Annotated in this window: 55 protein-coding genes (2 of these 55 only partly in view); 15 read left to right on the forward strand and 40 right to left on the reverse strand. The window is 69.6% G+C overall.

Annotated features, from left to right (window positions below; all coding sequences use genetic code 11):
- A protein-coding gene (locus tag M0L44_RS22070) for a S9 family peptidase (RefSeq protein WP_290429034.1) crosses the window boundary here: on the reverse strand, nt 1–1,267 show its 5' portion. 767 nt of this gene lie to the left of the window's left edge; 1,267 of the gene's 2,034 nt are visible here — the first part of the coding sequence; the start codon lies at nt 1,265–1,267; the stop codon falls past the left edge of the window.
- An 86-nt stretch (nt 1,268–1,353) separates the two neighbouring features.
- On the opposite strand from M0L44_RS22070, the gene M0L44_RS04485 reads away from it, so the two are divergent.
- From M0L44_RS04485 to minE, 6 genes are all read left to right on the forward strand, one after another.
- On the forward strand, nt 1,354–2,646 hold the full coding sequence (locus tag M0L44_RS04485) for an MFS transporter (RefSeq protein WP_252768460.1): 1,293 nt from the start codon (nt 1,354–1,356) through the stop codon (nt 2,644–2,646).
- Nucleotides 2,647–2,830: 184 nt separating this feature from the next.
- Complete coding sequence (locus tag M0L44_RS04490) at nt 2,831–3,067, forward strand: hypothetical protein (protein ID WP_252768461.1); 237 nt, start codon at nt 2,831–2,833, stop codon at nt 3,065–3,067.
- A gap of 58 nt (nt 3,068–3,125) precedes the next feature.
- Nucleotides 3,126–4,295 (forward strand): tRNA dihydrouridine synthase, encoded by a 1,170-nt coding sequence (locus M0L44_RS04495; RefSeq protein ID WP_252768462.1) that lies wholly within the window; start codon nt 3,126–3,128, stop codon nt 4,293–4,295.
- Entirely contained in the window at nt 4,204–5,046 is an 843-nt protein-coding gene (minC, locus tag M0L44_RS04500; protein ID WP_252768463.1) for a septum site-determining protein MinC, read from the forward strand. Before M0L44_RS04495 ends, minC begins: the two co-directional genes overlap by 92 nt.
- Nucleotides 5,047–5,093: 47 nt before the next feature.
- Complete coding sequence (gene minD, locus M0L44_RS04505; RefSeq protein WP_252768464.1) at nt 5,094–5,909, forward strand: septum site-determining protein MinD; 816 nt, start codon at nt 5,094–5,096, stop codon at nt 5,907–5,909.
- A 5-nt stretch (nt 5,910–5,914) separates the two neighbouring features.
- Complete coding sequence (gene minE, locus M0L44_RS04510) at nt 5,915–6,175, forward strand: cell division topological specificity factor MinE (RefSeq protein WP_252768465.1); 261 nt, start codon at nt 5,915–5,917, stop codon at nt 6,173–6,175.
- A gap of 28 nt (nt 6,176–6,203) precedes the next feature.
- On the opposite strand, the gene M0L44_RS04515 is transcribed toward minE, so the two are convergent.
- Nucleotides 6,204–7,094: an HDOD domain-containing protein gene (locus M0L44_RS04515; RefSeq protein WP_252768466.1), complete on the reverse strand. Its 891-nt coding sequence runs from the start codon at nt 7,092–7,094 to the stop codon at nt 6,204–6,206.
- An 82-nt stretch (nt 7,095–7,176) separates the two neighbouring features.
- On the reverse strand, nt 7,177–7,590 hold the full coding sequence (locus M0L44_RS04520) for a GlcG/HbpS family heme-binding protein (protein ID WP_252768467.1): 414 nt from the start codon (nt 7,588–7,590) through the stop codon (nt 7,177–7,179).
- 111 nt (nt 7,591–7,701) lie between these two features.
- Between M0L44_RS04520 and M0L44_RS04525 the strand changes: the two genes are divergently transcribed.
- Both M0L44_RS04525 and M0L44_RS04530 read left to right on the forward strand, forming a co-directional pair.
- Nucleotides 7,702–8,265, forward strand: a complete 564-nt coding sequence (locus M0L44_RS04525) for a M48 metallopeptidase family protein (protein WP_252768468.1) — start codon at nt 7,702–7,704, stop codon at nt 8,263–8,265.
- 25 nt (nt 8,266–8,290) lie between these two features.
- Nucleotides 8,291–8,677 carry a VOC family protein gene (locus M0L44_RS04530; RefSeq protein WP_252768469.1) on the forward strand — a complete coding sequence of 129 codons (387 nt, stop codon included), beginning with the start codon at nt 8,291–8,293 and terminating at the stop codon, nt 8,675–8,677.
- Between the two features lie 6 nt (nt 8,678–8,683).
- On the opposite strand, the gene M0L44_RS04535 is transcribed toward M0L44_RS04530, so the two are convergent.
- On the reverse strand, nt 8,684–9,460 hold the full coding sequence (locus M0L44_RS04535; RefSeq protein ID WP_252768470.1) for a ParA family protein: 777 nt from the start codon (nt 9,458–9,460) through the stop codon (nt 8,684–8,686).
- Nucleotides 9,461–9,625: 165 nt separating this feature from the next.
- Between M0L44_RS04535 and M0L44_RS04540 the strand changes: the two genes are divergently transcribed.
- Both M0L44_RS04540 and asd read left to right on the forward strand, forming a co-directional pair.
- Complete coding sequence (locus M0L44_RS04540; protein WP_252768471.1) at nt 9,626–10,183, forward strand: DUF1415 domain-containing protein; 558 nt, start codon at nt 9,626–9,628, stop codon at nt 10,181–10,183.
- A 90-nt stretch (nt 10,184–10,273) separates the two neighbouring features.
- Nucleotides 10,274–11,134, forward strand: coding sequence for an archaetidylserine decarboxylase (gene asd, locus M0L44_RS04545; protein WP_252768472.1), 861 nt, complete (start codon nt 10,274–10,276; stop codon nt 11,132–11,134).
- Between the two features lie 61 nt (nt 11,135–11,195).
- Here asd and M0L44_RS04550 read toward each other — a convergent pair whose 3' ends face one another.
- On the reverse strand, nt 11,196–12,944 hold the full coding sequence (locus M0L44_RS04550; protein WP_252768473.1) for a methyl-accepting chemotaxis protein: 1,749 nt from the start codon (nt 12,942–12,944) through the stop codon (nt 11,196–11,198).
- Between the two features lie 380 nt (nt 12,945–13,324).
- On the opposite strand from M0L44_RS04550, the gene M0L44_RS04555 reads away from it, so the two are divergent.
- Both M0L44_RS04555 and M0L44_RS04560 read left to right on the forward strand, forming a co-directional pair.
- Nucleotides 13,325–14,842 carry an extracellular catalytic domain type 2 short-chain-length polyhydroxyalkanoate depolymerase gene (locus M0L44_RS04555; RefSeq protein WP_252768474.1) on the forward strand — a complete coding sequence of 506 codons (1,518 nt, stop codon included), beginning with the start codon at nt 13,325–13,327 and terminating at the stop codon, nt 14,840–14,842.
- Between the two features lie 291 nt (nt 14,843–15,133).
- A complete protein-coding gene (locus M0L44_RS04560) occupies nt 15,134–18,598 on the forward strand; it encodes a hypothetical protein (protein ID WP_252768475.1) in 3,465 nt (1,154 codons plus the stop codon).
- A 13-nt stretch (nt 18,599–18,611) separates the two neighbouring features.
- Here the strand turns inward: M0L44_RS04560 and M0L44_RS04565 are convergent, their stop codons facing one another.
- From M0L44_RS04565 to M0L44_RS04590, 6 genes are all read right to left on the reverse strand, one after another.
- Entirely contained in the window at nt 18,612–19,544 is a 933-nt protein-coding gene (locus M0L44_RS04565) for a hydroxymethylglutaryl-CoA lyase (protein ID WP_252768476.1), read from the reverse strand.
- 5 nt (nt 19,545–19,549) lie between these two features.
- The gene (locus tag M0L44_RS04570) at nt 19,550–21,568 is read right to left on the reverse strand and encodes an acetyl/propionyl/methylcrotonyl-CoA carboxylase subunit alpha (protein WP_252768477.1); all 2,019 of its coding nucleotides are present in this window, start codon (nt 21,566–21,568) and stop codon (nt 19,550–19,552) included.
- Between the two features lie 31 nt (nt 21,569–21,599).
- Nucleotides 21,600–22,382, reverse strand: coding sequence for an enoyl-CoA hydratase/isomerase family protein (locus tag M0L44_RS04575; RefSeq protein ID WP_252768478.1), 783 nt, complete (start codon nt 22,380–22,382; stop codon nt 21,600–21,602).
- Nucleotides 22,383–22,490: 108 nt separating this feature from the next.
- Nucleotides 22,491–24,125, reverse strand: coding sequence for a carboxyl transferase domain-containing protein (locus M0L44_RS04580; RefSeq protein WP_252768479.1), 1,635 nt, complete (start codon nt 24,123–24,125; stop codon nt 22,491–22,493).
- Complete coding sequence (locus M0L44_RS04585; protein WP_290429035.1) at nt 24,122–25,858, reverse strand: AMP-binding protein; 1,737 nt, start codon at nt 25,856–25,858, stop codon at nt 24,122–24,124. Before M0L44_RS04585 ends, M0L44_RS04580 begins: the two co-directional genes overlap by 4 nt.
- A 43-nt stretch (nt 25,859–25,901) precedes the next feature.
- The gene (locus tag M0L44_RS04590; RefSeq protein ID WP_252768480.1) at nt 25,902–27,074 is read right to left on the reverse strand and encodes an isovaleryl-CoA dehydrogenase; all 1,173 of its coding nucleotides are present in this window, start codon (nt 27,072–27,074) and stop codon (nt 25,902–25,904) included.
- Nucleotides 27,075–27,224: 150 nt separating this feature from the next.
- On the opposite strand from M0L44_RS04590, the gene M0L44_RS04595 reads away from it, so the two are divergent.
- The 3 genes from M0L44_RS04595 to M0L44_RS04605 all read left to right on the forward strand — a co-directional run bounded on the left by M0L44_RS04595 (nt 27,225) and on the right by M0L44_RS04605 (nt 29,792).
- On the forward strand, nt 27,225–27,944 hold the full coding sequence (locus M0L44_RS04595) for a TetR/AcrR family transcriptional regulator (RefSeq protein ID WP_252768481.1): 720 nt from the start codon (nt 27,225–27,227) through the stop codon (nt 27,942–27,944).
- 194 nt (nt 27,945–28,138) lie between these two features.
- Nucleotides 28,139–28,951, forward strand: coding sequence for an amino acid kinase family protein (locus M0L44_RS04600; protein WP_252768482.1), 813 nt, complete (start codon nt 28,139–28,141; stop codon nt 28,949–28,951).
- Nucleotides 28,952–28,964: 13 nt separating this feature from the next.
- Complete coding sequence (locus M0L44_RS04605; protein WP_252768483.1) at nt 28,965–29,792, forward strand: amino acid kinase family protein; 828 nt, start codon at nt 28,965–28,967, stop codon at nt 29,790–29,792.
- Between the two features lie 21 nt (nt 29,793–29,813).
- Here the strand turns inward: M0L44_RS04605 and M0L44_RS04610 are convergent, their stop codons facing one another.
- The 29 genes from M0L44_RS04610 to M0L44_RS04750 all read right to left on the reverse strand — a co-directional run.
- Entirely contained in the window at nt 29,814–30,347 is a 534-nt protein-coding gene (locus tag M0L44_RS04610) for a GNAT family N-acetyltransferase (RefSeq protein WP_252768484.1), read from the reverse strand.
- The gene (locus M0L44_RS04615) at nt 30,344–30,907 is read right to left on the reverse strand and encodes a GNAT family N-acetyltransferase (protein ID WP_252768485.1); all 564 of its coding nucleotides are present in this window, start codon (nt 30,905–30,907) and stop codon (nt 30,344–30,346) included. Before M0L44_RS04615 ends, M0L44_RS04610 begins: the two co-directional genes overlap by 4 nt.
- A 1-nt stretch (nt 30,908) precedes the next feature.
- On the reverse strand, nt 30,909–31,481 hold the full coding sequence (locus tag M0L44_RS04620) for a helix-turn-helix domain-containing protein (protein WP_252768486.1): 573 nt from the start codon (nt 31,479–31,481) through the stop codon (nt 30,909–30,911).
- A 69-nt stretch (nt 31,482–31,550) separates the two neighbouring features.
- Nucleotides 31,551–32,660, reverse strand: a complete 1,110-nt coding sequence (locus tag M0L44_RS04625) for an acyltransferase family protein (RefSeq protein ID WP_252768487.1) — start codon at nt 32,658–32,660, stop codon at nt 31,551–31,553.
- 67 nt (nt 32,661–32,727) lie between these two features.
- Entirely contained in the window at nt 32,728–34,521 is a 1,794-nt protein-coding gene (locus M0L44_RS04630; protein WP_252768488.1) for a glutamine--tRNA ligase/YqeY domain fusion protein, read from the reverse strand.
- 96 nt (nt 34,522–34,617) lie between these two features.
- Nucleotides 34,618–35,442 (reverse strand): LytR/AlgR family response regulator transcription factor, encoded by an 825-nt coding sequence (locus M0L44_RS04635; protein WP_252768489.1) that lies wholly within the window; start codon nt 35,440–35,442, stop codon nt 34,618–34,620.
- A 12-nt stretch (nt 35,443–35,454) separates the two neighbouring features.
- Nucleotides 35,455–36,558 (reverse strand): sensor histidine kinase, encoded by a 1,104-nt coding sequence (locus tag M0L44_RS04640; protein WP_252768490.1) that lies wholly within the window; start codon nt 36,556–36,558, stop codon nt 35,455–35,457.
- Nucleotides 36,559–36,562: 4 nt separating this feature from the next.
- Entirely contained in the window at nt 36,563–37,081 is a 519-nt protein-coding gene (locus M0L44_RS04645; RefSeq protein ID WP_252768491.1) for a DUF6622 family protein, read from the reverse strand.
- Nucleotides 37,082–37,203: 122 nt separating this feature from the next.
- Entirely contained in the window at nt 37,204–37,665 is a 462-nt protein-coding gene (locus M0L44_RS04650; RefSeq protein ID WP_252768492.1) for an acyl-CoA thioesterase, read from the reverse strand.
- 11 nt (nt 37,666–37,676) lie between these two features.
- Nucleotides 37,677–38,555, reverse strand: a complete 879-nt coding sequence (locus M0L44_RS04655) for a class I SAM-dependent methyltransferase (RefSeq protein ID WP_290429036.1) — start codon at nt 38,553–38,555, stop codon at nt 37,677–37,679.
- A gap of 23 nt (nt 38,556–38,578) precedes the next feature.
- Complete coding sequence (locus tag M0L44_RS04660; protein WP_252768493.1) at nt 38,579–39,343, reverse strand: class I SAM-dependent methyltransferase; 765 nt, start codon at nt 39,341–39,343, stop codon at nt 38,579–38,581.
- 30 nt (nt 39,344–39,373) lie between these two features.
- Entirely contained in the window at nt 39,374–40,135 is a 762-nt protein-coding gene (locus M0L44_RS04665; RefSeq protein WP_252768494.1) for a glycosyltransferase family 2 protein, read from the reverse strand.
- A gap of 6 nt (nt 40,136–40,141) precedes the next feature.
- Nucleotides 40,142–40,882 carry a lysophospholipid acyltransferase family protein gene (locus M0L44_RS04670; RefSeq protein ID WP_252768495.1) on the reverse strand — a complete coding sequence of 247 codons (741 nt, stop codon included), beginning with the start codon at nt 40,880–40,882 and terminating at the stop codon, nt 40,142–40,144.
- A 19-nt stretch (nt 40,883–40,901) separates the two neighbouring features.
- Nucleotides 40,902–41,924, reverse strand: coding sequence for a chorismate transformation FkbO/Hyg5 family protein (locus M0L44_RS04675; RefSeq protein WP_252768496.1), 1,023 nt, complete (start codon nt 41,922–41,924; stop codon nt 40,902–40,904).
- Between the two features lie 4 nt (nt 41,925–41,928).
- Complete coding sequence (gene fabG, locus M0L44_RS04680; RefSeq protein ID WP_252768497.1) at nt 41,929–42,669, reverse strand: 3-oxoacyl-ACP reductase FabG; 741 nt, start codon at nt 42,667–42,669, stop codon at nt 41,929–41,931.
- 12 nt (nt 42,670–42,681) lie between these two features.
- A complete protein-coding gene (locus tag M0L44_RS04685) occupies nt 42,682–43,119 on the reverse strand; it encodes a hotdog family protein (protein ID WP_252768498.1) in 438 nt (145 codons plus the stop codon).
- Complete coding sequence (locus M0L44_RS04690; protein WP_252768499.1) at nt 43,116–43,910, reverse strand: beta-ketoacyl synthase chain length factor; 795 nt, start codon at nt 43,908–43,910, stop codon at nt 43,116–43,118. The genes M0L44_RS04685 and M0L44_RS04690 overlap by 4 nt, the downstream gene beginning before the upstream one ends.
- Nucleotides 43,907–45,100 carry a beta-ketoacyl-[acyl-carrier-protein] synthase family protein gene (locus M0L44_RS04695; protein ID WP_354004095.1) on the reverse strand — a complete coding sequence of 398 codons (1,194 nt, stop codon included), beginning with the start codon at nt 45,098–45,100 and terminating at the stop codon, nt 43,907–43,909. The genes M0L44_RS04690 and M0L44_RS04695 overlap by 4 nt, the downstream gene beginning before the upstream one ends.
- A 270-nt stretch (nt 45,101–45,370) precedes the next feature.
- Nucleotides 45,371–46,192: a polysaccharide deacetylase family protein gene (locus M0L44_RS04700; RefSeq protein ID WP_252768501.1), complete on the reverse strand. Its 822-nt coding sequence runs from the start codon at nt 46,190–46,192 to the stop codon at nt 45,371–45,373.
- Entirely contained in the window at nt 46,182–48,533 is a 2,352-nt protein-coding gene (locus M0L44_RS04705; RefSeq protein WP_252768502.1) for an MMPL family transporter, read from the reverse strand. Before M0L44_RS04705 ends, M0L44_RS04700 begins: the two co-directional genes overlap by 11 nt.
- On the reverse strand, nt 48,530–49,150 hold the full coding sequence (locus tag M0L44_RS04710) for a LolA-related protein (protein ID WP_252768503.1): 621 nt from the start codon (nt 49,148–49,150) through the stop codon (nt 48,530–48,532). The genes M0L44_RS04705 and M0L44_RS04710 overlap by 4 nt, the downstream gene beginning before the upstream one ends.
- On the reverse strand, nt 49,113–50,057 hold the full coding sequence (locus M0L44_RS04715; RefSeq protein WP_252768504.1) for a lysophospholipid acyltransferase family protein: 945 nt from the start codon (nt 50,055–50,057) through the stop codon (nt 49,113–49,115). Before M0L44_RS04715 ends, M0L44_RS04710 begins: the two co-directional genes overlap by 38 nt.
- Nucleotides 50,054–50,350, reverse strand: a complete 297-nt coding sequence (locus M0L44_RS04720; protein WP_252768505.1) for an ApeI family dehydratase — start codon at nt 50,348–50,350, stop codon at nt 50,054–50,056. The genes M0L44_RS04715 and M0L44_RS04720 overlap by 4 nt, the downstream gene beginning before the upstream one ends.
- Complete coding sequence (locus M0L44_RS04725; RefSeq protein ID WP_252768506.1) at nt 50,347–51,714, reverse strand: AMP-binding protein; 1,368 nt, start codon at nt 51,712–51,714, stop codon at nt 50,347–50,349. The genes M0L44_RS04720 and M0L44_RS04725 overlap by 4 nt, the downstream gene beginning before the upstream one ends.
- Before the next feature lie 11 nt (nt 51,715–51,725).
- On the reverse strand, nt 51,726–52,382 hold the full coding sequence (locus tag M0L44_RS04730) for a COG4648 family protein (RefSeq protein ID WP_252768507.1): 657 nt from the start codon (nt 52,380–52,382) through the stop codon (nt 51,726–51,728).
- On the reverse strand, nt 52,379–52,669 hold the full coding sequence (locus tag M0L44_RS04735; protein ID WP_252768508.1) for a phosphopantetheine-binding protein: 291 nt from the start codon (nt 52,667–52,669) through the stop codon (nt 52,379–52,381). Before M0L44_RS04735 ends, M0L44_RS04730 begins: the two co-directional genes overlap by 4 nt.
- A 64-nt stretch (nt 52,670–52,733) precedes the next feature.
- Nucleotides 52,734–53,603, reverse strand: coding sequence for a MipA/OmpV family protein (locus tag M0L44_RS04740; RefSeq protein WP_252768509.1), 870 nt, complete (start codon nt 53,601–53,603; stop codon nt 52,734–52,736).
- Nucleotides 53,600–54,103 carry a 3-hydroxyacyl-ACP dehydratase FabZ family protein gene (locus M0L44_RS04745; RefSeq protein WP_252768510.1) on the reverse strand — a complete coding sequence of 168 codons (504 nt, stop codon included), beginning with the start codon at nt 54,101–54,103 and terminating at the stop codon, nt 53,600–53,602. The genes M0L44_RS04740 and M0L44_RS04745 overlap by 4 nt, the downstream gene beginning before the upstream one ends.
- Nucleotides 54,100–54,725 carry the 3' portion of a phosphatase PAP2 family protein gene (locus M0L44_RS04750; protein WP_252768511.1) on the reverse strand. Its footprint extends 82 nt past the window's final position, so 626 of the gene's 708 nt are visible here — the last part of the coding sequence; the start codon falls outside the window, past its right edge — the gene reads right to left on this strand; its stop codon occupies nt 54,100–54,102. Before M0L44_RS04750 ends, M0L44_RS04745 begins: the two co-directional genes overlap by 4 nt.

Consider the following 54,725-nt stretch of genomic DNA (forward strand, 5'->3'; position numbering starts at 1 on the left):
TCTTCCAACGCACCACCGCCTGGCGGGCGAACTGGCGGGGGTCCACGCCTTCCGGGGTGCGCGCCTCTGTCCATTGCTGCACCTGGCCGCTGGCCGGGTTCAGGCTGTAGAGCTGGCTGGGGCCGGCGCTGCTGTTGAGCGAGAAGGCCAGCTCGCGGCTGGCCGGGTGGAAGCTGGCCTGCCCCACCGTGCCTTCCGGCAGGGCGGGTTGCGGCACCTCGCTGAGGGTGCGGCTGTCCACCAGGTGCAGCACCTCGCGGCCGTCCTCGTTGGCCAGCACGGCCAGCAGGTCCCCTTCCTCGGTGCTGCTGGCCAGGTCCAGGTCCCAGGGGATGCTGAGCTGCGCCGGGCGGAGCTGGCCACTCTTCAGGTCCAGGCGCAGCAGCTGGCGGAACTCGCCACGGGCGTCGCTGGTCAGCAGCAGGCCCTGGCCGTCAGGCTGAAAGGCCTGGGGGAACCAGGTGGTGGCGGCGGTGTCTCCGGCCTGGGGCAGCAGCTGGCGCTTCTCGCCGCTGGCCAGGTCGAGCAGCCAGACCTCGGTGCGGTTGGCCGACAGGTAGTGCAGCAACGCCACCTGGCGGTCGTCGGGCGAGACGGCCTGGGCCTCCCAGCCCGTGCCGGGCAGGGTGGCGACGGCGCGGCGGCCCTCGGGGTGCAGCGGGTCGCCCAGCCAGAGCGTGGTGTCCACGCTGGCGCGGCTGCCGCCCGGGGCCGTGCGGTCCAGCGGCACCGCGGTGTAGAGCAGGCGGGCCGGCGGCGCCTCTGCGCCCGGGGCGGTGTTGCCGTGCAGCCAGACGTTCATGGCGTAGCGCTGGCCGGGCTCCACCAGCGGGGTCACCACGCGGGTGTCCAGGTCCAGTCGGTAGAGCTGGTCGGCCTCGTTGCCGCCGGCCGCGCGCTGGAAGACGATGTAGCGGCCGTCGCGCGGGTCGTAGCGGCCCACCCGCACCGGGTCGGCGAACTCGGTCAGGGCCTCCGGCTCGGCCATCGGGCCGCTCAGGCGGTAGAGCTGCGGTGTGCTGGCGCCCTGGGCGCGGTGGCTGATCAGCATCTCGCGCCGGTTCGGATGCCAGTCGACGAAGCTGTCGCCGCTGAACTCGGTGTACTTCTCCACCGCCTTGACCAGGCTCATCGGCACCGGCGGAATGCCTTGCACCACCAGGTTGGGGTTGGGCGCCAGCAAGCCGCTGTCGGCGGAGGGCAGCGAGCTGCAGGCGCTGGCCAGCAGCGCGGTGATCAGGCACAGGGCGGTCGTCGTGTGGCGCATGGGGTGGACGCGTGACAGGAACGGAGGAGGGCCGCGTCCCGGTTGGGGATGGCCCGCATGGACTCCGGAATGTACCGTTCCGGCCCATGAACGCCAGCCCCGTCCCGCCCGAGCCGCGGTTTGCCCTGCCGGTGGCCATGCGCTGGCTGCTGGGCTGCGACGCCCTGATGCTGACCGCCTGGCGGGCCGGCCAGGTGGCCTTGCCCTGGTGGGTGCTGCAAGCAGGGGGGGCCCGGCACCTGGCGCTCTATGCCGTGTCGGCGGGGGCGATGAGCCTGCTGGCCATGCCGCTGCTGGCTCCGCTGGGGGACCGGTTCGGCAAGCGGCGCCTGGTGGCCCTGGGGCTGTGGGCCATGGCGCTGCAGGCCGGCGGCCTGGCCGCGCTGTGTCTCACCGGGCGTTACAGCCTCGCGGGGGTGCTGCTGCTCACCGCCTGGGGCATGGGGGCCTTTGCCGTCATCACCCCGGCCGCGCTCAGCGTCACGCCCGAGCTGCTGCCGCCGGCCCAGCTGACGCGGGGCCTGGGCCTGCAGAAGAGTGCCCAGGCCATCGGCCGCGTGCTGGGTCCGGTGCTGGCGGGCTCGGTGCTGGGCGTGGCCGGCGTGGGCATGGCGCTGGCGCTGTACCTGGGGCTGATGCTGGTGGCGGCCGCGATGGCCCAGCAGCTGTTGCGCCACGGCGGGCTGCCGCCGCCCACCGCCGGCGAGGCGCCGCGGGCCTGGTGGCAGGCGTTGCGCAGCGGCTGGCAGGTGAAGTGGGCGATGCCCCTGGAGCGCTACTGGACGCTGGCGACCTTTGTGGTCAGCCTCTTCGTGCAGCTGGGCATGGGCCTGCTGTTGCCGCTGAAGGTCCAGTCCCTGGGCTTGGGCGGGGGCTGGCTGGGGGCCTGTGAGGCCGCGCTGGCGGTGGGCGCGCTGGCCGCTGCGCTGGGCGGCTCGGGGGCCCTGGTGCGGCGTTGGGGCCGGCCGGTCACCAGCTACGGCGCGCTGGCCGGCCAGGTGCTGGCGCTGGCCGGGCTGGCCGGGTTGCGGCAGGGGCCGTGGCTGCTGCCGGTGCTGGGCCTGCTGGGCGCCAGCGTCACCACGGTGCAGTTGGTGGGGCAGACGCAGCGCCTGCTGGCCGTGCCACCGCATTACCGGGCCCGGCTCACCGCGGTCAACCTGACGGTGATGCAGGCCGCGGCGGCGCTGGGGCCCGCCCTGGCGGGCTGGGGCCTGCAGCACGCCGGGGTGGATGTGCTGTATGCCGGCGCGGCCTTGGGCACCTTGCTGGGCCTGGGCGCCTACCTGTGCATCCCGGGCTACCGGGCCTTTTTGAGCCTGCCGGCCGAGGCCGCTCAGGGGGCCTACCAGCGTCGCCATCCCGGGCTGTTTCGCTGAATCGGGCGGTATCGGCGGCGGCCAGGGCTCTCTGGATGGGGATCGACCCTGTCGGCATTTGTCCGACAGCCTGCCGCGTGCGTGCGCCGACAGCCGGCACCGGCCCGCGCCGATGTTGCCCCCGGGGGTGTCTGCCTAGAGTTTCGGTCATGGCATCCGCCCCTGGGTGCCGGGAGACAACACCATGGTCAGTCTGCACACCGCCTGTGGCGCGACGGCCTCCGACCTCGCGCAAACGCAGTACCTGCTCCGGTTCGAGTCCCTGTTTCATGCCGGCCGCGGCATGGCTTTTCCCTGTGATGCGCAGGGCCATGTGGACCTCGACGGCATGACCGACCGGGCCCGCGACAGCTACCTCTACGCCCGTGCCGTGATCGGCAGGGAGTACGCCTTTCCCCAGGTGCTGTCGCTGGCGCACTGAGCCGGCCGGGCCGGCTGCGGGTATCGTCTCGGGTTTGCTTGCGCCTGCCCGATCTGCGATGAACCTGCTGCTGGCCCCGATGGAAGGGCTGCTCGACGCCACGCTGCGCGATGTACTGACCCGTGCGGGCGGCATCAGCCGCTGCGTCAGCGAGTTCATCCGCGTCACCGACACCCTGCTGCCCGAGCGGGTGTTCTTCCGCGTCATGCCGGAGCTGGCCGACGGCGGCTGCACCCCGGCGGGTGTGCCGGTGCGGGGGCAGTTGCTGGGCTCTGACCCAGTCTGCCTGGCCGACAACGCCGCCCGTCTGGCCAGCCTCAGCCCCCATGGGGTGGACCTGAACTTCGGCTGCCCCGCCAAGGTGGTGAACCGCCATGGCGGCGGCGCCGCGCTGCTGGACGAGCCGGAGCTGATGCACCGCATCCTGCGCGAGGTCTGCCGCACCGTGCCGGCCGGCACGGTCGTTTCGGCCAAGATGCGCCTGGGCACCCAGGATGACGCCCGCGCCGTCGAATGCGCCCAGGCCCTGGCCGAGGGCGGAGCGAAGGAATTGGTGGTGCACGGCCGCACCAAGCTGCAGGGCTACCGGCCGCCGGCCCACTGGGACCGCATCGGCGCCATCCGCGAGGCCGTGGCGGTGCCCGTCGTGGCCAACGGCGAGATCTGGACGGTGGACGATGCCCGCCGCTGCCAGGCCGAGAGCGGCTGCACCGACCTGATGCTGGGCCGTGGCATGGTCTGCGACCCGGGCCTGGCCTTGGCCGTGCGGGCGGCCGTGGCGGGCGAGAGCGCAGGCGAGGGGGCAGGCACGGGGGCCCGGGCGCCGACCGGGCTGGACTGGGCCGCACTGCAGCCGCTGCTGGCGGTTTTCTGGGACCGGGTGCGGCTGCACATCGTTCCGCGCCACCAGGCCGGCCGGCTCAAGCAGTGGCTCAACCTGCTGCGCCGGCACCACCCCGAGGCCGAGGCGGCCTACCAGGCCTGGCGTGGCGAGACCGACGGCCGGCGCATCGCGCTGGGGCTGCTGGGCCCCGAGGGCGCGGGCCCCGGCGGCGAGGGGCGCACGGCGGGGGCCCGGTACACTGCAGGGTCGCTCCCGTCTGGCGGAGCCTTTGTCCCAACGCTTTCTCCGCGCCATGTCCCTGTCTTCCAAGGTCCCGGCGACCTCGGTGTTCGAACTCAAGAGCGCTGCGCTGACCGTCCTGGCGCTGCAACTCAAGACGTCTGATCTGGCGTCCCTGGCCGAGGCCCTGGCGGCCCGCTACGGTGCCACGCCGGGCCTGTTCGAGCACGAGCCGCTGTGCGTGGACCTCAGCCTGCTGCGCGACGAGGCCGAGTTGCCTGACTTTGAGGGCTTGGTGGCGCTGTTGCGCCGCCATGGCTTCAACCCGATGGCCGCCCGCGGCGGCAATCCCGAACAGATGGCCGCGGCGCTGAGCGCCGGCCTGGCCGAGGCCCCCGATGTGAGCCAGCCGCGCCCCGAGGCGGCGCCGGCTGTGGCCGAAGCCCCCGCCCCGGAGCCGACGGCGGCCACCCCGGCCCAGGCCGAGCTGCCGCTCGCCGAGCCGGCTCCAGCGGCCCAACGGACCCCGGTCGCCGAAGCGCTTGAAGCTGCCGAACCCGCCGCCGAGGCACCGTCAGCCCCGGCCACCGTCATCATCGACAAGCCGCTGCGCTCGGGCCAGCAGGTGTATGCCCGCGGGGCCGACCTGATCGTGCTGGCCGTGGTGAGCTTCGGTGCCGAGGTGATCGCCGACGGCAGCATCCACGTGTACGCGCCGCTGCGGGGCCGGGCGATTGCCGGCGCAAAGGGCGACACCCAGGCCCGCATCTTTGCCGCCTGCATGGAGCCGCAGCTGGTCTCCATCGCCGGCACCTGGCGCACCACCGAGGCCGGCCTGCCGCCCGAGGTGGCCGGCAAGCCCGCCCAGGTGCGCCTGGACGGGGACAAGCTGCTGTTCGAGCCCCTGAAGTTCTGACCGTTTTCGCAAAAGTTTTCCGAAAAGTTTCGAAAGGACCTGTACCGATGACCAAGATCGTCGTGGTGACCTCTGGCAAGGGAGGTGTGGGCAAGACCACCACATCGGCCAGCTTCGCCTCCGGCCTGGCCCTGCGCGGCTTCAAGACGGCCGTGATCGACTTCGATGTCGGCCTGCGCAACCTGGACCTGATCATGGGCTGCGAGCGCCGCGTGGTCTATGACCTGATCAACGTGATCCACAACGAGGCCAGCCTCAAGCAGGCGCTGATCAAGGACAAGCAGTGCGACAACCTGTTCGTTCTGGCCGCCTCGCAGACGCGTGACAAGGACGCGCTGACTCAGGAGGGCGTGGAGCGGGTGCTGAACGATCTCAAGGAGATGGGCTTCGATTACATCGTCTGCGACTCGCCGGCCGGCATCGAAACCGGCGCGCTGATGGCCATGCACTTCGCCGACGAGGCGCTGGTGGTGACCAACCCCGAGGTGTCCTCGGTGCGCGACTCTGACCGCATCCTGGGCATCCTGGCGTCCAAGACCCAGCGTGCCATCTCCGGCGCCGAGCCGATCAAGGAGCACCTGCTGATCACCCGCTACAACCCCAACCGGGTGGTGGGTGGCCAGATGCTGTCGCTGGAAGACATCCAGGAGATCCTGCGCATTGAGCTGATCGGCGTGATCCCGGAATCGGAAAGCGTGCTGGAGGCCTCCAACCAGGGCCTGCCGGCGGTGCACCTCAAGGGCACCGACGTGTCCGAGGCCTACCAGGACGTGGTCGCCCGCTTCCTGGGTGAAGACAAGCCCATGCGCTTCACCGATGCCGTCAAGCCCGGCTTCTTCAAGCGCATCTTCGGAGCGAGGTGATGCCCATGTCCTTCCTCTCCTTCCTGCTCGGCGAGAAGAAGACCACCGCCACCGTCGCCAAGGAGCGGCTGCAGATCATCCTGGCCCACGAGCGCAGCGGCCGCAATGCCGCGACGCCCGACTACCTGCCCGCGCTGCAGCGCGAGCTGGTGGCCGTGATCTCGAAGTACGTGAAGATCAACCCGGACGACCTGAAGGTCCAGCTCGAGCGCCAGGACAACCTGGAAGTGCTCGAGGTGAAGATCGAACTGCCGGACAACCGCTGAGGCGGTGCCGTCGATCGGCGCCTGCGTTTCAGCAGGCGTCCAGCAGTGGCAGCAGCTCTTCCTCCCACTGGGCCAGGTCACCTGGCGCGAGGTGCAGCCAGTCCAGGGCTGCGGCTTCGTGTCCGGCCCAGTCCGCATCCGGCGGCAGGCCTTCGTGGCGGCGCATCAGGTGCTCGGCCACCAGGCCCGCGGCCACCAGGGTGTGGGCCTCGGGTTCGGTCTCGCCGTCGCCCAGCATGTCCAGATCGTGGTGGCGGCGGATCGCCACCATCACCTCCGGGGCCAGCTGCCACACGCGGGCCACCAGGGCTCCCACCACCGCGTGGTCGGTGCGGTGGTTGGCGTTCTCGGTGGCGATGTAGGAGCGGTCGATCCGCGCCGCCGCTTCCACCATGGTGCTGGCATAGCCGCGCAGGCTTTGCATCATCACCGGCATGCCCACATGGGCGAACAGGCCGTAGGTGTGGGCCAGGTCCACCGACAGGCCCGGCAGGTGGTGAGCGATGTGGCCCATGGCCACCGCCCGCTGGGTGGATCGCTCCCAGAAGCGCTGCAGCTGCGGGCTGTTGACCTTCAGCGTGGTGCGCACCAGGTAGGCCGTCATCTCCTGGGCCGTCTTCTGCAGGCCCAGCCGGGTCATGGCCTGACCCACCGTGTGCACCGGCTGCCCCAACGAAAACGCGGGGCTGTTGGCCAGCTTGATCAGCGTGGCCGACATGGCCACATCGCTGGCGGCGATGCGGGCCACCTCGGTCAGGTCAGGTTCGGTCTGCGCCAGGGCCGAGCGCATGCGCGTGAGCAACTCCGGGCAAGGCGGGATGACGATGGTCTTCAGCGGCCCGCTGCGGTGGGCCTGATCCAGTTCCTGGCGGACTTGCTGGGCGCGCGAGCGCGGGGGCGCGAGGGTGTCGTCGGTCATGTCGGCGTTGGGTGCGGCGTCATCACCTTATCGACATCCTGCGGGGGCACTGAAGGCGTTCCTGACCGGATCTGCGAATCGCTCAGGTGCCCAGGCCCAGCGCAGCGATGCCGGCCTTGGCGATCTGGGCGTCTTCGCTGGACTTCACGCCGCTCACGCCCACGGCACCGGCCACCTGGCCATCGATCAGCACCGGCACGCCGCCTTCGAGCATGCCCTCGATTTCCGGGGCACTCAGGAAGGACACGCGGCCCTTGTTGATCATCTCTTCGTAGACGATGCTCTCGCGGCGGCCCAGCGCAGCGGTGCGGGCCTTGGCCGGGGCGATGTGGGCGGACAGCGGGGCGGCGCCGTCCAGGCGGTACAGGCCCAGCAGGTGGCCGCCATCGTCCGCCACGGCGATGCTCACCGCCCACTGGTTGCGCTCGGCTTCGGCGCGGGCGGCGGACAGGATGGTGGCCACATCGGCATGGCTCAGGCAGGGCTTGGTGTACATCGTGGGGTTCCGTGACAGGGTTGAACTCAGGGCCGCAAGGGCTGGCGGCCTTCTCTGCAGAAGGCAGAAAGTATCGCTGCCTGCGCGCAAACCAGCACCGACAATCCGGTCATGTCTGTTTCACCGTCCACGCACAGCCCGGCGGCCCAGCTGATGGCCCGCTTTCTGGGTGGCTATCCACCCGAGCTGCTGGGCCAGGTGCTGCCGCTGCTGGAGGCCGGCCGCCTGGGCGAGGCCCTGGCGCAGCGCCACCCCGAGCGGCACACCGTGCGCACCGATGCGGCGCTGTACGACTACGCGATGGACCTGAAGCAGCGCCACATGCGCCAGAGCGGTCCGGTGTCGCTGGTGGTCTACGACGCCAAGCTCAAGGTGCTGACCCAGGCCCTGGGCACCCACACCACGATCGCCCGGGTGCAGGGCGGCAAGCTCAAGGCCAAGCGCGAGATCCGCGTGGCCAGCCTGTTCCGCGATGCGCCGGCCAGCTTCCTGCGCATGATCGTCGTGCATGAGCTGGCCCACCTCAAGGAGCGGGAGCACGACAAGGCCTTCTACGCCCTGTGCAGCCACATGGTGTCCGACTACCATCAGCTGGAATTCGACACCCGGCTCTGGCTGCTGGCCCAGGAATGGGCCCGGCGCCAGCCGCCAGGACCCACCCCGTCCCCGGCCTGATTCCCAAGGATTCCAAGGAGACCCGATGCCCGGACCCGCCCGCGCTGGCGCGCTGATCTATGCCAAGGACATGAATGGCCTGGCCGTCTTCTACGAGGGGGTGCTGGGCATGCGCACGCTGCACGCCACGGCCGAGCTGATGGTGATCGAGTCGGCCGACTTCCAGATGGTGCTGCACGCACTGCCGCCGGCCTATGCCGAGCGCGTGCAGATCAGCACGCCGCCGCTGCCGCGCGAGGACACGGCCATCAAGCTCTTCTTCACGGTGTACAGCCTGGCCGAAGCCCGGGAGCGCGCCATCGCCCTGGGCGGCATCGTCTTCGACGACGAATGGGCCGGCCCGCGTTTCCGGGTGCGCAATGCCTGCGACCCGGAGGGCAACGTCTTTCAGCTGCGCGAGTTCTTCGCCTGAGCGGCCTCAGCCCTGGGCGCTGATGGCCGCATGCAGGGCCAGGAAGTCCTGCGTCAGCTTGTGTCGCGCATCCAGGTGGATCAGCGGCAGGTTGCGCTCGTGGGATTCCTTCACCTTCACGCTGCTGCCCAAATAGGGTTGCAGCACCGGCAGCCCCTCGTCCACCAGCTCCTGCACGATGCGCTGGGGCAGGCTGGCCCGCGGCTGGAACTGGTTGACCACGATGCCGCTGACCTTCAGCGCCTCGTTGTGGTCGGACTGGATCTCTTGCACGTTCTCCAGCAGGGTGTAGAGGGCCCGGCGCGAGAAATCGTCGCAGTCGAAGGGGATCAGGCAGCCTTCGGCCGCGATCAGCGCCGAGCGGGTGTAGAAGTTCAGCGCCGGCGGCGTGTCGATCCAGATCTCGTCGTAGCCGGCTTCCTGCAACTCGGCCAGGGCGTCGCGCAGCTTGTAGATCTTGTAGCGCGACTCCAGCTTGCCGTGCATGTCGTCCAGCGCCGGGCTGGAGGCCATCAGGTCCAGGCCCTCGAAAGGCGTCTGGGTGATGAATTCGTCCAATGTGGGTGTGCGCACGCTGAACTTGAGCTGCTGCTCGAAGAAATCGGCCACGCCCGCAGGGGCCTCGTCGGCCGCCTCGCCCAGCAGGTAGCGGGTGGAATTGCCCTGGGGGTCCAGGTCCACCAGCAGGGTGCGCAGGCCCTGGCTGGCGCTGATGGCCGCCAGGTTGCTGGCGATGGTGGACTTGCCCACGCCGCCTTTCTGATTGAACACCACGTATCGCATGTGAACGTCTCCTGTGGGGGCGCTGCGTGACGGGTCGGCCGCCATGGCGCTGTCCCGATTGTGCATCGCAACAAGGTCCGTCCGGACCCGGGTGCACCCTGGCTGGCGCAAATGCACCGCAGCGGTGACGGTGGACAATCCGGGCCAGAACATTCGGAGCCCACCATGGACGAGACCTTCCGCCAGCAGGTGCTGGATGACACCCTGGACTGGCTGGACAAGGCCGTCATCGGCCTGAACCTGTGCCCCTTTGCCAAGAGCGTGCGGGTGAAGGGCCAGGTGCGCACCGTGGTGAGCGAGGCCACCACGCCCGAAGCCCTGCACGAACAACTGGTGGCCGAGCTGCGCCATCTGGCCGAGGTGGACCCCGAGGTGACCGACACCACGCTGCTGGTGCATCCGCTGGCGATGCAGGACTTCCTGGATTTCAACGACTTCCTGGACGAGGCCGACGCCGTGCTGGAAGCGCTGGGCCTGGAAGGCACGCTGCAGATCGCCAACTTCCACCCGCAGTTCCAGTTTGCCGGCACCGAGGTGGACGACATCTCCAACTTCACCAACCGGGCGCCGTACCCCACGCTGCACCTGATCCGCGAGACCAGCATCGACCGCGCGGTGGAGGTCTTCCCCGAAGCAGAGACCATCTACGAGCGCAACATCGAGACGCTGGAGCGCCTGGGGCTGGCGGGTTGGCGCGAGCTTTTCCCCGCCAAGAAGGCTTGAGAAGAGGGTCGGGGCAGCGTCCTTACAATCGCCCGCCATCCTGCCCGGGCATGCGTGCCTGGGCGCTCACCCCAGCCTGCCGCCGCCAACGTGTCCGATCGCCTCGCCGTCCTGCCCCAGTACCTGCTGCCCAAGCGGGCCCTCACGTCCTTTGCCGGCTGGGTGGCTGGGGGGCGCTGGGGCGTCATCACCACCGGCATCATCCGGCGCTTCATCCGCCGCTACGGCGTGAACATGGACGAGGCGGTGCAGTCCGACCCGGCGGCCTACCGCAGCTTCAACGATTTCTTCACCCGGGCCCTGAAGCCGGAGGCTCGGCCGCTGGCCCGCGCCGACCTGATCTGCCCGGTGGACGGCGCCATCAGCCAGTTTGGCCCGCTGCAGCGTGACCAGCTGCTGCAGGCCAAGGGCCACCACTACAGCAGCACCGCCCTGGTGGGCGGTGACGCGGCGCTGGCCGCCCGCTTCGACCACGGCCACTTTGCCTGCCTGTACCTGAGCCCGCGCGACTACCACCGCATCCACATGCCTTGTGACGGCCGGCTCACTCGCATGATCCACGTGCCGGGCGAGCTGTTCTCCGTCAACCCCACCACCGCCCGTGGCGTGCCGGGGCTGTTCGCCCGCAACGAGCGGGTGGTGTGTGTGTTCGAGGGCGTGAACCCGGGGCAGAGCCCCTTCGTGCTGGTGCTGGTGGGCGCCACCATCGTCGGCAGCATGGCCACCGTGTGGCACGGCGTGGTCAACCCGCCGCGCCCCGGCCAGGTGCGGGAATGGCGTTATGACGACAGCGCCGCGCCGGTGCAGTTGCGCCAGGGCGAGGAGATGGGCCGCTTCCTGCTGGGCTCCACCGTGGTGATGCTCTTTCCGCAGGGACCGCTGCAGTTCAACCCCGGATGGGCGCCGGGCGGCGCCATCCGCCTGGGCGAGGCGATGGCCAGCCGCGGCTGAGCGGGGAAGGGGGGCGCGGCGGTCGGCTGCCCGCCGCCGGCGCTCCCTGGGGGCCGTCCGTTCAGAAGGCCGCCCACTCCTCGCTTGGCGCGTTGGCAGCCGAGTTGGCCGAGGGCGCGCTCTGGCCGTGGGCGGCTCCGCTTGCCGCGGGCGCGGTCTGGGCGGGCCGGCGCTTGACTGCACTGCGGGCCGCTGCGGCCGGTGTGGCGCGGGGGCTGTGCGTGGCGGGCGCCGAAGAGGTCACCGCCAGCTGGTGATGGCCCACCAGCTTGAAGACGGAGACCGCCTGCACCAGTTGCTGGGCTTGGTGCTTCATGCTTTCGGCCGCGGCAGCGCTCTGTTCCACCAGGGCGGCATTTTGCTGCGTCACCTGGTCCATCTGGCCGACGGCGTTGACCACCTGCACGACGCCGTCACTCTGTTCGGTCGAGGCGGAGCTGATCTCGCCCACGATGTCGCTGACCTGCTTGATGGAGCGGACGATCTCGTCCATGGTCTTGCCGGCCTGGTCAACCAGGGCCGCGCCCTGATCCACCTGTTCGACGTTGCTGGTGATCAGGCGCTTGATCTCCCGGGCGGCTTCGGCGCTGCGCTGGGCCAGCGTGCGGACCTCGCCGGCCACGACGGCAAAACCGCGCCCCTGTTCCCCGGCACGCGCGGCTTCCACCGCGGCATTCAGGGCCAGGATGTTGGTCTGGAACGCGATGCCGTCGATCACGCCGATGATGTCGCCGATCTTGCGGCTGCTGCCGCTGATGCCCTGCATGGTGGTGACCACCTGTTCGACGATCGCACCGCCCTGGGTGGCGACGGTGGAAGCCCCCTGGGCCAGTTGGTTGGCCTGGTGGGCGCTGTCGGCGTTGGTGCGCACGGTGGAGCCGAGCTGGTGCATGGTGGCCGCCGTCTGCTGCAGCGCGCCGGCCTGTTCCTCGGTGCGTTGGCTGAGGTCCTGGTTGCCCTGGGCGATCTCCGCGCTGGCCGTGGCCACGCTCTCGGCACTGCCGCGGACCTGGGCCACCACCTCCGTCAGCGAGGCCTGCATGGCGGCCAGCGTGGCCAGCAGCGGGCTGAACTCGTCCACCGCGGTGTCTTCGACGGTCGTGGAGAAGTCACCCTGCTTGACGCGGTCGGCCACGATCTGGGCCTGGGCCACGCGCCGGCGCAGCGAGCGGGCGACCATCCAGGACATGGCCACCAGGCCCGCGGCAACGGCCGCGACCAGCAGCGTCAGCTGGAGCCGAACCTCCTCGACATTGGTGCCGATGGTCGCCACGTCCTGACCCAGCACCTGGGTCTGGCGGCTGCGCTCTTCGCTGAGCCATTTCTGGATCTTGGCGAACTGCGGAACCGTGGTCTGGGCCAGCATCGTCAGGGCTTCGTCATGCTTGCCCGACCGGATCAGATCCAGGTTCTTTTCTGCCACGGGCCAGGAGACCTGCTGCAGGTCCAGCCAGTCGCGCTTGAAGGCGTCACGGCCCGCCTGGTCCTGGATCTCGGCCAGGAAGTCGTCGTCGTTCTTGGTGATCTCCTGTCGCCGGGCCTGCAGGGCCTTGGCGGCCTGCTCCATCTCCTGCGGGGTGCCCGCCAGCATGGCCTGTCGGATGTCCGACAGTGCCTGCGAAATCTTCAGTTCGGTGCTGGCGATCAGGCTCAGCTGAAGCACCTTGATGTCACCGGTGCGGTGGGCCAGTTCGCGGACTTCGCGCAGTTGGATCCAGGTGCTGGCCGTGACGGCCATGAGGGCAACGATGAGTGCGAACGACACCGCGTAGAGGCGCTGGCTGAGGCTGATTCTCTTGAACAAAGACATGATGCTCCTTAACGGGAGAAGGGAAATCTGACTGACCTCGGCGGTGGCGGGCAGGCCTGCGCTGGGTCGGCCCCCGGGGCAACGACCGTGTCTCCTGAGCGCACTGCTTGATTTCGCCGGTGACCTGAGGGGGATGCTCCTCTTCTTATCGGCTGAGGATCCTCTGTATTGAGGATTTCGCGTAGGTCTTTTCTGACATTCGAGTGGCCGGGGGTTTGCCATGGAACGCTTAGGTCACCGGGAAAGCGCCCCCCGGCGCCGATGTGGCCAGCCTTCTACGATGGGCCGCCGCCTGCTGGGCGCGGTCCGTGGCCTGCGCCACCACCTTGCGCCACCAACCCGGTCAGGCGGGCACCTGCATCCACTCAGAAAGACTTGCCATGACAACCTTTGCCCGCCTCCGGGCGCGGGGCGTGGCGGTGCTGTTGGCCGCGCTCACCCTTGCCTGTGCATCCACGTCCGCCACTGCCGCCGTGGCCTTGCCTCAGCTCCACATCGACACCGGCCAGATCACCGTGTCCGGCCTGTCCTCGGGCGGCTTCATGGCCAATCAGCTGGGCTATGCCTATTCGGGCACCTTCAAGGGTGTGGGGGTGTTCGCGGGCGGGCCGTACATGTGCGCGGGCCACAGCAACTACACCGCCTGCATGTACAACGCCAGCATCTCCAGCAGCATGCTCAGCACCCTGCAGGCGGACCTGAACAACTGGAGCGGCACCGCCATCGACCCCCTGGCCAACGTGGCCGGGCAGAAAGTGTTCATGTTTGTGGGCACCAGCGACACCACGGTGGGCCCCAAGCCCATGAACGCGGTGCAGACCCAGTACACCAGCAACGGGGTGCCCGCCGCCAACCTGAGCTATGTGCAGCGCAGCGGCACGGCGCATGTGTTCCCCACCGACTTTGCCGCCACCGGCAACAACAGCTGCGGCACCAGCGCCTCGCCCTACATCGCCAACTGCGGCTACGACGGCGCCAAGGCGGTGCTGAGCCAGTTCTACGGCACGCTCAACGCCCGCAACGACGCGCCGGCCGCGGCCAACTACATCGAGTTCGACCAGACGCCCTTCACCGCGGGCAACCCCGGCATGGCCGCCACCGGCTGGCTCTATGTGCCGGCCAACTGCGCCAGCGGGGCGGTGTGCCGCCTGCATGTGGCCCTGCATGGCTGCCAGCAGAATGTCGCCACGATTGGCGACAAGTTCCTGAAGAACACCGGCTACACCCGCTGGGCCGACACCAACAGCATCGTCGTGCTCTTCCCGCAGACGAAGGTGGACAACACCAGCCGCAGCACCGCCGCCAGCGGCTCGCTGGCCAACCCCAACGGCTGCTGGGACTGGGTGGGCTGGTACGGCGGCAACTTCGCCCAGCGCACCGGCGCGCAGGCGCAGGCCATCAAGGCCATGGTGGACCAGGTGGCCTCCGGCTCGGGTGGTGGGGGGGGAGGAGGCGCCCTGCCTGCGCCCACCGGGCTGGTGGCTTCGGGCGCCACCGACACCACCATGACCCTCGGCTGGAACGCGGTCAGCGGCGCGGTGGGCTACCACGTGTTCCGCAACGGCGTGCAGGTGGACACCTCGGCCGTCACCGGCACCAGCTACGTGGACAGCGGCCTGTCGCCCGCCACCCCCTACAGCTGGACCGTGGCCGCCCTGGACAGCGGCGGCACGCAGGGCGCGCTCTCGGCCGCGGTCAGCGCCACCACCACCGGGGCCGCCGCCACCTGCTTCACCGCCAGCAACTACGCCCACACCACGGCCGGCCGGGCCCACCAGAGCGGCGGCTACACCTACGCCAACGGCTCCAACCAGGCCATGGGCCTGTGGAACGTGTTCGTCACCACCACGCTGAAGCAGACGGGGGCCAACTACTACGTGATTGGCAGCTGTCCCTGAGGGCCTGTGCGGGGCGCGGGCTCTTCTACACTGCGCCCCATGATCTGCTTGGCCCCAGTGACCCACCAGGACCACGAGAAACTGCTGCAGTTTGAGCAGGAGAACTTGGCCGTCGGCTCCTGGGGCTGCGTCGGCTGAAAGCCCCGGCGCGCCTCACCAATCCGGTCTCGGTGTGGTGGCTACAGCGCTGCGATTCCGTACAGTTTGGACACTCACTCACGAGCATGAAATTTCACTCGTGCGCAGGGTTGCTGCCACTTCCCGACCAGCAGGTGAGAGCAAGAATAGACCGTGAGCAATACGATGAATCGAATTCCAAGCCTGCACTACTCATTGTTCCAGGCGCGAGCCGTGCTAAGCGCAAGATTCGCTGCATTGCCTTCGATGCCCCGTCCTCACCTGGGTTTGATGTCTGCCGAACAGGAGACGCCCAGAGACGGGGATCTGCTTGAGCTTTTGCTGAATACGACTTCGAGCAGAAACGATGACGAAGCGACTGCGCGGCAGGAGTACATGCGCATTCGCTTGGAGGTGGGAGCCGAGCTGCCGGACTTCGACCAAGCGCTGGCGAGGGGATGGTTTCGGCTCATCCAGGGACGGGTAGTTCCTGCCGTTGCGTTGAGCGACTATTACCTTCGGCACGATGTGCCGTATGCAGAGGCGCTACGGTCTTTTGTCTACTGGCTTAGCGACGTGAAATATCAAATCGCGCAGCCAGGCGCACATGTCAGTGCAAGTACCTTTGAAGACTACCTCGTCGCTGGAGCCGAATCGGGGCACAAGCCGCCCGTCCAGACGCCGACCTGGATTGCGGCGCGACTTTGGGATGACCAGCCACCAGTCGATCTCGCAACGTGGGCCATGCGCTGGGAAGTGCTCGATTTGGTCCCCCTGATTCCTTCTGCCGTTTGGTCCGAGCAGGATGCACAGCGGTTCAGGGAGGCTTCACTTCAAGCCCTACGCAATGCCAATCTCCCCACATGGGACCACGTGTCCGTTGCCGAAAGCCTGCGGGCCTCCGGGGACATGCAAGAGCTGGTACCTATCGAAGTGAAGCCTGATCTGCTGGGACGCGTCCTCGCTCGTACGCGCGCTCACTACGGGACCGACCTCTATGAGGCGCATGCGCTCTGCGCACTCATGAGAGTACTGGTGCTTGAGCTGGCGCATGTCGAGGCTGGACCGGTCCCTTCCAAGATGACTCAGGAACTGGTCGCGCTGGCGACGTGCCATCCTGAACTTTGCGACGTGCTGATTGACTGCTGCCTACAAGCGCCGCAGGTCCTTGCCGACCTCATTTTCTGTCCGCCTGCAGCGGGTCTGGTCTGCCACCTGGTCGCTACATGGCATGTGCAGTTCCAGATCGACCGGGACTATCGCAATGAGGCTGCCGACTCGGTGCAAGCGTCATTGTTGGCGGACTGCCTGGAGGTTCTCCGGTATCACTTTGTTCAGGGCGACGTAGCTCCGGCTGAATCCGCGCGCTTGCTGATCGTGATGCAGGAGCACGATTGCGGGGGGAGTGATGGCGTGCCTTTGCTACCCATTGGCCTAGACCACCTGCGTGGACTGCCCGTGGATATCAAGCGGCAAGTTCGCCAGTCACTTATAGAAATGGCAAGCGCCCAGGCCACCTCCCTGGAGTTTGCGGTCATGCTGAAGGCCGTTGCCGTGGTGGGTGAGTCGTTGCCTCCTGCAGAAGCGGAGACCGTGGCTTCTGCTTATCGAAAGGCATTCCATGCAAAGGAACGGGCCGATACACGATGGGTAGACGTTACGGGCGCGGCCGCGCTGGCCCGACTGGCAATGGATCACGGCCACCTCCAACCCAGGATCTTCTATCCCCTCGACTTGCAGGCCGAACTGGCTCGTCGACCGGACGATGTCGTGGGTCTGGGTTTGTCCATGCGTGAGCAGATACGAATGCTGAGCCGTGCGGTGGTGGGCTACCCCGAAAGCGTACCTGGCGACCTCGTCGAAGCATTGGCTTTGGCGATCCAGGCTGGGGCGAGTAATCGCCCGGACAGGGGCCGGGTCGACGCCTTCACATTCCAGCTGGACAACCAGGTCCGAGGTCGGCAAGGGCCGCGTCTGGAGTCAGATTTGATCGAGGCCGTGAACAGGCTGGAGGTCCCTGCTCAACAAGAGCGCCTCGTAAAGGCGCTCCTGCTGGTCGAGGATCCTCTGATACTGGCCATGTTGCTGCCCCGTGTGCCGGCGGTGTACCGAGAGCGCATTGTTGCCCGGTTGCGGGTATTGACACCCGACGAAGCTAGCCGTGCAGCGTTCGTCACACAAGCGTCGGAGCGCGGGCAAGCGCTTCTGGATGCAGGGCTTCCTGAGCTTGCCAGTGCATATCTGCGAGAGGCCCAAGAAGCGCAACGTGGAAGAAATCTTCCCGCGTTGGCCGTGCAGACCCTGAATCAGCAATTGCAGATCCACTACCTGAGCGGCACGTTTGATGCGGTTGCATCAGCCAAGATTCCAGACGGTCTGCGGCCGGAACACCAGGCCGAGGCGCAGAGAACACTGGATTTCTTCCGCGCGTTGGTGTGCCTCAAGAACGAGCCACCCGAAGCCTTGAAAGCTGCAGGGATTTTTCACAGCCTGTATCGGCAGCACCCGTTGCCTGCATACGCGATCAACCTGCTCGCCGCACGTGTGGTCAAGCTCCTCGGGGAGAACCTGTTTCGTGTCGTGGTCGGGGAGGATGCTGAGATGGCCCGCCTCGCAATTGATGAGGCTGACCGGGCCATTCCTTCTATCAAGGGACTCAGCGACATGTCCCGCGCCATCCATGTGCCAAATTGCGCAGCCATGCTGCTGGCCGTTGGGCGCCCCAGGGAGGCCATGAATCGCCTCAAGGAACTTGCGTCTGTGGAGCGCACCGCCGAGAGCACGGCATTCGAGGCGGTGGCCAGCGCGAGGCTTGGCGAGCCGGATCGTGCCCGTGCGTTGATTCGGTCAGGCAGGGAGCGCTACGGCGACGCATCGCTGCTCGTCGGGGCCGAGAGCCACATCGATCATTCGGCCGGCTTTGGCGCGCCTCCCCTCGTGCTTTTCAAACAGGAGGCGGCGGTCCAGTTGCGCGCAGCCATGCGTTCATTCATGGAGCTCCCCGCTTCGGAGCAGGCAGAAGTTCTGATGGGGCCACCCTTGGCATTGGAGAAGCTGCTGACGGCAGCCTTTCAGGACGCGCTCGCCGCTTTTCAGCGAACGCTGTCATTCCTCAAGCTCGACAGGCATACGGAATTCGATGAAGACGACTTCAATGGCATCGTCGCCGAGTTGGTCGAGGCGCGACTCGAAGGAAGTTTGGGTTGGCAGGCGCACGAGCAGTCACCGGGCGGCTACACGGAGAAGGGCAATGCCGGAAGGCGTGACTTCGTGGTCCGTCGCCGAGGCGTAGACATCACCGTTTTCGAGGCGCTGAAAGCATCGCAGCCTAACGACAAGCGGATTTCTGCACATCTCCACAAGCTCCTTGGCTACTCTTGGGCCGACATCCTCTTCCATGTCACCTACAGCAATCGCAAGGACGTCTCAGAGATGCGCACTGCAGTCGAAGAGGTGGCAAGGCGTCCACCTCCGGGCACAACGTATCAATGCCAATCGGCGATACCCGCCGACGGGGCAAGGCCCGGCGCTGTCAGGGGAAGCTATCGCAGGAATGGAGACGATGTCACAGTCATCTTCTTTGTGATCGACATGCGAGAGGATGGTTTGCGAGCTGCGGTGGGGGCGCCAGCTTTGTAGCGCGTGCGAGCCTTCAGGCGCCCCGCTTGGCCAGCAGCGCCCGCGCCGTGCGCGAGCCGTTGACCTGGCCCAGCGCCTCGCGGATGAACGCGCCAGCGTCGATCAACGCGTCCAGGTCGATGCCGGTGTCGATGCCCAGGCCGTGCAGCAGGTAGACCACGTCCTCGGTGGCCACGTTGCCGGTGGCGCCCTTGGCGTAGGGGCAGCCGCCCAGGCCGGAGACGCTGGCATCGAAGGTGTGGATGCCCAGCTCCAGACTGGCGTAGACGTTGGCCAGGGCCATGCCGTAGGTGTCGTGGAAATGGCCGCTCACCTCCGCCAGCGGGAAGTGGCGCAGCGCGGCTTCCAGCGCGCGCTGCACCTGGCGCGGGGTGCCCACGCCGATGGTGTCGGCCACGCCCACGTGCTGCACGCCGATGCCGGCCATCAGCCGGGCCACCAGTTCCACCCGCTCGGGGGCGATGGCGCCCTCATAGGGGCAGCCCACCGCGCAGGAGATGGCGCCGCGCACCTTGACGCCCACGGCGCGGGCGGCTGCCACCACTGGCGCGAAGCGCTCGATGGATTCGGCGATGGAGCAGTTGATGTTCTTCTGGCTGAAGGCCTCGCTGGCGGCGCCGAAGACGACGATCTCGTCCGGCCGCGTGGCAGCGGCTGCTTCCCAGCCCTTCAGGTTGGGCGTCAGCACCGAGTAGCGCGCGCCGGCCTGGCGCTGCACGCCGGCCATCACCTCGGCGTTGTCGGCCATCTGCGGCACCCACTTCGGGCTGACGAAGCTGGTGACCTCGATCTCGCGCAGGCCGGCGGACTGCAGGCGGTGGACGAGCTCAATCTTGGTGGCGGCCGGGACGGTCTGCTTTTCGTTCTGCAGGCCGTCGCGCGGGCCCACCTCGACCAGGGTGACGCGGGCGGGGAGATGGGCGGTGGAAACAGCGGTCGTGCTCATGGGCTTCATTCTCCCGCCAGCGTGAGCAGCGCGGCGCCTTCGCTCACCTGGTCGCCCACGGCGTAGAGCAGCTCGCCCACCACACCATCGCGCGGGGCGTGCAGCGTGTGTTCCATCTTCATCGCCTCCATCACCGCCAGCGGCTGGCCGGCCGTGACGCTGGCGCCGGCCTGCACCAGCAGGGCCACCACCTTGCCGGGCATGGGCGCGGTCAGCGAGCCGCCGCCGCCGGACTGGTCGGCCGCGTGGGCGATGGGGTCGTACTCGGTCAGCTCCAGGCTGCCGTGCTCGCCGAACACCGCCAGCGTCTCTCCGGCTGCGTGCACGGCCAGCACGTGGCGCTGGCCGGCCAGCAGCACCTCGTAGCGCTGCTCGCCCAGCGCGCGCCAGTGCAGCGGCCAGTGCTGGTCGGCCAGGCTCAGGCGCAGCGCGCCGTCGTGCAGGCGCGCCAGCGTGAAGCCGTGGTGCTCGCCGCCCAGGGCCAGGTCGATGCGGCGGCGCGCGCCGCCGTGCAGGCGCCAGCCGTCGCGACGGCTCCAGGGGTCGGTGCCTTCCAGCGTCTGCTCGTGGTGCAGCTGGTGGGCCACCACACCCGCGGCGGCCACCTCCAGCGGCAGGCCGGCGTGGCCGAACAGGGCGGGGCGTTCGCGCTCGATCAGCGCGGTGTCCAGGTCGGCGGTGGCGAAGGCGCGGCTGCCCACCACGCGGCGCAGGAAGGCCACGTTGGTCGCCAGGCCGACGATGCGGGTGTCGCGCAGCGCGGCGTCTAGCCGGGCCAGGGCCTGGGCGCGGTCTTCGCCCCAGACGATGAGCTTGGCCACCATCGAGTCGTAGTGCGGGCTGATGGCGTCGCCCTCGCGCACGCCGGCATCCACCCGCACCGGGGCGGGCGTCAGCGCATCGCCCCCGCGCTGGAAGGCCGCGTGGGCGGGCCAGCGCAGCACCTGCAGCGTGCCGGTGGCGGGCAGGAAGCCGGCGTCCGGGTTCTCGGCGCAGATGCGGGCCTCGATGGCGTGGCCGTGGATGCGCAGTTCGTCCTGCCGGCGCGGCAGCGGCTGGCCGGCGGCCACGCGCAGTTGCCATTCCACCAGGTCCAGGCCAGTGATGGCCTCGGTCACCGGGTGTTCCACCTGCAGGCGGGTGTTCATCTCCATGAAGTAGAAGCGGATGTCGCCGTCGTCACGCTCCTCGGCAATGAACTCCACCGTGCCCGCGCCCACATAGCCCACGGCCTGGGCGGCGGCCACGGCGGTGGCGCCCATCTCTGCGCGGCGCTCGGCCGACAGTCCGGGGGCGGGGGCCTCTTCCAGCACCTTCTGGTGGCGGCGCTGCACCGAGCAGTCGCGCTCGAACAGGTAGACGCACTGGCCCTGGGTGTCGGCGAAGACCTGGATCTCGATGTGGCGCGGGCGGGTGACGTAGCGCTCCACCAGCACATGGTCGTTGCCGAAGCTGGCGGCGGCTTCGCGCTGGCAGGAGGCCAGGGCGGCGACGAAGTCCTCGGCGCGGTCCACCCGGCGCATGCCGCGGCCACCGCCACCGGCGCTGGCCTTGATCAGCACCGGAAAGCCGATGGCCTCGGCCTGGCCCAGCAGGAACTGCGGGTCGTTGTTGTCACCGTGGTAGCCGGGCACCAGCGGCACACCGGCTTCGGCCATCAGGGCCTTGGCGGCGGCCTTGCTGCCCATGGCGGCAATGGCCTCGGGCGGCGGGCCGATGAAGACCAGGCCGGCCTCGGCGCAGGCGCGGGCGAAGTCCTCGTTCTCGCTCAGGAAGCCGTAGCCCGGGTGCACGGCCTGGGCGCCGCTGGCCTTGGCCGCCTCGAGGATGCGCTGCCACTGCAGGTAGCTGTCCTTGGCGGCGTGGCCGCCGATGGGCACGGCCTCGTCGCAGGCGCCCACATGAGCGGCCTGGGCGTCGGCCTCGGAATAGACGGCCACGGTGCGCACGCCCAGGCGGCGCGCGGTCTGCGCCACACGGCAGGCGATTTCGCCTCGGTTCGCAATGAGAATTTTCTTGAACATGGTGCCTCGGCTCAATCGGGGTGGGCTGCGCTCAGGCCAGCCAGGCGGGGGGGCGCTTCTGCAGGAAGGACGAGACGCCTTCCTTGCCTTCGGCGCTGCCGCGGATGTCGGCGATGCGCCGGGCGGTGTCGGAGCGCAGTTCGTCGCTCAGGGGCTGCCGGGCCAGGTCCTGCACCAGGCGCTTGCAGGCGCGCACGGCGGCCGGGCCGTTGGCCACCAGGGCCTCGGTCAGGGCTTGCACGCGGACGTCCAGCTGATCGGCGGGGCAGAGCTCGTGCACCAGGCCCAGGCGGTGGGCCTCGGCGGCGCTGAAGCGCTCGGCGGTGGTGAAGTAGCGCTGGGCGGCGCGCTGGCCGATGGCAGCGATCACATAGGGCGCGATGGTGGCCGGCAGCAGGCCCAGCTTGGCCTCGCTCAGGCAGAAGTGCACGCCGTCGGCGGCCACCAGCACGTCGCACAGCGCGGCCAGGCCCACGCCACCGGCGTAGCAGTCGCCCTGCACGCGGCCGATGACGGGCACCGGGCACTGGTGGATCGTCCACAGCATGTCGGCCAGGGCCTGGGCATCGGCCCAGTTCTGTTCCCAGCTGTAGTCGGCCATGGCGCGCATCCAGTTCAGGTCCGCGCCGGCACAGAAGGCCTTGCCATGGCCGGCCAGCACCACGGCGCGCAGCGTGTCGTCCTGCGACAGCGCGCGGAAGGTGGCGGTCAGCTCGGCGATGACCTGGTCGTTGAAGGCGTTGCGCACATCCGGCCGGTTGAGCCAGACCTCGGCCACATGGGGCGAAGGGCGCCGTAGTTCCAGGGTGTTCATGGACGCGTGATCAGCGGGTGTTGTCAAGGGATTGGCGTGGATCCGGCTTGGCCGGTCCGCTGCCAAAGCCCCCTTGGGGGGCAGCGACCGGAAGGGAGCGTGGGGGCTTCACATCCTGAAGACGCCGAACTTGGCGTCCGGGATCGGTGCGTTGAGACTGGCCGACAGGCCCAGGGCCAGCACGCGGCGGGTGTCGACGGGGTTGATGATGCCGTCGTCCCACAGGCGGGCGCTGGCGTAGTAAGGGTGGCCCTGCACCTCGTACTGCTGGCGGATCGGGGCCTTGAAGGCCTCTTCCTGCTCGGCGCTCCACTGGCCGCCCTTGGCCTCAATGCCGTCGCGCTTGACGGTGGCCAGCACGCTGGCGGCCTGCTCGCCACCCATCACGCTGATGCGGGCGTTGGGCCACATCCAGAGGAAGCGCGGGGAATAGGCGCGGCCGCACATGCCGTAGTTGCCGGCGCCGAAACTGCCGCCGATGATGACGGTGAACTTGGGCACGTTGGCGCAGGCCACGGCCGTGACCATCTTGGCGCCGGCCCGGGCAATGCCCTCGTTCTCGTACTTGCGGCCGACCATGAAGCCGGTGATGTTCTGCAGGAAGACCAGCGGGATCTTGCGCTGGCAGCACAGCTCGATGAAGTGGGCGCCCTTGTTGGCGCTTTCGGCGAACAGGATGCCGTTGTTGGCCACGATGCCCACCGGCGTGCCCTCGATGTGGGCGAAGCCGCAGACCAGGGTGTTGCCGTAGCGGGCCTTGAACTCGTCGAACTCGCTGCCGTCGACGATGCGGGCGATGATCTCGCGCACGTCGAAGGGCTTGCGGGTGTCGGTGGGGATGACGGCCAGCAGTTCCTCCGCCGGGTAGAGCGGGGCCTGCGGCGTGCGCAGGGCCAGCGGGGCGGGCTTTTGCCAGTTCAGGTGGCCCACCGCCTGGCGGGCCAGGGCCAGGGCGTGCAGGTCGCTCTCGGCCAGGTGGTCGGCCACGCCGGACAGGCGGGTGTGCACGTCGCCGCCGCCCAGGTCCTCGGCGCTCACCACCTCGCCGGTGGCGGCCTTCACCAGCGGCGGGCCGCCCAGGAAGATGGTGCCCTGGTTCTTGACGATGATGGTCTCGTCGCTCATGGCCGGCACGTAGGCGCCGCCGGCGGTGCAGGAGCCCATCACCACGGCGATCTGCGGGATGCCTTCGCCGCTCATCGTGGCCTGGTTGTAGAAGATGCGGCCGAAGTGGTCGCGGTCGGGGAAGACCTCGTCCTGGTTGGGCAGGTTGGCGCCGCCGGAATCGACCAGGTAGATGCAGGGCAGGCGGTTCTCGCGGGCCACCTCCTGCGCGCGCAGGTGCTTCTTGACGGTCAGCGGGTAGTAGGTGCCGCCCTTGACGGTGGCGTCGTTGCAGACGATGACGCACTCCACACCCGCCACCCGGCCGATGCCGGCGATCATGCCGGCGGCCGGAGCGCTGTCCACCATCTCGCCGTTGGCGTCGGCCTCGCGGTAGACGCCGTGCGCGGCCATCGGCGCGATCTCCAGGAAGGGCGTGTCCGGGTCCAGCAGCATCTCCACCCGCTCGCGTGGCAGCAGCTTGCCGCGGGCCAGGTGCTTGGCACGGGCGGCCTCGCCGCCGCCCTGGGCGATGCGGGCCAGGCGGGTGTTGAGGTCGTCCACCAGCGCGCGCATGGCCAGGGCGTTGGCCCGGGCTTCCTCGCTGCGGGGGTTGAGCTGCGTCTTCAGCGTGGTCATGCGGTCTTGTCTTCCTGCAGTCCCAACTCGGCCTTCATGGCCTCGCGGATCTTGAACTTCTGGATCTTGCCGGTCACCGTCATCGGGAAGGCCTCGACGAAGCGGATGTAGCGCGGCACCTTGTGGTGGGCAATCTGGCCCTGGCAGAACAGGCGGATGTCCTCCTCGCCCAGCGTCTGTCCGGGCTTGGGGATGATCCAGGCGCACAGCTCCTCGCCGTAGCGCGGGTCGGGGATGCCCACCACCTGCACGTCCTGCACCTTGGGGTGGCGGTAGAGGTATTCCTCGATCTCGCGCGGGTAGAGGTTCTCGCCGCCGCGGATCACCATGTCCTTGATGCGGCCGACGATGTTGACGTAGCCCTCGGCATCCATCGTGGCCAGGTCGCCGGTGTGCATCCAGCCTTCGGGGTCGATGGCCTCGGCCGTCTTGGCCTCGTCGTCCCAGTAGCCGTGCATGACGGAATAACCGCGGGTGCACAGCTCGCCGGGCACGCCGATGGGCGTGACGGCGCCGGTGTCGGGGCTGACCATCTTCACCTCCAGGTGCGGCTGCACCCGACCCACCGAGCCCACGCGCTTGTCCAGCGGCGTGTCGGTGGAGCTCTGGCAGCTCACCGGGCTGGTCTCGGTCATGCCGTAGGCGATGGTCACCTGGTCCATGTGCATCAGGTTCACCACGCGCTTCATCACCTCGATGGGGCAGGGCGAGCCGGCCATGATGCCGGTGCGCAGCGTGGACAGGTCGAACTCCGCGAAGCGCGGGTGGTCCAGCTGGGCGATGAACATGGTGGGCACGCCGTGCAGGGCGGTGCAGCGCTCGGCCTGCACGGTCTGCAGCACGGCCAGCGGGTCGAAGCCGTCATTGGGGTAGACGATGGTCGCGCCGTGGGTGATGCAGGCCAGGTTGCCCATCACCATGCCGAAGCAGTGGTACAGCGGCACCGGCACGCACAGCCGGTCCTCAGGGGTGAGCTTCATCGCCTCGCCGACGAAGAAGCCGTTGTTGAGGATGTTGCGGTGGGTGAGGGTGGCCCCCTTGGGGAAGCCGGTGGTGCCGCTGGTGAACTGGATGTTGATCGGCTCGGTGGCCTTGAGCGTGGCGGCGACCTCGGCCACGCGGGCGTCGTCGGCCTGGCCGCGGGCCATCAGCTCGGAGAAGCGCAGCGTGCCGGGCCAATCCTCCCGTTGACTGTCGCCCTGGCCGGCCACGTCGATCCACACCACCAGCTTCAGGTGCGGCAGCCGCAGCGAGGCCAACTCGCCCGGCGCGCAGCGGGGCAGCTCGGGCGCCAGCTCGTGCAGCATGCCCAGGTAGTCGCTGCTCTTGAAGCGGGGCATGGCGACGATGGCCTTGCAGCCCACCTTGTTGAGCGCGTACTCCACCTCGGCCACCCGGTAGGCCGGGTTCAGGTTGACCAGGATGATGCCCAGCTTGGCGGTGGCCAGCTGCACCAGCAGCCACTCGGCGTTGTTGTGCGACCAGATGCCGACGCGGTCGCCCTTGTGCAGGCCCTGGCGCAGCAGGGCGCTGGCCAGCTGGTCCACCTGGGCCTGCAGCTGCTGGTAGGTGGCGCGCCGGCCCTGGTGCACGCTGACCAGCGCCTCGCGGTGCGGGTGGGCGGCCACGGTGGCGTCGAACAGGGCGCCGATGGTGTCCTCGATCAGCGGCACATCGGTGGTGCCGCGGTCCTGGCTGTGGGTCAGTCGCCCGTCGCGCATGGGATCGTGCATGGGTGTGTCTCCTCGCCTCGTGGCCTTGGGGGCTCTGGGATGGTCAGATCGTCTCGGCGAACAGCTCGCGGCCGATCAGCATGCGGCGGATCTCGCTGGTGCCCGCGCCGATCTCGTAGAGCTTGGCATCGCGCCACAGGCGCTCCACCGGGAACTCCTTGGTGTAGCCCACGCCGCCCAGGGTCTGGATGGCTTCGCCGGCCATCCAGGTGGCCTTCTCGGCGGTGTAGAGGATGACGCCGGCCGCGTCCTTGCGCAGGGTGCGGCTGTGGTCGCCGCGGTCGCAGGCCTGGGCCACCGCATAGGCATAGGCGCGGCAGGCCTGGAAGGTGCTGTACATGTCGGCCAGCTTGCCCTGCATCAGCTGGAACTCGCCGATGGGCTGGCCGAACTGCTTGCGCTCGTGCACATAAGGGACCACCGCGTCCATGCAGGCGGCCATGATGCCCAGCGGCCCGCCGGAAAGCACCACGCGTTCGTAGTCCAGGCCGCTCATCAGCACCTTGACGCCGTTGCCCTCGCCGCCCAGCACGTTCTCTTCCGGCACTTCACAGTTGTCGAAGAACAAGGGGAAGGTGTTGGAGCCGCGCATGCCCAGCTTGTCCAGGTGCTGGCCGTGGCTGAAGCCTTTGAAGCCCTTCTCGATGATGAAGGCGGTCATGCCCTTGGCACCCGCGCCCGGCGCGGTCTTGGCATAGACCACCAGCGTGTCGGCGTCGCCGCCGTTGGTGATCCACATCTTGCTGCCGTTGAGCACGTAGCGGTCGCCCTTCTTCTCGGCGCGCAGCGTCATGCTCACCACGTCGGAGCCGGCACCCGGCTCGCTCATGGCCAGGGCGCCCACATGTTCGCCGCTGACCAGCTTGGGCAGGTACTTCTGCTTCTGCGCCTCGGAACCGTTGCGCCTGATCTGGTTGATGCACAGGTTGCTGTGCGCACCGTAGGACAGCGCGATCGAGGCGCTGGCCCGGCTGATTTCCTCCATCGCCACCATGTGGGCCACATAGCCGAGGGCGGTGCCACCGTGCTCTTCCGGCACCGTCAGTCCGTGCAAGCCCATCTCGCCCAGCTTGCGCCAGAGGTCGGCGGGGAAGAGGTTGTCGCGGTCGACCTGGGCGGCGCGCGGGGCGATCTCGGCCTGGGCGAAGGCGCGCACGGCCTCCCGCAGTGCGGCGATGTCCTCGCCCAGCGGGAAGGTGAAGATGGATTCGAACATGGGGTGTGTCTCCTGCGGATCGTTGTTTTGAGTGTCACTCAATAAGTCATCGATAGATCCCAGGGGATTTCCCTAGTCATCTGGCAGTCACTCAGAGATTGATCAATCCATGGCGGGTCTGCCAAAATTGAGTAACACTCAAAAAATACCATGCCCCAGACCGAAACCGGCTTTGCCACCACCCGCCGCGGCGGCACCAGTGCCCGCAGCGAACAGCGCATGCGCGACATTCTGAGGGTGGGGCGGGAGGTGTTCGCCGAGAAGGGCTACGAGCGCGCCACCACCACGGAGATCGCCCAACGCCTGGGCGTCTCCGAGGCCACGGTGTTCACCTACTTCCACGGCAAGCGCGAGCTGTGCGTGCGCGTCATCGCCGACTGGTACGACGAAATCATCGCGGCGACGGAGGGTGGCATGCCGCCCGATCGGCCGGCCCGCGAGCAGTTGGCCTACTTCGTGCGCACCCATCTGCGGCTGTTCCTGATCCAGGGCACCGGCCTGTGCGCGCTGGTGCTGTCCGAGGGGCGCAGCAAGGGCCAGGATTTCGCCGAGGCCTTCCAGCCGCTGCAGCGCCGTTACACCGCGCCGCTGATGGACCTGCTGGCGCGCGGCCGCGAACGGGGCGAGATCCGCCAGGATCTGCCCCTGCGCCTGATGCGTGCGCTGGTGCTGGGCCCGGTGGAACACCTGCTGTGGGAGGTCGTCGGCCAGGGGGCTGCCGGGGCGGACAAGCTGGACGTGGAGGCCACCGCCGCCGGCTTGGTGGAGCTGTTCTGGCCCGCACTGGCCGCGCCCGAGGGCGAGCTGGCGGCGCTGCGCCAGTTCCACCAGACGGTGGGCGAGGCGATGGGGCGGGTCGACTGCCGCTGAGGGCGCATGGGCGTCGAGGGGGAGAGGCCGAGCCAGGGGCTCGGTGACGGTTGCATCTATACAGCGTTTTCCCTTAGGGTTGTGGGGTTTTGGCAGGCCTGCGCCATGCGGCCGGCCCAGAAACGTCACCTGCGCGCCGGCATGCAGCATGCTTGTGTCCAGCCATCCATTGGATTGAACCGGGAAGGACGCCCATGACCCCCACCCCCACGGCGCTGGAAGCGCTGCTGATGCAGCGCACGCTGTCCGATCCCGAGCTGCTGGCAGCGGCCGAGACTGCGCCGGACTTTCGCATCCTGCCGGACGCCACGGTGCTGAAGATCGGTGGCCAGAGCATCATCGACCGGGGCCGCGCCGCGGTCTTCCCGCTGGTCGACGAGATCGTCGCGGCGCGCCGGCAGCACAAGATGCTGATCGGCACCGGCGCCGGCACCCGGGCCCGCCACCTCTATTCCATCGCCGCGGGGTTGAACCTGCCGGCCGGCGTGCTGGCGCAACTGGGCGCCTCGGTGGCCGACCAGAACGCCGCCATGCTGGGCCAGCTGATGGCCCAACACGGCATCTCCGCAGTGGATGGCGCCGGCCTGTCGGCCGTGCCCCTGTACCTGGCCGAGGTGAACGCCGTCGTCTTCAGCGGCATGCCGCCCTACAAGCTCTGGATGCGGCCCTCGCCGGATGGCGTGATCCCGCCGTACCGCACCGACGCTGGCTGCTATTTGGTTGCCGAGCAGTTCGGCTGCCGGCGGATGATCTACGTGAAGGACGAGGACGGCCTGTTCACCGCCAACCCCAAGACGGACAAGGGAGCCACCTTCATCCCGAAGATCTCGGTGAACGAGATGAAGGCCAAGGGCCTGCAGGACTCCATTCTGGAGTTCCCGGTGCTGGACCTGCTGCAGTCGGCCCGGCATGTGCACGAGGTGCAGGTGATCAACGGCCTGAAGCCTGGCAACCTGACCCGGGCGCTGGGCGGCGAACACGTCGGCACCCTCATCACCGCGGATTGAAAGGCCACATGCCATGACTGACACCACCATCGGCATCAAGCATGTCGCCTCGGCGCTGGCGCGCCAAACCCTGCAGAACAGCGCATTGACCCGCCCCGTCGCGGGCGTCAAGCCCATCCGCCTGATGCCCTGGCTGCAGGTCGTGAAGATCGGCGGCCGCCTGATGGACCGCGGCGCGGCCGCCATCCTGCCGCTGGTCGAAGAGATCCGCCAACTGCTGCCGGAACACCGGCTGCTGTTCCTGACCGGCGCCGGCCTGCGGGCACGGCACGTCTACGGCGTGGGCCTGGATCTGGGCCTGCCGGTCGGCTCGCTGGCCCCGCTGGCGGCCAGCGAGGCCGGGCAGAACGGGCACATCCTGGCGGCCATGCTGTCGGCCGAAGGCGTGTCCTATGTGGAACACCCGACCATCGCCAACCAGCTGGCCATCCACCTGCAGGCCGCGCGGGCGGTGGTGGGCAGCGCCTTTCCGCCCTACCACCACCACGAGTTTCCCGGCGCGCGCATCCCCGCGCACCGGGCTGACACCGGCGCCTTCCTGGCGGCCGATGCGCTGGGGGCCGCGGGCCTGACCATCGTGGAAGACGTGGACGGCATCTGCAGCACCGACCCCAATGGCCCGGAGGCCGGCAGCGCCGAGCTGCTGCGCGAGGTGAGCGCGGCCGAGTTGCTCAAGACCACCGGACCGCTGCCGGTGGACCGGGCGATGCTGGAGAGCATGGCCAACGCGCGCCACATCGCCCAGGTGCAGGTGGTCAATGGCCTGGTGCCCGGCCGCCTGACCGCAGCCCTGCGCGGCGAGCATGTGGGCACGCTGATCCGCACCGGCGCAGCAGCCTGAGCCGGCGCTTGAGCCGGCGCCTCAGCCGTCCACCGGCTGGTTGGGCGTGGCCAGGGTCAGCTGCCAAAAGCCCAGGTCCAGCCAGCGGCCGAACTTGAAGCCCACCTGCGGCAGCACGCCCACCGACCGGAAGCCCAGCTTCTCGTGCAGGGCGATGCTGCCGGTGTTCTGCATGTCGATGCCGGCAATCAGGGCGTGCACCCGGTCGCTGGCCTCGGCCAGGCGCAGCAACTCGCGCAGCAGCTGCTTGCCGATGCCGCGGCCGCGCTGGTCGTGGCGCACATAGACCGAGTGCTCCACGGTGTACTTGAAGGCGGGGAAGGCCCGGAAGCTGCCCCAGCTGGCGAAGCCCAGCAGCTCGCCGGCGGCGTCGAAGGCACCGATGACCGGAAAGCCGCCGGCCTGCTTGGTGGCGAACCAGGTTTCCATGGTCTTCAGCGTGCGCGGCTGGTACTCGTACAGCGCGGTGCTGTGGGCGATGGCGTCGTTGAAGATGGCCAGGATGGCGCTGGCGTGCGCGTCGGCCTCGCAGGGGCGCAGGGTGATGTCGTTCATGTGAGCTGCTTGTGGAAGTAGGTGGTGGGGCAAGGGCGACCATCGGGCCACAGCGCATAGCCGGGCACTTCGCCCACCCGCTGCCAGCCCATGCGGCTGTAGAGCCGGTCGCCGGCGCTGCCGGTGACGGTGTCCAGCACCAGCACCGTCTTGCCGCAGGCGCGGGCGGTGTCCTCGGCGGCCTGCATCAGGGCCGCGCCCAGGCCCCGGCGCTGCATCTCGGGGGCCACCTGCATCTTGGCCAGGTCGGCGCGGTGGGGCTGGTTCTCCGGCTGGTCCAGCACGAGCTGCACCGTGCCGACCACACGGCCCGGCGCGTGGGTATCTTCGTCGCTCAGCGCGGCCAGCAGCAGGGCGCGTTCGCCGCGCTGCACGGCGGCGTCCACCCCTTGCCAGAACCGCCGGGCTTTCTCCAGGCTCAGCGGCGCCATGAAACCCACCGAGGCACCGCCGTGCACCACGGCCACCAGCAGAGCGGCGAGGTCCTCGGTCTGGCCCGGGCTGAGCTGCTCGACGCGACGGATGGTCCAGGCGGGGGCGTGGGGGCGGGCGGGGCTCATCTCAGCTCCGGGTCAGCACCACGGCATAGCGCGCAGGCACCTGGCCGGGGTTGTGGAAGACGATGGGCACGCCCAGCGTCATGGCCAGGCAGTCGCCGGCCTCCAGGGTGTGGACGGCCTGGTCCACGGTGAGCTGAAGCCGGCCCTCCAGCAGCCAGACCAGTTGCTGCACGCCCTGCAGCCGCTCCAGGCTGTCGTAGGCCACCCGGGCCTGGGGCGGGAACTCCACCTCGACCAACTGGGTGCGGATGTCGGGCCCGCCGGGGGAGACGCTGCGGCGCAGGTAGCCGGAGGCCGGGTCGCGCCACACGGTTTGCGCGGCGCGCCGGGCGATGGGCTCGGGCGGTGGCGTCGGGTTGTCGAACAGCGAGGCCAGGGGCACGTCCAGGGCCTGGGCCAGGCGGTCCAGCAGCACGGCCGTGGGGTTGTTCTCGCCGCGCTCGATCAGCGAGATCATCGAGCGGCTGACCCCCGAGCGGGTGGCCAGGGCGTCCAGTGAGAGGCCGCGCTCGGCCCGCAGGCCACGCACCCGCTCGGCGATGCGGGCATTCAACTCGGTGGATGGCTCCTTCATGATGGAGGAATCATCCAGGATATTGGAGTTCCGTGCAAGCATCGGCGGGTGCACCCGCCGGCCGGGATCTCAGCGCGTGACCGGCAGCGCCTGGGCGGGCAGGCGCACCGTGGCCCGGCCCCAGCCCTTGACCTGCTGCTCCACGCCCACATGCAGGGCCCAGCCGGCCAGCAGGGCCAGGCCCCAGGTGACCAGCAGGCCCAGGGCGCTGAAGACGGCGGTGTCGGGCCAGAAGGCGCTGATCACCGCACCGGTCAGCACGCAGACCGGGTAGTGGGCCAGGAAGACCGCGTACGAGGTGCGGGCCAGCCAGGGCAGCGGGCCCCACTGGGCCAGGCGGCTCCACAGCGGGCCGTTGAGCCAGGGGTTGGCCAGGCACAGGGCGGTGATGCCGGCCACCACCAGGCGGTCGCGCCAGGCCAGGTTCAGCGCCATCAGCACCACCCCCGCCAAGAAGGCCTGTCCCAGCCAGGCGTGGTGGCGGTGGCGGGCGTTGCGCACCCAGGCCGCCAGCATGCCCAGGCCATAGCTGCCGAAGAAGTACAGCGCCCAGGCGTCCAGCTCGTGCCGCAGGTTGAAGCCGAACAGCGAAGCCACCGTCAGGCCCAGCACCAGGCCGAAGGTCAGCCCACCGCGCCAGGCTGCATGGTGGCGCAGCGCCACGATCAGCAGCACCAGGCCGAAAAGCTGCAGGTCGATGGCCACGTACCAGAGCCCCGCGTTGAGAGCGTCCTGGCCCAGGATGTCCTGCAGCAGCAGCAGGTTGATCAGCCACTGGCTCCAACTGGGCGTGGGCGGCAGGTTCGGGTCGCCGGTGAGCCAGCGGGCCAGTTCGGCGCTGAGCACGGCGGCGCCCAACGCCACGATGCAGGCCGGCACCAGGCGCAGGTAGCGCTGCCACAGCGCGCGCGGCAGCGCGGTGGGGGGCAGGCGGTCACCGGCATCAGGATGGGGCAGCCACTGCATGGCGGCCAGGTAGCCGCCCATCACCAGGAAGATCTGCACCGCCATGCGGGCGGGGTCGGCCAGCCAGGACCACAGCGAGGGCGCCAGCGGGTCGAGCTGGGCCTGCAGCGGGCTGTAGATGGTCAGGTGGTGCCAGACGATCAGCTGGGAGGCCAGCACGCGACCGAGGTCGATCAGCGGCACGCTGGCCGCGCGGTTTGCAGGGCGGGACATGGTGGGTCTTGCCAGAAGCGGCACAGGCGCCCGGGTGGGGCGCCTGCGCGGGAGAACGGGGAGGGGCTTACTTGGCCCAGCTGTCCCGCAGGCCGGTGATGCGGTTGATCACCGGGGCGTCGGCGCGGTGGTCCAGTCGGTCCGTCACGAAGTAGCCGTGGCGTTCGAACTGGTAGCGGGCCTCGGGCGGGGCATGGGCCAGGGAAGGTTCCAGGTAGCCCTGGACGATCTTCTTGCTGCCCGGGTTGAGCACGCTGAGGAAGTCGCGGCCGCCGGCATCGGGCTGGGCCTCGGTGAACAGGCGGTCGAACAGGCGGATCTCGGCGGGCACGCCGTCGTGCACGCCCACCCAGGTGAGCACGCCCTTGACCTTGACCGCATCGGCGCCCGGCGTGCCGCTCTTGGTGTCGGGCACGACGGTGGCGGTCACGGCGGTGACGGTGCCGTTGGCATCCTTCTCGCAGCCGGTGCACTCGATGACGTAGCCGTACTTCAGGCGCACCTTGTTGCCGGGGAAGAGGCGGAAGAAGCCCTTGGGCGGCACCTCGGCGAAGTCCTCGCGTTCGATCCACAGCGCCGGTCCCAGGCTGAAGCTGCGCTGGCCCAGCTCGGGATGGTGCGGGTGGGCTGGCGCGCTGCAGGGCTCGCGGTGCTCGGCGCTGCCGAAGACCTCGGCATAGTTCGTCAGCTTGAGCTGGACCGGGTCGATGACGGCCATCGCGCGCGGGACCTGCTCTTCCAGGTCGGCGCGCAGGGCGATGTCCAGCACCGAGTAGTCGATCCAGGCATTGGTCTTGGAGGCCCCGGTGTCGTCGGCCATCTTGCGCACGGCCGCGGGCGTGTAGCCGCGTCGGCGCATGCCGGCCAGCGTGGGCATGCGGGGGTCGTCCCAGTCGCTGACGTGCTTCTCGTCGACCAACTGCTTGAGCTTGCGCTTGCTGGTGACGACGTAGCTGAGGTTCAGGCGGCCGAACTCGTACTGCTTGGGCAGCGGGTGGGCCAGCAGGCCGGCGTCCGCCAGGTTTTCCAGCAGCCAGTCGTAGAAGGGGCGCTGGTCCTCGAACTCGAGCGTGCAGATGGAGTGGGTGATGCGCTCCAGCGCGTCCTCGATCGGGTGCGCGAAGGTGTACATCGGGTAGATGCACCACTTGTCGCCCGTGTTGTGGTGGGTGGCGCGGCGGATGCGGTAGATGGCCGGGTCGCGCAGGTTGATGTTGGGCGAGGCCATGTCGATCTTGGCCCGCAGCACCATGCTGCCGTCGGCATGCTGGCCGTCGCGCATCTCGCGAAAGCGCGCCAGGTTCTCGGCCACCGTGCGGTCGCGGAAGGGGCTGTTGGTGCCGGGCGTGGTGAAGTCACCGCGGTTGGCGCGCATCTCCTCGGGCGTCTGCTCGTCCACGTAGGCCTGGCCGCGCTCGATCAGTGTCTCGGCCGCCCGGTACATGAAGTCGAAGTAGTTGCTGGCGTAGTAGAGATGGGGGGTGCCGAAGGCGTTCCAGTCCCAGCCCAGCCACTTCACCATCTCCTCGATGGCGTCGACGTATTCCTGCTCTTCCTTCTCGGGGTTGGTGTCGTCGAAGCGCAGGTGGCAGACGCCGCCGTAGTCGCGTGCCAGGCCGAAGTTCAGGCAGATGCTCTTGGCGTGGCCCACATGCAGGTAGCCGTTGGGCTCGGGCGGGAAGCGCAGCCGCACCTTGGCGGGGTCGGGCTGGCCGGCGGCATGGTGGGCGGCATCGCCCGGGGTGCCACCGTAGGGGCGGTGGGTGTAAGTGCCGGCCTCCAGGTCGCGTTCGATGATGGCGCGCAGGAAGTTGGCGGGCTTGACGGCTTCGTGGGCCGGGGTGTTCTTGGTGTCGCTCATGAAAGCGCAGGGTGTCCTGGAGACGGGCCGACGGTGGCTCGGTGATCCTGCCAATTGTAGCGACGCCCCCCGTCTTCCGCAGGGAGCGCCCTGGGCTCACATGCCCTTGAACCGGGGGGCATAGATGCGGCTGACGGCCAGGCGCTCGGGGCGCTGGTGCAGGGTCAGCTGGACCCGCCCGGCCTCGTCGCGCAGGGCCTGGGCGATGGCGTCGGCCCGCACGATGGTGCCGCGGTGCACCTGCCAGAAGCGCTGCGTGTCCAGCTGCGGCAGCAGCTCGCGCAGCGACATGCGGATCAGGTATTCGCGCTCGGCGGTCAGCACGCGCACGTACTTGTCGGCGGCCTCGAAATAGACCACCTCGCCCACCGGCACCATGTGCACCGCGGTGCCCACGCCGGCCTGGATCAGCCGCAGCGGCGTGCCCGCCGGCGCGGCGGAGTGGCCCGGGCCGCCCAGCAGCTGGCGCAGGCGCTCGACCAGGGCGGCGTCCTCTGTCCCCGCGGCCGGGCCGGCCGGCGCGCTCCGCTGGGCCAGCAGGCCCTGCAGCCGCCGGCAGGTGGCGGCCAGGCGCTCGGCCTGCACCGGTTTGAGCACATAGTCCACCGCGCTGGCCTCGAAGGCCTGCAGCGCGTACTGGTCGTAGGCGGTGACGAAGACGATCAACGGCAGCGGCCGCTCGGCCGGCCAGTCCTCGACGATGGCCTGGGCCGCCTCCAGCCCGGTCTGGCCGGGCATGCGGATGTCCAGGAACAGCAGGTCGGGCAGGGCGGTCAGGGCCTGGGTCACGGCCTCCTCGCCATCCGGCGCGGTGGGCAGCAGTTGCAGCCCGGGCCAGGCGCGTTGTAGCTCCGTGGCCAGCGCGCGGGCCAGCAGGGGTTCGTCCTCGGCGATCAGGGCGGTGGGGGCAGACAGGGTCATGGCGGGGCGGGTTCAGTCCAGGGGCAGGGTGAGGTCGGCGCTGGTGCCGCCCTCGGGCGGCTCGCTCAGACGGAAGCTGGCCCGACCGCCGAACAGGGCCTGCAGGCGCTCGCGCACCTGCTGGGTGCCAAAGCCGGTGCCCGGCGCGGCCGTGCCGTCGCGCCCGGCGGCGGCCAGGCCGCGGCCGGTGTCGCGCACCTGCAGATGCAGCTGGCCATCGGCCTGCCAGGCCCGTACCGTCAGCTGGCCGGGGCCGCGCTGGGGCTCCAGCCCGTGCTTGATGGCGTTCTCCACCAGGGGTTGCAGCAGCAGCGGGGGCACGGGCAGTTCGGCCAGCTCGGCCGGCAGGTCCAGCGTGGTGCCGAGCCGATCGCCCATGCGCACCTGCATCAGCGCCAGGTAGTCGGCCAGGCGGGCGAACTCGACCGACAGGGCGTGGCGCTCGACCCGGGTGGCCTGCAGCGTGCCGCGCAGGAAATCGATCAGCCGGTCCAGCATGGCCTGGGCCTGGGCCGGGTCCACGCCGATCAGCGCCCGCAGGTTGGCCAGGGTGTTGAACAGCATGTGCGGCTCCAGCTGGCTTTCCATCAGCTTGAGCTGGGTCTCGGCGGCCAGGCGCTGGGCGGCCTCGGCCCGGGCCTGGGTGGCGGCCAGCCGACCGCGCAGCCAGAACAGGTAGGTGGCGATGACCCCGATGGAGATGCTGAAGGTCAGGGTGCCGGCCGAACCGGCCTGGCGCCCCAGTTCCCAGGGCAGGGGCAGACGGTAGCCGGTGAGCGCGTTGCCCAGGACCACGCCGGTGGTGTAGCCGGCCAGCGTGGCCAGCAGCAGCACGGGAGCCATCAGAGGCCAGCCGGGCCAATCGTTGCGGGCTTCTTCGTCGTCGGGGCGGCGCTGTCGCACCCAGCGGGCTGCGGTCCGCCGGCCGGCTTCGATGAACACTGAGCAGCTCAGACCGATGGTGTTGGAGTAGGCCAGGCTCTCCCAAAAGCCACGGCCGCCCTGCAGCACCGTGATGAACAGGGCCACGCCGGTGCAGATCAGCACGGCCCGCAGGGTCTGGCGGCCCAGGGTCAGCAGACGGGCCGCGGCGAGGGGGGGATGCTTCAGGGACATGGGTTCAGGGGTGAAGGGTGGCCGGCTGCGGGCCGGACGGACAGCGCAGGATACCGATCGGGCGACCCAGCAGGGCACCTGCCAGGATGCCCAGGACCGCACCCAGCCCGATGCCGAAGCCTGCTTCGCTGCCCCAGTGGGGGTGCAGCGCGAGCATCACCGCCGACAGGTACTTGCTGGCAAAAAGCCCCAGCATCAGGCCCAGGGGGGCCCAGCTGCCGGGCACATGGTAGAGCTCTTGGTCCGCGTCATAGCGGGCGCGGCGGCCGCCGCCCCGCCTCAGGACCAGTGCCAGGCTCAGAGCCAGACCCGCCCACCAGGCCAGCATGCCTGGGCTGAACCAGCCAGCCAGATGGGCCATGCTGGCTGCACCGGCCAGCAGCCAGAGCGCGGGAGGCAGCAGCAGGCGGGTGCGGCCCTGGCGCAGGCCTCGGGTCTGTCGCAGGCCCAGGGCCAGGATCAGGGCCAGCAGGGCCCACACCCCGACGGGGGTGTGCTGAAGGATGGGAAGCAGGGCGTTCATCGGGAGCTCCGGAAGGGCGGGGATGAACGCCATGGTGGCGGGGCGGCAACCTGCTGGCGAGCCGGGTGCGACAGACGGTGCCGCCGAGGCGCGAATGGCTGCCCGCGCGCGCGAACGGCAGCTCAGCCGGCTGGCTGTGCACCAGGCAGCCAGGTGGACAGCTGGGCGCGGACGTCCCGTGGCCAGGCACAGGGCGCCTGTGTGTCGCGATCCACACAGACCTGGCGCACCCGGGCCACCAGGCGCTCCTGGTGAGGGCCCGGTGCGCTGAGCAGCAGCTGGAGCCGGATCGACGAGCGTTGCAGTGATTCCACCCACAGGGTGGCCGTCAATGTATCGCCCATGCGGGAGGGACGCAGGAACTGGGTCTCAAGGTGGGACAGGGGGGTGAACAGCCCGCGCCGGGGCAGCTCGGCATGCCAGGACAGGCCGGCCTGGGCCCACCAGTCCTCGATGACCGAGTTGATCAGGTCCATGTAGCGGGGGTAGTAGACGATGCCGGCGGGATCGCAGTCGCCGAAGCGCACCTGGCGCCGAGCCTCGAACAGCGGCTGGTTGGACGGAGGAGTCAGGGACGGGACCATCGGGACACTTTTCAGGCGAGCGGAAATGGCAGCGACAGGCCGCCGGCCCGGAACCAGCCCGCGAGCGCCTGGAGGTCGCGCTGCTGGGCCGCGCTCATCCGCGCATGACGCTGCCGCGCCCGTGCCGCAGCGGGGCCGTGGGTGCCATCGTGCCGGGGATGGCGCGCGATCAGCAGGAAGGGGGCCAGTGCCGTGGCATGCCAGCGCAGCCCTGCGGGCAGGACCTGGGCGGCTGCGCGCAGCTCCTGTGGGCTGAAGGCCGCGCGCAGGGAGTTGTGGTAGTCCTGGGTGAACTGGGGCGACTGCTCGGCCTCGCGGTCGTGTGCGAAATAGGCCTGGGTGGCACGCCGCCGCAGGCGGCCGAAGTCGGCCAGAAAGACACCGCCACCCGGCCGCAGCACGCGCGCGGCTTCGCGCAAGGCCTGGGCCAGGGCGAGGGTGTCTTCCAGGTGGTGCAGGGACAGTGTGCAGGTCACGGCGTCGAAGCTGGCGTCGTCGAACTGTTCCAGGCGGCAGATGTCGGCCTGGGTCAGCTGCACATTGTCCAGCCGGTGCTGGGCCAGGGTCTCGCGGGCCTGCGCCAGCATGTGGGGAGCGATGTCCACGCCCACGAACTCCGTGTCCGGGTTCAGGTCGGCCATCTCGGCGAGCTGGTTGGCGGGGCCGCAGGCCAGGTCCAGCACCCGATCCCCCGGCAGGATGGCGGGCAGCGCCTGCACCGCGTTGTAGAAGTACACCGGCCCCAGCACCCCATCGCGCCGGCCGCAGGCCTGGAAGGCAGCGATCTGGGCCGGGTCGTCCATCACCAGGTCCGGCTCGGGGGTGCGCGGCTGCTTCCGCCAGCTCAGGCGCTCGAGCAGCATGTGGGCCAGCATGACCGGACCAGACATCGCGGCGGCTTTCCCGTGGGGGTTCAGAGGGGCTTGGTGGCCTGGTACTCGGCCAGGATGCTCATCGGCTTGGCATCGATGTGGCGGCGCACTTCGGTGAAGCCGGCCGCCTGCAGGGCCTCGACGATCTGGGCCGGCGGCACGCAGGCCTCGATGGTGTCCCAGTAGTAGCGCCAGAGCTTGCGGGTGTTGGGCTGGCGGCCCACCACCCAGGAGGCCAACGGCACCAACCCCTTCATGTAGAACTTCAGCAGCGAGCGCCCCCAGCGGGTCTCGGGGCAGGTGATCTCCAGCAGACACAGCCGTGCACCCGGCTTGAGCACCCGATGGAACTCGCGGAAGGCCACGGACAGATCACTGATGTGGCGCAGCGCGTAGCCCATGCTGAGGAAGTCGAAATGGGCATCGGGGAAGGGAATGCGCTCGGCCGTGCCCTGCACCAGCTGCACGCCGGAAGGAACCTTCGCATGCGCCAGCATGCCTTCGCTCGGATCCACGCCCACGACCAGCGTGGCATCGCCGGCGATGCGGGCGGCTTCGCGCGCCACCAGCCCGGTGCCCACACCGACGTCGACCACGCGCATGCCGCTGCGCAAGCCGGCGCGCTCCAGCGCCTGGCCGCGGTACCACTGGCCGGAGCCGAGCCCCAGCACGGCCTCCATGCGGTCGTAGTCGGCCGCCGTGCTGTCGAACATGGCCCGCACAAAGCTGGAGCGCTTGCTCTCGTCGGCGTAGTACTCGGTCAGGGGCTGGTGGGGCGCCTGGATCGGCACGGACGAGTCAGACATGGGGAACCTTTCTGGAATCGGGATGGGGTGTCAGTGGCCGGCCAGGCGGCGCCAGGCCAGCACGGGCAGCCGCAGCACGAAGCCCACCATGAGCCGGATGTGCATCCAGGTGAGCAGGCGGTTGTCGCGCCAGTAGTTGAAGTGGGAAACCCCGCCCTCGGCAGCGTCGAGGTAACGGACAGGGGCCGGCAGGTTCACCGGCCGGACGCCGCACCAGGCCAGTCGCACCACGGCTTCCGGGTCGAAGTCGAAGCGACGCATCCAGCGCTGACCTCGCATCACCTGGCGCAGGGGCTCGATGGGGTAGACCCGGAAACCGTACAGCGAGTCCCCGATGCCCATCCACAAGGTTTCCAGATTGGCCCACCAGTTGGACACTTTGCGGCCCTGGACCCGCAGCGCCGGTGCGCTGGCATCGAACACCGGCACGCCCAGCACCATCGCCCCCGGCTGGGCCTGGGAGGCGCCCATGAACTCGGGGATCAGGTCGGCCGGGTGCTGGCCGTCCGAATCCATGCACAGCGCATGGGTGAAGCCCGTCTGCGCTGCGGCGTCCAGCCCGTGCAGCACGGCCGCGCCCTTGCCGCTGTTGCGGGGCAGTACCAGCACGCGCAGCCCGGCATCGTCGCGGGCCATGGCTTGCAGGCCTTCGGTGGTGCCGTCCGTGCTGCCGTCGACCACGACCCAGACGGGGCACCACTGCGCCCGGGCGGCCTGCACCGTCTCATAGACCTTGGGGCCGGGGTTGTAGCTGGGGATGAGGACCAGATGGGTGGACGAGGTCGTGACCATGGCGGTTCAGAGCTTGAAATCGGGGTCGATGGAGGCGGTGGGCAGCTGCTGCCGGAAGGCCTCGTGCAGTGCCGCCATGGTCTCGCCCACATGGCGCGGTGCCGGCACGCAAGGCCCCAGCCGAGCCTGGTAGACGACCGGGAAGCGGGGCGCTCGCCAGATCGGCCAGCCCTTGCAGAGGTACTGGGAGTTGGTGCGCAGGATGACGACCTGCAGCGGGGCATGGGCGAGTTTGGCGATCAGGCCAGCGCCCGGCTTGAGCGGGTTGACCGGGTCCTCCACCGTGCGCGTGCCTTCGGGAAAGACCAGCAGTCTCTGGCCCCGCCGAACGGCGCGTGTGGCGGCCCGGATCAGATGCTCCGGCCGGCTGTTGCTGACGTAGCCGGCCAGCAGGGCCCCGATGGCGAGGAAGGCATTGGTCACCAGATCGGCCTTCATCAGGCACAGGGCCTCGCGCACACGGGACAGGATCAGGAAGACATCGATCATGCTCGGGTGGTTGGCCACGATCAGCAGGCCGCCACGACGCGCGTTGAGCTCGTCCAGCGCGGCCAGGTCCAGCTGCATGAGACCGCAGGCGGTGCAGCCGCTCAGGAAGAGACGGAACACGGCGCTGATGAGGCGCTGCATCAGAGGCTGGCGCAGCCGGGCCGGCATGGCCACCAAAGGCAGGCACAGCAGGTTGCCGGCCAGCAGCATGCCACCGAGCCAGAGCAGCAGCAGGTAGAACAGCAGCAGCTGTGCCATCCGGCGTGCAAGGGCGATCTCAGGACGCATGGTTCACCCAGCCCTCGGCCTCGATCTCCACCAGCAGTTCCTGCCGGCAGATGTCGGCCTGCAGCAGGCTCAGGTGTTGCACGCCCTGTGCGGACAGCCGCTGCAGCACGGCCGCCGCATCGGCGCCGTGCCGCAGATAGACCCGGCCGGAAAGGTCCGCCAGGCGGGCGTTCGGTCCGCCCCGGGTCAACAGGGCTGCGATGTTGCGCAGTGCCTCGTCGGTCTGGGCCTGCACATCGCCCTCATGCAGGCTCTGGTGTCCCACGATGCTGGCCGTGCCGCTGACCAGCAGCAGGCCCCGGCCGGGTGTGGTTGCCAGCAGGGCGGCCCTGGAGAACACCGGCGGCATGGCGCCATACCGGGGTGGGTAGTGGTAGGCGCTGACCTGGCGGGGGTTCTCGATGGCCCGTGGCGGCCGTGGGCCGGCCAGCACCGCCGCGCGCAAGAGGCCCTCGGCGCAGCCCAGCGCGCACGCCGCCGGGGCGCCTTCGGTCACCGTGTAGCCGAGGGTCTGCATGGCCTCGCGCCGCCCCTGGTTGAACAGGCGGTAGCGTTCCTCGCCTTCCTGGGTGCCGTGGATGTCACCCAGGTAGTTCCAGAAGCGCAAGGGATGGGGGTGGTGGCTGCTGCGCAGGGCCGACAGCAGCTCGGTGTAGAGATGGCGGCTTTGCGTGGCCATCGGGGCGTTGACCGTGGCCTCGGCCACCAGAAACAGCCCCTCCTTCGCCACGCAGGCCCGCAGCCGGATGCCGGTGTCGCTGGTGCGTTCCCAGGTCTCGGTCGGACCGGGCAGGCACCACAGCTGGCAGGACAAGGCGTGGCCGGCCAGCACGGGCATCTGCAGGGCCAGCCAGGGGGCGTGACAGCCGATCGGGGCCGGGCCAGGGCTGAGCCCGCCCAGCGGCGACAGGCCCAGGGCGCGGGCCTGCTGTTCGGCGGCCTGGGGGCTGGCCGCATGGACGAAAGCCAGTCCGGACGTCAGGGCGGTGAGCGGAGCGAAGGTGGTCTGCATCGGCTCAGACCATGCCGCCATTGACCGAGATGACCTGCCCGGTGATGTAGCGGGCCTGCTCCGAGGCGAGAAAGCCCACCAGGTGGGCGACATCCTCCGGCGTGCCAGCGCGCTTCATCGGCACCAGGCGGGCGATGGCTTCGGCGTCGAAGCTGCCGGCGGACATCTCCGAGGTGATGATGCCCGGGGCCACCACATTGACCGTGATGTTGCGGCTGGCCAGTTCCTGGGCCAGCGACTTGCTGGCCGCCTGGAGTCCGGCCTTGGCCGCGGCGTAGTTCGTCTGACCCCGGTTGCCCATCAGGGCCGCCACCGAGGACACCGAAATGATCCGGCCCCAGCGCCCGCGGACCATGGGCATGGTCAGCGGCTGGGTGACGTTGAAGAAGCCGTGCAGGGACACGTCGATCACCCGGTGCCACTGCTGGGCGGTCATGCCGGGGAAGGCGGCGTCGTCATGGATGCCGGCGTTGTTCACCAGCACCTGCACCGGGCCTTCGGCCAGCACGGCTTCCAGGGCCTGGGTGCAGGCTGCTGCATCGGTGACGTCGAACTGCAGCCAGTCGGCCCGCAGGCCATCGGCGCGCAGCTGCTCGCACAGGGCCTGGGCGGCGCCGGCCTGCCGGTTGGCGTGGATCAGAACGTGCAGGCCATCGGCGGCCAGCCGGCGGCAGATGGCCGCGCCGATGGCGCCGCTGCCGCCGGTCACCAGGGCTTTGCGCCGGGGTAGGTCGGGAGTGTTCATCGAGAGAAGGGATCAGAGCCGTTCGGCGTCCAGCACCACGGTGGCCCGGCCGCTCAGGAGATTGTGCCCATGGACGTCGATCCGAAAGCCATACAGCACGGTCAGCCCGTTGGCCGACAGGCGCTCGGCGTGGACCTGCAGCGGCCCGGGGGCGGTGTGCAGCCAGGGTTGCCGCCATTGCACGTCACGCACGCTGGTGAGGTAGCCCTGGCGTGCGGCGGCGGCCTCGGCCGTGGTCAGGGCGCCATGCACCGCCATGGCCTGGGCGGCGTACTCGACGCCGGCCGTGATGTTCAGGCCCTGCGCCGTGCGCAGCGGGTGGTCAGGCGCCTGGTGGCTGGTGGCCCCGCAGAGGATGTGATCGGCATCCCATTGCTCCACCGACTCGAGCAGGCACATGCGCCCTTGGTGCGGGATGTGGGTGGCGATCCAGCGATGGTCGAGCATCATGGCAGCAGTTCCACGCGCAGCTGCAACTGGTCCAGGTATTCCAGCACCCAGGTGCCGTGCCGCTGGCGGGCCAGGCCCTGCAGCAGCGGCAGGGCACGCGCGGCCGGGACGGCCGTGCGCAGCGACTCCAGCACCGGGTCGGCCAGGGTGTCGATCGGCGCCTGGGCCCAGCCCACACGCAAGGCCGGTCCCGTGCCCGGGGTCGGGCTCAGCAGCAGGGCCACGCCAACAGCATGGGGGATGGGGCGGATCTGCTGCAGGGGCGCGGGGTAGGCCGTGTCATAGGCCACCAGCAGACAGGGTTGGCCGCTGGCCTGCATCTGCACCACGGCCTCGAGCAGCCCGGCCGCGAAGGTGGCGTCGTAGGCACACAGGCTGGTGGAAGGGGCCTGGCACTGGTTGGCGATGCCCCAGTAGCCCGCCGGCATGTTGTGCACCGAGTTGTGAAAGCGCGTTGGAGACACGGCCCGGTCCGCAGAGGCGAGGGTGTCGAGCAACTGGTGGCAGTTGTCGCAATCTCCACCGGTCGAGGAGAAGACCGTGGCCAGGCCGCTGGCGTCGGCGCCCGCCACCTGGACGGCGTCGAAGCCGGCAGCCATGGCCAGTTTGAGGGCCAGGCCCACCCGGCGCCGCTCGGCCGGCGGCAGCGAGGTGGGCGCGGGCAGCACGGTGGGTTGCAGAACCAGGGGGCGCTCGCCACGCAGCACGGGCAGGGCATCGGACCAGCCGCTCATGCCCGGACCGAACAGCCCGATGCCTTGCACATGGACGGCGAAGGGGGGGGCGCTCATGCGGCACCTCGGGACAGCAGGACGCTGCAGTTGCTGCCGCCGAAGCCGAAGGAATTGCCCAGCACATGGCGCAGCGGCAGGGGCAGGTTGTCCAGCAGGTAGTGGGCGGACAAGGCCGGGTCGATTTGCCGGGTGCCCACGCCGGCGGGTGCCAGGCCATGCCGCAGGGCCAGGGCCCCGACCACGGCGTTGACGATGCCGGCAGCGCCCAGCGTGTGGCCGGTGTGCCCCTTGAGGGAACTGCAGGGGACACCTCCCGGCCCGAACAGGGCCGCGACGGCCTTGTCTTCGGCCGCGTCGTTGGCCGGGGTGGAGGTGCCGTGCAGCGTGATGTAGCCGACATCGGCGGGGGTGAGGCCGGCGGCCTGCAGCGCGCCCTGCATTGCCAGCCGGGCACCGAGCCCTTCGGGGTGGGGCGCGGACATGTGGTGCCCGTCGCTGGACTCGCCCACGCCGGACAGCACGATGGCATCGTCCGAGGGCGCCGCGGCCCATTCCAGCAGCGCGAAGCCGGCCGCCTCGCCGATCGAGATGCCGTTGCGGTCGGCATCAAAGGGGCGGCAGGGCGCCGGAGACACCAGCTGCAGCGAGGTGAAGCCGTACAGCGTCGTCAGGCACAGGGAGTCGACCCCGCCGACCACGGCGGCGTCGATCAGCCCGGCGCGCATCAGGCGTTGCGCGTTGGCGAACACCTTGGCGCTGGACGAGCAGGCGGTGGACACCACGAAGGCCGGCCCCTGGAGCGCGAAATGCTGCCGCACGAAGTCGGCCACCGAGAAGGTGTTGTGGGTGTGCCGGTAGTCCAGCCAGGCCGGCAGCCGGCCTTGCGCATCGCGTTCGCGGTAGGCCTGTTCCGAGCTGAGGATGCCCGAGGTGCTGGTGCCCAGGAAGACGCCGATGCGTTGCGCGCCATGCCGGGCAACGGCCGCTTGCACGGCGGACTCGAAGCCATCCTGCTGCAGCGCCCACCAGGCCAGGCGGTTGTTGCGGCAATCAAAAGCCTGCAGGGGGGGCGGGACGCGGAGGTCGTCCAGGCCGTGGACCTCGCCGATGCAGGTGTCGAGATCGACCGTCTCCCAGGCGCGTCGGGCCAGGCCGCTGCGCCGGTCCCGCAGGGCCTGCCAGGTCGCGTCCAGTCCGGCGCCCAGGGCGCTGGTCATGGTGTAGGAAGTCAGTTGAATGGCCGGCACGGAGGCACCTGCAAGCGGGAGATCGGAAAAGGAAAGGAACAGGGAACGCGGGGCTCAGCGCTTCTGCGCCATCGGCATCACATGGGCGAAAGGGGTTCCGGCGCTCATGGGGCGGGCCTCCACCGAGAAGCCGCGTCGGGTGAGCGCATCCGCCCGGTCGGGCAAGGGGCGGCTCCCATTCTGTTCAGGCGGTGCCCCTGTGCAAAGGCCATACCCCGGTTCATCCACGGGTTGAACCGGAGGCGCAGGCCGCACGCAGGAGCATGGACTTCAGGTGGGCGTGCATGCGCGTGAGAGTGTAACGGGCCGAAGTCCTTGTGATTGCAGGTGCGCGAGCAGCCGCGGCAGCACGGCCAGTACCACGGCCTGGCCCTCGGCCGTGCGGGCCGCGTGGCCGTCGTGCAGCAGCAGGATGTCGCCGGCCGCAAGCCGGTGGGTCAGACGCTGGAACACCACCTCGGGGTCGCCGCAGCGCGTGTCGTAGGCCCGGCGTGTCCAGGCCGCCAGCTGCAGGCCCAGGCTGTGCAGCACGGGGTCGAGAAAGGGGTTGCGCAGGCCCGCCACCGCCCGGTAGAAGCGGGGGCTCTGCCCGCCAATGTGCTGGAGCGCCGACTGGCCGCCATGGATCTCCTGCCGCCAGCCGTCCGGGCCCATCAGCGAGGCGTGCCAGGGGTGGCGCAGGCCATGGTTGGCCAGTTCATGGCCACTGTCGGCCAGGGCGCGGCACAGCGCCGGGTGCGCCTGGGCGCGCTGGCCGATGCAGAAGAAGGTGGCCTGCACCCCATGGGCGGCCAGCAGGGCCATCAGCTGGGGTGTGACCTCAGGGTCCGGGCCGTCGTCAAAGGTCAGGGCGACCTCGCCGCGTTGCCGGGCGGCTTCCGGAAGGCGCACCAGGGTCGGACCCAGCCAGCCGCAGCGGGGCAGCAGGCCCGCCAGGCTGAGCAACCCGTGGTTCGCCAGCAGCAGGGTCAGCCACACCGGCCAGCCCGAGGGACGGAGCAGCCAGCCGGCCAGCACGGCCAGGTGCAGCAGCAGGCTGGCCATCACCAGCGGGGATGGCCGCCAGGGCGGTGTCCGGGCCTCAGCGGGCATGGCGTGGCTCAGCCGGCGCGCACAGCACCGCCGAGAAGAACAGGGCCAGCAGGGCGCCGGGTGCCACCGTGCAGCCCATGGCGGCCAGCAGGGGCACCTTGGACAGGCCCAGGGCGGCAAAGCTGCCCACGGTGGTGAGATTGGCCACCGCCAGCGAGACGAGCGTGCGTCGCCGCTCCTCGGCGGGGCCTGCGTCGAGGCCGCTGTCGAAGAACAGGGCGTAGTTGGAGCCCACGGCCACCACCAGCAGCAGGCCCACCAGGTGCAGGATGGTGAGCTGCTGCCCGCTCAGCAACAGCCCGGCAGTCACCGCCAGCACCGCGCTGGCCAGGGGCAGCGCCACGCGGGCCACCCGGGTCAGCGAGCGCAGGTGCAGTGCCAGCAGGGCCAGCACCGCCAGCATGCCCAGGCCGGACATGCGCAAGGCCTCGTGCAGGTAGTGGTCGAAGATGCCGGTGGTCTCGGCCAGCAGGTCGATGACCGTGATGTCGGGGGCCTGCGCCTGGGCCAGCGCCGCCGACACGCGCGCCAGATCGATGGCGCCATCGGGCGCGCCCGCAGGGGCGCGCATCGGCAGCAAGGCCAGCACATCGTGGGCCCGGTGCACCAGCAGCGAATCGACCAGCATGCCGGCGGAACTGTCGTGCAGCTCGCTGCGCTGCAGCGGCGAGGCCTGCCGGGCCAGTTGCACGTCGTCGATGAAGCCTTGCAGCCGCTCGGCCCTCAGCGGCGTGCCTTGCAGGGCCTCGTCCAGGCGGGTGCGCAATTCGGCTGTCGGTGGCAGGGCGGCGCGACGGGCCTGCTGCGTGGCCAGGCTGGGCAAGGCCTGGGCCGGCGAGCTGAAGCCACCGATCACGCCCTCGGCCTGCAGGCGGCGCAGGGTGGGCGCGGCTTGCTCGGCCCGTTGCAGGGCAGTCTCCTCGTCCGGGGCGGAGATGCTGGCGATGTAACGCAGGTCAGGGGCACCCAGATCGGCGCGCAGGCTGGCGTCGAGGGCCTGTTCGGCATGTGACACGGGACTGAGCGCCGACAGCTGCCGGTTCCAGATGTCCTGGTGACGCCAGGCCAGCAAGGCGGTGGCGGCGGCCAGCAGCAGGAGCACGAGCGCTTGCAGACGGGGCAGGGCATGCACGACCCGCTCCAGCAGCCGGCCCACGGGATCGAGGTCGCGCAGGGGCAACTGCGCCGGCAGCAGCCGGGGCAACACGAAGCGGGTCACCAGCACCGCCGCCACCAGGCCGGCGATGGAGTAAAGGCCCAGCTGCGCCAGCCCGGGAAAACCGGACAGCAGCAGGGCGGCAAAGCCGGCGATGGAGGTGAGCACGCCCAGGCGGATGGTGCGCCAGAAGTGGGCCGGCGGCTGCCGGTCGGCCCGCTGGACGAAGAGGTAAATGGAGTAGTCCACCGCTTCGCCGATGAGGGTGGTGCCGAAGCCCAGGGTCAGTCCGTGCACCTGGCCGAAGCCCAGGCTGACCGTGGCCACGCCGGCCACGGCCCCACTGAGCACCGGCAGCAGACCCAGGCCGAGCAGCCGCGGGGACCGGTACACGGTCAGCAGCAGGGCCACGACCAGCACCAGGCTGACCGTGGCCAGCCGGCTCACCTCGGACTCGATGGTGGCGCGCGAGGAGACCGAGAAGACCCCGGTTCCGCTCATCACCAGCCGGGCGTCGGCGGGGCGGCCCGGCAGCTGGGCAAACAGCGTGCGGATGCGTTGCTGCGCGGCAGCCTGGGCATCGATGTCGGAGCCGGCGGCGCGGGTCTGCAACAGCAGGATGGCGCGTCGGCCATCGTGCGAGGCCCAGGCCCCCTCCAGGCTGTCGGGTTGGGATTCGCCGCTGAACTGGCCCAGCAGCGCCAGCGTCTCCCCCGTGGGGTCCCGGGGCAGCAGGCTCTTGAGCAGCAGGCCGCCGTTGCCGGCCAGGCCTTGAAGGGACTCGTCGATGGCCTGGCGCAGGCCGGTCGTGGTGAATCGCTGGGGGGTGACCTCCGGACTCAGCAGGTAGCGGTGGCCGAAGAAGAAGGCCCGGTCGCGCTCCTGCAGCTCGGCATCGCCGTTCTGCACCGCCTGGAAGGCCGGGTCGGCCCGCAGCTGGCGCCCCAGCTCGCGCGAGAGCCGGGCCCGGGTGGGGGCGTCGCTCCCTTCGATGCCGACCATGATCAGCCGTGCCACGATGCCGTCCTGCAACTGGTCCAGCAGCAGTTGCTGCCGTTGGGTGGGCAGGCGGGGCATGAAGGCCGAGAGGTCCGCCACAAAGCGGGTCTGGGAGATGACGCCGACCCCCAGGGCCAGCAGCAGCAACCAGACCAGGACAGCGGCCGAGGTCCAGCGCTGTCTCATGGTGCCGTGACCGGTGTGACCTGCATTTCCGAACGGTCTCCGTCGGCCTGCTCGAAGACGATCAGGCGCACCACCGTGCCAGCGCCCTCGATGCGGATGCGGCTCACGAGTTTGGCCATGCGGGGCTGCTGGGGCAGCAGCAGCAGCTTCCAGCGCTCCGGGCTGCCGGTCAGTTCCAGCGCGTAGTACTTCTGCAGTGTCGCCAGGTCGCCGGCCAGGGTGCCGCGGATGCTTTCCACGAAAGCGGCGGCCTCCGGGTTGGCCCCCAGGTTCACGGTCATGTGCCGCTTGTTGGCATCGTCCACGGTCAGCAGGTCGCCCTGCAGCACCAGTGATTCAGGCCGCGGCGACAGCGTCCGCTTCTCCAGACGGTCCGGTGCGGTGAAGGACAGCTCGCCACGCGACTCGACCGGCTGATCGAGCACCGCCAGGTACTTGCGTTCCACGAAGGTGGCCTTGGCCGACTTGTGGGTTGCCAGGGACTGCATCAGCGCCGCCGGGGTCCAGGCCTGGGCCCAGGCCGGCGACAGGCTCGAGAAGGCGAGCGTGAGGGTGAGCAGGGCCGGGCGGAAGGCAGCGTCAAGACTGCGACGGAAGGGGCGAGTGCCAGAAGTCATAGAAGTTGAACCAGTTGTAGGGGGCGGCGCGGCAGTACCGTTCCAGCTGTGCAACGTACTGCGCCATCAGGGCCCGGATCTGTGCCTCGCGGTCGCCGCCGAGCGTCGGGTCCAGGTGCAGGGGGTGAAAGTGCAACTCGTAGCGATTGCCCCCCTGGTAGAGGCCGGTCATGAAGTAGATCGGCTGGCCCAGCATCACCGCCAGCCGGAACGGCCCGCAGGGAAAGGGCGCGGGCTCGCCGAGAAAGGGTATCTGGAGGTATTGGTCCGAGCCCGAAGCCCGGTCGGCGAGCATGCCCACCAGCCGCCCCTCCTTCAGCCGCTGGTGCACGGTGAGGATGGCCTCCAACTGACCGAGCGGGATGATGTCCGGCGCTGCCGCCGGGTTGATCGCGGCCAGGGTCTCGTGGATCTGCCGGGCATTCTCGAGGTACATGGCCACGCTCAGCTGCAACTGGCCGTGGTGCCGGGCCTGGGCCCGCAGGACCTCGAAGCTGCCCAGGTGGGCGCCCAGCAGCAGCAGACCGCGCCCCTCGCCGCTGTGCTGACGGTCCACCGCCTCGTGGCCAATTGGTTGCAGGTCGAACAGCGCGAAGCGGTCGTTGAGAAGGTACACCCGGTCGTGGATGGTGGAGGCGAAGGCGTGAACGTGGCGGTACAGGTCCGACCAGCGGGCAGGCCGGCCCAGGCAGCGTGAGAGGTAGCTGCGCGAGGCCTGGCGGGCGGCCCGGGCGGTGATCAGGAAGTACAGCGCGATGAGGGCCACCAGGGGGCGTGTGGCCCGCCGGCCCAGGCCCAGGGACAGCCGGGTCATGAGGCGCAGCAGCCACAGGCTGCCGCGCTCCTGCTGGCGCATCCAGGCTGGACGTGCGTCGGCGGCGGGCGGGGTGGTCGCCTCGGGCTTCATGCCGGCGCGCGCAGGAACCTGCCGCTGGCCACCAGGGTGTCGTCTGCCGCGAGATGCAGCGAGAAGCCGACGCCCGTGTCGGTGACGGTGTGAGCCAGCAGCACGGCCTCGCCAGGCGCGAGTGGACGCAGGAACTTGGCTGAGGCCAGACCGGTCATGGGCTGGCCAAGCTGGGCTTCCAGGGCCTGCTGAGTCAGGGCCAGCAGCACCACGCCAGGGACGATGGGCCGAGAGGGGAAGTGCCCTTCGAACGCCGGGTGGTCGGCAGGAATGTGCAAGGCGATGCGGTTCATGCGGCGTCGGTTCCGTCCAGATGCTGGCGGATCAGGGCCTGGACCGTGGCCGACGTGATCTTGCCGTTGGCGTCGCGCGGCAGATGCTCCACCCGGACCAGCGGACGCGGCAGGAACACCGGATCCACATGGGCCCGCAGCGCATGGAGGATCTCGCCGGCCTGCTGGTCGGGCGCTACCACGAAGGCGGCCAGGCGGGTGTCGTCGCTGGACCCTCGGGCGGGCGGCAGGCAGTAGACGCCGTCCACGACGCCGGGCAGGCTGGTCAGGACCTGGTTGAGGTAGCTCAGCGAACTGCGCTTGCCAACGATGTTGACCAGGTTGCCCGGGCGGTCGATCAACTCGAAGGTGTCCGGTCCGGTGATCTCCAGGAGGTCGTGCACCGGCTGGGGTTGCCCCTGAGAGCTGCCCTGGATGGTCAGCCCACCCTGGGCATCCTGGCGAAGCTCGCAGCCGGCCAGCAGCCGCCACGCCGTGCCTTCGGTGGTGCGGCGGGTGGCCACCTGGCCGGTTTCCGTGGCGCCGTAGATTTCCAGCAGGGGCGCGCCCAGGCGGGACTCTGCGGTCTGGGCCACGGGCAGGCCCAGGGGGGCCGTGGCGGACAGCAGCAGATCAAGGGGAGGGAGGTCCTGCTGCGCCTCCAGCAGCTTGCGCAGATGGAAGGGGGTGCTGACCAGCAGGCGACGTCCGGGCACTTGCGCCAGGGACGCGGCGATGTCCGCCGGGAAGAAGGGCTGCTCGTCGGTCAGCACGCCGCCACCCAGCAGGGGCAGCAGCACCGTGGATTCCAGACCGTACATGTGGCGAAAGCTGACGGTGCCCACCACGCTGCAGGGGCCGCCTGCGGCGGACCAGAGGCGCTCGGACGTGGCCTGCACGCTGGCGCAAAGCGGCCCCCACGATTTGTCGTGCGACTGGGGGCGGCCGGTGGAGCCGGAGGTGAACACCCGGGCGACGACCTGTTCAGCCGGGATGGCCGGCTCGCCCGGGACGGCCGCTTGCTGGGGCTGTGCCATCAGCGCACGCACGTCCAGCACGGCCGGTGGCTTCAGGCTGGTCTCGGCCGGTGGGTTGTCCCACAGGGCGGGGGCCTGTGGCGCCTGGGCCCACACGCCCGTCAGCGACTCCGGCGCCAGAGCATGCGGCAGCAGGCTGCGGATGCCGCGCAAGGCGCAAGCCAGCAGGCTGAGGCTGAACCAGTAGCGGCTCTGGCAGAGATTGACCACTTCGGGCACGTCCGGCAACTGCGTGGCCAGGTGCCGGATCTGGGCGAGAAAGCGGGCCCGTGACACCGGGCGGGCGTCATGCCAGGCGACGACCGTGTCGTCGGGATGCGCTGGAAGCAGGGGCAACAGGGAAGGCATTGACGCGGTGCTCAGCGGTGGGCCTGGCGAAAGGACCGGTAAGCCTGGATGGTCTGGCGGACGTCCATGTGGGGGCGATCGGGCAGCAGCTTGAGCCGCACCGCGTACTCGGCCACGAAGAGTCCGCCAACCAGGGCCGGCGTGAGGATGTTGGCCAGCAGGGACCACAGCCACAGTTGGCCCGTGAAGAACAGGCCCACCGAGAGGCCGAGCATGGTGAGGAAGAACAGTGTCCAGACCCAGGTGACCTGCCAGGTGTACCGCAGGTAGCGGGCGTCCAGAGGCTCCGGCGTCACGAAGGCGGCAATGCGGGAGCACAGGGCCCGAGCGTGGTCGCGCCCCAGAGAGTGGCCGAACATGAGGGCGAGGAAGCCCATGGCGCCGGCGTGCTGCAGGAAATAGACGGTGGCCACATGCTCGACCAGCGCGGGCAGCCTGCAGACCAAAAACACCACTGCGCCCAGCCAGGCGACCAGCCCCAGGGCGCGGCGCCAGCCGGACTGGTGCCAGACGAACAGGCCGGCCATGAAGGCCATGGGCGCCAGACTGACAACGACTGCGGCCAGCGGAGGGTGGTCAGAGGCGCCGGCGACAAAGGCCAGCCCGAGGTAGATCGCCGCCAGGACCGCGGCGGCCAGCCGCTTGGCCATGGGCGGCAGCCAGTTCATTGCGGGCGATGCTGCCCGATGTATTGGGCCAGACTGCGCAGGGAACTGAAGATGCGGAAGTTGTCAGCGTTGTCGGCCTTCAACTGCACACCGTACTTTTTGCCGATCAGCAGGGCGACTTCCAGGATGTCGATGGAGTCCAGACCCAGGCCGTCGCCATACAGAGGCTGGGTGGGGTCGATGTCCCCGGCGTTCACTTCCAGGCTCAGTTCGGAAACGAGCATGTTGGCGAGCTCGGCTTCCAGGGCGGGGTGGATCACATCGGCGCTGTCGGTAGGGAGAGTCATGGGGTTCTTGATCGGAAATTTGTCAGTGTTGACAATGCTTTATATCGAATTGTAGCCGAGCGCCTCAGAGTGGTGCGGGGCCGGAGGCACGGGCCTCGGACTGCTCGAAGACCCAGGTCAGTGCCAGGCCGCCGAACCAGTTGCTGCGCTGGCTGACCAGGGGGCTGTCGGCAAAGCGCGCGCCGCCGAGCTGGCTCAGCCCCACGAACGCGCCGCCCACCCAGGCGCCGCGCCGCAGGAGCACGCCGGTGTTCAGCGTGGCGCCGGCATAGCCGCCCCGGGCCTGGTAGGCGGGCCGGTCAGGGGTGACCTCGTCGTCCCGGACCCGGTAGTAGAAGTTGTTGTAGCGGCTGTCCTGGAACTTCACCGTCAGGTCCAATCCCCACTCCAGGGATTGGCCCGCCCATTGCAGCTGCCGGGTCCAGCGCAAGGTGGGGTCAGCGATCCAGCCAATGGCCATGAGGTGGCGGTGGTCGATGCCGGTGGCGTAGCGCAAGGGCAGGCGCAGGCTCAACCGGTCGCCGGCGGTGCGGTGCAAGGCGATGGCGTAGACCACCCCGGATTCGAGGGCCAGCGGCAGGTCATGCATGCCGGCCCGCTCGGTGTCTGCGGAGTCCACCGGCAGGGTGCCGCTGAAGGACAGGTCCAGCTCGGTGCGGGGGGTCTCGTTCAGCTGCAGGCCCACGCCCTCCCGGTTGGCGTGGAGGATGTCACCCCGGTACACCGCATAAGGCCACGGCACGGCGTAGGTGCGGGTCACGCGCGAACCCAGGTAGGCGGGCGTGGCCAGCAGGCCGGCGCCTGCGCCCAACTCCCAGAGCGGCAGATCCGGGCCGGTGGGGTTTGCGCCCGACCCTGCGGCCCATGCGGACAGGCCGCTCAGGCACAGGCTGGATGCGATGGCCAGCCGGCGGAGTTCATGGCAGGGGGTCATGCGACGGGATTCAGATGGGTTTGAAGTTCGCTGCGCGGGGTGTTGACCACCAGGAGCTCGATCTGACCCGCCTCCCGGCCCTGCCGGGACACCTGGCCGACCACCTGCACGGCCAGCTCAGACATCTGGCGCGTGCGTGCCGAGAGCTGCACCGTCTCGCCCGGCAGCACCGGCTGCTTGAAGCTGCATTTGCGGATGCCGGCCAGCACGCCGATGTAGGCCGGGCCCAGGCTGCGCGCATGATCGTTGCCCACCAGCATGCCGGCGCCCGCCAGCTGTGCCATGGCTTCCACCAGCAGCACGCCGGGCACCAGGGGCATGCCGGGAAAGTGTCCTTGCAGAATGGCCAGGGAGGGTTCCCAGCAGGCCTCGCCCTGGTAGTGGTCGTGGGCCAGCACGGTGAGCTGTCGGATGAACAACGCTTCGCCGCGATGAGGGAGCACCTGCTCGATGCCGGACCGGTCCAGGGTGAAGGGGTAGTGCAGGGGCGGCAGGGTCATGGTGAGGCAGGTGTCCTGGCCGCGCCACTGCTGTGCCGTTGGCCGGCCTGGCGACGGACGGGGTGGGTCAGCCAGGCCACGCCCAGGCCCAGCGCAGAACCGGCCAGCACGTCGATGGCCACATGCTGGCGGGTGGCCATCGTGGAGTAACAAATGGCCAGGCACCACAGGGCATTGCACCCGCGGGCGGTCCGCCCCAGCCCGAGTTCCGGCAGTTGGTGGTGCAGCCAGTAGCCCGCGAACACGGCCGTGGCCACGTGCAGCGAAGGGCAGGCATTGCCTGCGGCGTCGACGCCCTTGAGGAACGCCATGCCAGGGTAGCGGGCCCAGTCGATGTGGCTCGGGGGCACGGCATTGGGCCATTGCCAGAACACCAGCAGGCCGATGAGGCAGACGATGGCCATGCGCCAGCCGAAGCCGATGATCTCCCGCCGGCGGGTCATGAGGCTGGCCGGCAGAGACAGATACACCCACAGCGACAGGTAGACCGGCAGGGCCGCTGGATTGAAGGGGATCCAGTCGTCCAGCCAAATCTGCGGCACGGTGGTGACCGGTCCGCCGGGATGCTTCATCAGGTGGATGTAGGCGATGAAGAAGGCCGTGGTGAAGCCGGTGATGCCGA

Origin of the sequence: Ideonella oryzae (genome assembly GCF_024055665.1) — a bacterium.
Classification (GTDB): domain Bacteria; phylum Pseudomonadota; class Gammaproteobacteria; order Burkholderiales; family Burkholderiaceae_C; genus Ideonella; species Ideonella oryzae.

Excerpts from the sequence above, each read along its gene's own strand:
- M0L44_RS04495 (WP_252768462.1), top strand. The coding sequence starts at position 3,126 with ATGAACCTGCTGCTGGCCCCGATGGAAGGGCTGCTCGACGCCACGCTG.
- minE (WP_252768465.1), top strand. The coding sequence starts at position 5,915 with ATGTCCTTCCTCTCCTTCCTGCTCGGCGAGAAGAAGACCACCGCCACC.
- M0L44_RS04615 (WP_252768485.1), bottom strand. The coding sequence starts at position 30,907 with ATGAGCCCCGCCCGCCCCCACGCCCCCGCCTGGACCATCCGTCGCGTC.
- M0L44_RS04710 (WP_252768503.1), bottom strand. The coding sequence starts at position 49,150 with ATGACTTCTGGCACTCGCCCCTTCCGTCGCAGTCTTGACGCTGCCTTC.
- M0L44_RS04530 (WP_252768469.1), top strand. The coding sequence starts at position 8,291 with ATGCCCGGACCCGCCCGCGCTGGCGCGCTGATCTATGCCAAGGACATG.
- M0L44_RS04705 (WP_252768502.1), bottom strand. The coding sequence starts at position 48,533 with ATGAGACAGCGCTGGACCTCGGCCGCTGTCCTGGTCTGGTTGCTGCTG.
- M0L44_RS04485 (WP_252768460.1), top strand. The coding sequence starts at position 1,354 with ATGAACGCCAGCCCCGTCCCGCCCGAGCCGCGGTTTGCCCTGCCGGTG.
- M0L44_RS04580 (WP_252768479.1), bottom strand. The coding sequence starts at position 24,125 with ATGACCACGCTGAAGACGCAGCTCAACCCCCGCAGCGAGGAAGCCCGG.
- M0L44_RS04640 (WP_252768490.1), bottom strand. The coding sequence starts at position 36,558 with ATGTCCCTGAAGCATCCCCCCCTCGCCGCGGCCCGTCTGCTGACCCTG.
- M0L44_RS04745 (WP_252768510.1), bottom strand. The coding sequence starts at position 54,103 with ATGACCCTGCCGCCCCTGCACTACCCCTTCACCCTGGACCGGTCCGGC.
- M0L44_RS04675 (WP_252768496.1), bottom strand. The coding sequence starts at position 41,924 with ATGCAGACCACCTTCGCTCCGCTCACCGCCCTGACGTCCGGACTGGCT.
- M0L44_RS04670 (WP_252768495.1), bottom strand. The coding sequence starts at position 40,882 with ATGGCACAGCTGCTGCTGTTCTACCTGCTGCTGCTCTGGCTCGGTGGC.
- fabG (WP_252768497.1), bottom strand. The coding sequence starts at position 42,669 with ATGAACACTCCCGACCTACCCCGGCGCAAAGCCCTGGTGACCGGCGGC.
- M0L44_RS04575 (WP_252768478.1), bottom strand. The coding sequence starts at position 22,382 with ATGAACACCCTGGAACTACGGCGCCCTTCGCCCCATGTGGCCGAGGTC.
- M0L44_RS04570 (WP_252768477.1), bottom strand. The coding sequence starts at position 21,568 with ATGTTCAAGAAAATTCTCATTGCGAACCGAGGCGAAATCGCCTGCCGT.
- M0L44_RS04550 (WP_252768473.1), bottom strand. The coding sequence starts at position 12,944 with ATGTCTTTGTTCAAGAGAATCAGCCTCAGCCAGCGCCTCTACGCGGTG.
- M0L44_RS04740 (WP_252768509.1), bottom strand. The coding sequence starts at position 53,603 with ATGACCCCCTGCCATGAACTCCGCCGGCTGGCCATCGCATCCAGCCTG.
- M0L44_RS04725 (WP_252768506.1), bottom strand. The coding sequence starts at position 51,714 with ATGCCTTCCCTGTTGCCCCTGCTTCCAGCGCATCCCGACGACACGGTC.
- M0L44_RS04600 (WP_252768482.1), top strand. The coding sequence starts at position 28,139 with ATGACCCCCACCCCCACGGCGCTGGAAGCGCTGCTGATGCAGCGCACG.
- M0L44_RS04690 (WP_252768499.1), bottom strand. The coding sequence starts at position 43,910 with ATGAGCGCCCCCCCCTTCGCCGTCCATGTGCAAGGCATCGGGCTGTTC.
- M0L44_RS04735 (WP_252768508.1), bottom strand. The coding sequence starts at position 52,669 with ATGACTCTCCCTACCGACAGCGCCGATGTGATCCACCCCGCCCTGGAA.
- M0L44_RS04490 (WP_252768461.1), top strand. The coding sequence starts at position 2,831 with ATGGTCAGTCTGCACACCGCCTGTGGCGCGACGGCCTCCGACCTCGCG.
- M0L44_RS04665 (WP_252768494.1), bottom strand. The coding sequence starts at position 40,135 with ATGGTCACGACCTCGTCCACCCATCTGGTCCTCATCCCCAGCTACAAC.
- M0L44_RS04635 (WP_252768489.1), bottom strand. The coding sequence starts at position 35,442 with ATGACCCTGTCTGCCCCCACCGCCCTGATCGCCGAGGACGAACCCCTG.
- M0L44_RS04515 (WP_252768466.1), bottom strand. The coding sequence starts at position 7,094 with ATGACCGACGACACCCTCGCGCCCCCGCGCTCGCGCGCCCAGCAAGTC.
- M0L44_RS04535 (WP_252768470.1), bottom strand. The coding sequence starts at position 9,460 with ATGCGATACGTGGTGTTCAATCAGAAAGGCGGCGTGGGCAAGTCCACC.
- M0L44_RS04720 (WP_252768505.1), bottom strand. The coding sequence starts at position 50,350 with ATGAACCGCATCGCCTTGCACATTCCTGCCGACCACCCGGCGTTCGAA.
- M0L44_RS04605 (WP_252768483.1), top strand. The coding sequence starts at position 28,965 with ATGACTGACACCACCATCGGCATCAAGCATGTCGCCTCGGCGCTGGCG.
- M0L44_RS04595 (WP_252768481.1), top strand. The coding sequence starts at position 27,225 with ATGCCCCAGACCGAAACCGGCTTTGCCACCACCCGCCGCGGCGGCACC.
- M0L44_RS04590 (WP_252768480.1), bottom strand. The coding sequence starts at position 27,074 with ATGTTCGAATCCATCTTCACCTTCCCGCTGGGCGAGGACATCGCCGCA.
- M0L44_RS04645 (WP_252768491.1), bottom strand. The coding sequence starts at position 37,081 with ATGAACGCCCTGCTTCCCATCCTTCAGCACACCCCCGTCGGGGTGTGG.
- M0L44_RS04715 (WP_252768504.1), bottom strand. The coding sequence starts at position 50,057 with ATGAAGCCCGAGGCGACCACCCCGCCCGCCGCCGACGCACGTCCAGCC.
- M0L44_RS04630 (WP_252768488.1), bottom strand. The coding sequence starts at position 34,521 with ATGAGCGACACCAAGAACACCCCGGCCCACGAAGCCGTCAAGCCCGCC.
- M0L44_RS04565 (WP_252768476.1), bottom strand. The coding sequence starts at position 19,544 with ATGAGCACGACCGCTGTTTCCACCGCCCATCTCCCCGCCCGCGTCACC.
- M0L44_RS04700 (WP_252768501.1), bottom strand. The coding sequence starts at position 46,192 with ATGCCCGCTGAGGCCCGGACACCGCCCTGGCGGCCATCCCCGCTGGTG.
- M0L44_RS04585 (WP_290429035.1), bottom strand. The coding sequence starts at position 25,858 with ATGCACGATCCCATGCGCGACGGGCGACTGACCCACAGCCAGGACCGC.
- M0L44_RS04620 (WP_252768486.1), bottom strand. The coding sequence starts at position 31,481 with ATGAAGGAGCCATCCACCGAGTTGAATGCCCGCATCGCCGAGCGGGTG.
- M0L44_RS04610 (WP_252768484.1), bottom strand. The coding sequence starts at position 30,347 with ATGAACGACATCACCCTGCGCCCCTGCGAGGCCGACGCGCACGCCAGC.
- M0L44_RS04520 (WP_252768467.1), bottom strand. The coding sequence starts at position 7,590 with ATGTACACCAAGCCCTGCCTGAGCCATGCCGATGTGGCCACCATCCTG.
- M0L44_RS04555 (WP_252768474.1), top strand. The coding sequence starts at position 13,325 with ATGACAACCTTTGCCCGCCTCCGGGCGCGGGGCGTGGCGGTGCTGTTG.
- M0L44_RS04525 (WP_252768468.1), top strand. The coding sequence starts at position 7,702 with ATGTCTGTTTCACCGTCCACGCACAGCCCGGCGGCCCAGCTGATGGCC.
- minC (WP_252768463.1), top strand. The coding sequence starts at position 4,204 with ATGTCCCTGTCTTCCAAGGTCCCGGCGACCTCGGTGTTCGAACTCAAG.
- M0L44_RS04655 (WP_290429036.1), bottom strand. The coding sequence starts at position 38,555 with ATGTCTGGTCCGGTCATGCTGGCCCACATGCTGCTCGAGCGCCTGAGC.
- M0L44_RS04685 (WP_252768498.1), bottom strand. The coding sequence starts at position 43,119 with ATGATGCTCGACCATCGCTGGATCGCCACCCACATCCCGCACCAAGGG.
- M0L44_RS04540 (WP_252768471.1), top strand. The coding sequence starts at position 9,626 with ATGGACGAGACCTTCCGCCAGCAGGTGCTGGATGACACCCTGGACTGG.
- minD (WP_252768464.1), top strand. The coding sequence starts at position 5,094 with ATGACCAAGATCGTCGTGGTGACCTCTGGCAAGGGAGGTGTGGGCAAG.
- M0L44_RS04650 (WP_252768492.1), bottom strand. The coding sequence starts at position 37,665 with ATGGTCCCGTCCCTGACTCCTCCGTCCAACCAGCCGCTGTTCGAGGCT.
- M0L44_RS04660 (WP_252768493.1), bottom strand. The coding sequence starts at position 39,343 with ATGTCTGACTCGTCCGTGCCGATCCAGGCGCCCCACCAGCCCCTGACC.
- M0L44_RS04625 (WP_252768487.1), bottom strand. The coding sequence starts at position 32,660 with ATGTCCCGCCCTGCAAACCGCGCGGCCAGCGTGCCGCTGATCGACCTC.
- M0L44_RS04730 (WP_252768507.1), bottom strand. The coding sequence starts at position 52,382 with ATGAACTGGCTGCCGCCCATGGCCAAGCGGCTGGCCGCCGCGGTCCTG.